Origin of the sequence: Paraburkholderia sp. C35 (assembly GCF_003121405.1) — a bacterium.
Classification (GTDB): domain Bacteria; phylum Pseudomonadota; class Gammaproteobacteria; order Burkholderiales; family Burkholderiaceae; genus Paraburkholderia.
On sequence record NZ_QBUY01000045.1, the window covers coordinates 1 to 57443 of the forward strand.

The window sequence follows — 57443 nt, forward strand, 5'->3', positions numbered from 1 at the left end:
GTTGCCCCTGTGCGGGGCGGCACCTACTTTTCTTTGCCGCGGCAAAGAAAAGTAGGCAAAAGAAAGCCGCTAACACCACCCACTCCGGTCCTTGCCTGCGGGTCCCCAGCCGGTCCTATCCTTCACATGGCATCCTTCCTGCTGATGCCCGTTGCCAGCGCTCTTTAAGGGCGCATCACCCGCTTCAAGCACCCGCGTCTAGCGGGCCTTACCAGTTCGGCCCAGGCCGCCCAGGTGGCAAATGCGGGTCGCTGCCGCTTGATGCACTACGGGTGATTGAAGCGGGGTAGGCGCATATTCGAAGCGTGAGCAACGAGCATGAAGAAGGGAGATGTCGTGTGAGGTATAGGACCGGTTGGGGGCCCGCAGGCAACAACTAGCATTGGCGGTGTTAGCCCGCTTTCTTTGCTTACTTTCTTTGCGGCGGCAAAGAAAGTAAGTGCCGCCCCGCACAGGGGCAACGCTAGCAAACCACTAACAAAAAGCGGACGCCCCCACCAGCCAAACAGCCAAACAACTCAACCCAACACCAACACAAAAAAACCATCCCGCGCAACAACGCGCCCCTTCGAAACCACAAGCTTCCGAGCAGGCCTCACAGCAACCGCATGCGCGACACTCTCAGCCTCAACCAGCACGAGATCCGCGCGCGCCCCAGCAAAAAGCCCATAATCCGCAAACCCACACCCACGCGCCGCAGCACCACTCACGAGATCAAACGCACCAGCAATGGCATCATCGCGCCGCAAGTCATACCGCATCGCGATGAACATCGCCCGCTCCAACATATCCGGCGACCCGAACGGATTCCACGTATCGCGGATACCGTCATTGCCGCCGAACAGCGTCACACCCTTGTCGATACACGCAGCAAACGGCGGCACAGGCACAGAAGCCGGACCCGTCGTGCACAGCGCGACATCCAGCACGGCAAGACGCTCAAGCAGTACATCACGTTCGCGCGCCGCAAGCGCACCCAGACAAAATGCATGGCTGATCACAACGCGACCCTGCATGCCAAGCGCCTCGACACGGTCGAGCAGCAACTTCATCGTGAATGCGCCAATCTCGGCAGGCTCGTGCAGATGAATATCGATGGGTTTCTGATGCCGCGACGCAAGATCGAAGGTTGCATTGAGCGACGCCACAGGATCGCCGTCGATCAGCGCCGGATCCAGCGCACCAAGCACGTCGGCGCCCGCGCGCAACGCGTCGTCGAGCAGCGTCACCGTGCCCGCGCGCGTCAGCATGCCCGATTGCGGAAACGCGACAATCTGCATGTCGAGCACGTCGCGCAACGCATCGCGCGTGGTCTGCACGCCTTCGAGATGCTTCAGCCCCGCACTGGTGTCGATATCGACGTGCGTGCGCAACCGCGTCGTACCCATCTGCAGGAAAGCACGCGATAGAGCGAGAGATGCAGCCGCCGCATCGTGTCCGCTTTCCGCGCGGAAGCGGCGCTCGTTTTCGATGCGGTCGGTCAGCTTCGGTCCAACCTCGTTGCGATACCAGCGCATGCCCCACATCGTCTTGTCGAGATGCGTGTGGCCTTCGACGAAGCCAGGCAACAGCAACGCGCCGTCGGCGTGCTCGCGCGTCGCGTCCTGCCCGGCCTGCACATCGGGACCGATCGCCTCGATACGGCCATCGACGATAGACACATTCACGCGTGTGCCGTCTGGCAGACGGGCGTCGGTGATCAACAGCGGTTTTGTCATGCAGACTCCATGCTTTTTTCAGCGGCAATGCGTTTGAGACGGCGGCGCATCCACAGCGTCCAGAGCGAGAGCGATCCATACACGCCCCAGCGCAACGCAGTGGAAATACGTACCGCCAGTTCTGCGTCGCTCAGGTTGGACACGACCCAGTAGCGCGCGAGGTTTTCTGCCGTCAGGCCGATGCCCCAGACCATCGTCATCCACCGGATCGTCGCAACGAGAGTGGGCTGCTCGCGGTAGTGGCGCTCGAAATCGTCGAGGTTATCGCGAGACGTGCGCGAAGCCGTCGAACGCGCGAGATAGTAGACCATCGGCCTGCGCAACAGCAGCGACAGCAAAAACGTAATACCGATCACGCCCGCCACCATCGGATCTTCCAGCGCACGCCGATGCTCGCTACGATCGATCAGCGCCCATGCCAGCAGTGGCACGATCCCCGCCAGCACGATCGCACTCATTGCGTCGAAGTGCTGCGAGTGATACAGATCCCACGCGATCCACGCGATCAGTGGCGCAGCCGACGCGGCAAGCGCGCCCGTCGTGCCCCATACCGGCAGTGCGAGCCGGTACGCGAGCCACGGCAGCGCGATATTGACGACCATCGCAGACAGGTATCGGTACGGAACCTTCATATGCCCTCGGTGGCAGACGCTGCTTGATACGTGCTTGCTACGTGCGTGCGTAGTGTCGCATATCGGCCGGAATGGGCAAATCGATGCGATGGCGCAAGGCGCCGCCGCATGAAAAAACGGCGGGCGCCTATACAGCGCCCGCCGTTTGCATCTCACGCGTGTTGCAGCCGATACGCGCCTACACCAGCGGCAAGGTCTGCCTGTCCAGCGTCGGCTTCATGAGCGGCGTGAGCGCAGCGAAAATATGCTGGCTCTGTGCGTCGTCGATCACGCTGGTAAGCAGCGACCGGAAACGCGGCTCTTCGACACCGGATACGATGTATTGCCAGCGGTAAGCGTCGAGCATCGCCGCGTGCACATCGGCGATTTCCTCGTGCTGCAGCGTGCGAGCGATATGCTCGCAGAAGTATCCGGCGTCCTGCTTCGCCTGCATCTGCACCACGCCATCGACACCCGCCACCAGCGCGATCAGATCGTCGACGGCGGCGTCGCGTTCGTGCTTGCCGAGCTTCGCGTCCTCGCGCATCCATTCGAGTTCATCGATGATCGCGTGCTGCGATTCTTCCTTCCAGTGATACATGAACACGTCCTTGAACAGCGGCGAGAGCGTGTCGTCGGCTTCGATGCTTTGGCGGTAATGTACCTGCGAGAAGATTTCGATGAAGCACGTCAGCGCGAGAATCGCCCACGTCGATTTGCCGAGCACGAAGACAGCGATATCGTCGGCGTCGGGCAGGAAGCGGTAGCCCGCCGGCATATCGGCGCCCGCGAGCAACTCGATGCGGCGGAACAGCTCCTGGTGCTTCAGTTCTTCATCCGTGAGACGCACGACAGCTTCGAGCGCGATCTGGTCGCCAAGGGCATGATCGCGTCCCAGCTCAAGCATCTTCGCGCCGATAAAGCGCTCGACCAGCTTGAACATGTTCGCGTAGGTGCGGCCTTGCACCTGCGAATAGAAACGCTTTTCGTCGGCCGTGAGAAACGGCAGGCGATACACCTGCGACAGACCATCCGGCAGGAACTTCTGATCGATATCGAGTGTGCGTCCGCGAATCACGTCATTGTCGATATCCCAGCGGATCCGCTTGGACACTTCGACACATTTCGCGTAGCGATGGGAAGGCAGTTGATACTCTACAGCTTGCATCTGTGAACTCCTGACGGCATAAGGGCAGTGGGGTAGCGCCGTAAGAAGAACGAAGAGAGACGGCGCTGACTCAAAGCGCAACGCTGCGGCAGGTGGGGCGCCGTGGCGAAACGCTGAGGCTATTGTCGGCAGCGGCGTGCGAGCAGGCATGAGACGCCAGTCCCGGTGTGTGCCGTGAGCACGGCGGCAAACCGGGAAAAACCGGGACATGCGCCCCGGCATGCGTAAAAACGCGGGAATGTCAGGCGGCGGGCGCGTCGAAGCCGGCCTTGCGCGCCATCACGATGGCCTGCGCGCGGCTTTCCACTTCGAGCTTCGCAAAGATATTCGTGATGTGATTGCGCACGGTCTTTTCCGACAGACCGAGCCGCGCCGCAATCTGCGCATTGTCCCGGCCACCCGCGATCAGTTCGACGATCTCGCGCTCGCGGCGCGTCAAGGTCGAGAACACGGAGTCGGCGTGCGGACCTGCTGGCAGGAAGGCACGCACTTCATCGCGCCAGCGCTGCCATGCGCTCTCGGATTCCAGCGTCAGATGATTGTCGCTTTCGAGCGGCACGAAGCGTGCATTCGGAATCAGGCTCGCCAGCAGCCGGCTTTCCTCGAACGGCACACGCGCGTCGCGCACGGCATGCAGCACGAGCGTCGGACATTGCACATGCGGCAGCAGATCGACCACGTCGATGCTGTTGAACACGCGCATGATGCGCGCGGCGTTCGGTGGCGTGGTTGAAATGCGTTCGAGCTCGTTGAACCAGTGGTGCTGCTCGGGTGTGCCGCCCGGAATGAACTGCGTGGTGAAGAACTGGCGGAATGCGGGGTTGTGCTGGCCCCAACCGATTTCAGCCAGCCTTGCGAGTGTCTCGGCTTCGTCGCGTGCCTGGTCGGTGCGCGAGCGCACCAGCCGTCCGCGTGCGTAGCCGCCGTGCAGGATCAGATGCGAGACGCGCTCCGGAAACGCCACGGCATAGCTGATCGCAATCGACGCACCTTGCGAGATGCCCAGCAGCGCAAAGCGGTCGACACCGCTCGCATTGATCACGGCGATGAGATCCTGTTTCCAGGCGTCGAATGAAATATCGGCAACGTCGTGATCGGACAGGCCGCAGCCACGCTGATCGTAGCGGATCAGCGTATGTTCGCGGCACGTCTCCTCGATCATGTGGCTCCACACCGGGCTGGCGAGATCGAATTCCAGATGGCTCAGCCAGTTCGCGGCCTTGACGATGGGCGTGCCGCTGCCGCACGTTGCGTAGGCGATGCGCGCGCCGTCGTGTGCGGTGCACAGCCGGATCTGCTGCCTGCACTTCGGGGCGGTCGCTGACATGTGCCTCCCGGCGGCGATGGGAAAAAGCGCACGTCAGCTTGCAGACTGCATGACGTGTGCTTTCACTCAGCTTATCACCGCGTGCGGGCTTTGCCGCATGCTTGTGCAGACAAACGACGCGACATCGCGAGCGCGCCGCGCGAACGTATGAAGTGCCTGGTGCATTCGCCTGTGGGAGGCATTGCTCATTCCAGGTCTTGGATTCAGGCGCCGATGCTGCGAGGGGTCTTTTCGACGACAGGCGCGGCTGTCGCGCAAGCCGCCTGGACGCACTGGCTGACGAGATCGCTGAACGTATTGGCGTTGTGCGTGCCGCTCAACGCGCCGACTTCATCGACGCGTTCGGACTGCCCGCCAATGCCGACGATCAGTTGCGCGCCCGGCGCGCGTTCGCGAATGCGGCGCAACAGGTTGCGCAGATAGGGCGGTGCTTCAGGCGCATCGAGCGTCACCACGCACACGATGGCCGTACCGTCGATGTCGAGTGTCTCGGCATGGCCGCGGCGCAGTTGCGTGTAGCTGGTCGTGACGGGCGTGAAGCCGCGCCGCGTGAGCAGTTGCACGGCGATGGCCGTCGTCACTTCATCGAACGCGCCGCGTCCCGCCACGCAGATCACATGCTGCCGCGCGGCGTCGTCGGCCAATATGGTGGGCGGCGCATCGCCGGCACTGGCGTCGGGCTTGTCTTCCGGCAAGCCTTCGAACTGCTCCAGGTTTTCGACGATATCGAGCAAGGTCTCGTTCATGCGGGCGAGCTGTTCGGGCGCGAACACGCCGCGCAGCGTGTCGTTGCGCGCGAGCCGCAAGCCTTCGCGCGCCACGTCGTCGTAATAGCGCGTGAGGGGCATGTCCCGCAGGAACCGGTCGGCCTGCACGATGGCCTCGTGCGGATCGTCGGCGAGCAGGCGCTGATAGAAGTTCTGCGCGGGCGTGAGCGCGGGCTGATCGCCTAGCAGCACGGTCAGGAATTTCAGGCGCTCCGCGTAACGGCCGAGCGTGACGAGGCACAGCGTGAGCGGCGTCGACAGCACGAGGCCGATCGGCCCCCACAGCCAGCTCCAGAAAATCGCCGCCACGACCACGGCGAGCGGCGACAGTCCCGAACTATGTCCGTACAGCAGCGGCTCGACCACCTGACCCGCGATGACATCCATGCTCACGAACAGCACGATCGTCCACACGGCCATGGTCCACTGCGGCTGGATGGCGGCGGCAAGAATCACGGCCAGCAGCCCGGCGATCCACGTGCCGATGTAGGGCACGAAGCGCAGCAGCGCGGTCAGCACGCCGAACAGCAACGCGCCCGGCACGCCGATGATCGCGAGGCCGATCGCGATGGTCGCGCCCGCGCCGAGGTTCACGCCGAGTTGCGCGACGAAGTAGCGCGACAGGCGGCTCGCGGCATCGTTGATGGCGGTAGTGGTGCGGTGCAGGTCGCGCGCGCCGAACAGACGGATCAGGCGGTCGCGCAGGTCTTCGCGCTGCAGCAGGATGAAGATGGTCACGACCAGCACGATGAACATCGTCTCGAGCGGCCCGACGACGGGAGAAAACACGCGCTGCGCCAGTTCCAGCGGCGAAGGAATCGGTTCGTGCACTTCGACAGGCAAGGGCGCGGCGGCGGTCGGTTTCTGCGAGCGGCCGGCTTCGTGCGGGGCGGGCGGGCGCTCGGGCGCGACGCGCGCCAGCGCAGTGGCGGCACGCGACAGCAGCGCATCGGCGCGTCCGACGGTTTTCTCCTGCACGGTCTCGACCTTGCGCTCGACGGCCGCCTGGTATTGCGGCAGCGAGCCGGCCAGTTGCGCGACCTGTGCGCCGATTAGCGTGCTGACAGCGAGCAGCGTGACGACGGCGCTGAGCACGGCCACAAAAATCGTCGGCAACTGGCCGAAGTGCAGCCGGCGCAACAGGCCGACGAGCGGCGCGAGCAGAAAGCTCAGCAGCACGGCGAGCGTAATCGGGATCAGCACTTCACGCGCAAAGTACAGCCCGCTCACGACCACCACGAAGGTAATCACGGAGGTCAGGCCGTGCAGCCCCGGTGTACCCGGCGGGTACACGCGGTTGGGGGACGGGCGGTGCGGGGGAAGCGGAAGTTTCATGACCTCGTGTGCCGTGACGGCGTGCCATTCGAGACAGGGGCAGCCATTGTAAGCAAGACGCAGACCTGGACACAGAAACGGACGGCGCAGGCGGTGCCGTGTGCGTGCGCGTCGGCGTGTCAATTCAGTGTATCAACTGGATCGGGCCGCCGCGTCTCGCGGCAGGGGAATGGTAAGGCGCGCATAATCCTCAGATTGGCCTGGTCGGATTGTGGATCAGGTTGCAAATGAGTGAACCATTTATAAGGATGACGGCATGCGCCGCGCGAGCGGAATCGACCTTGCATTGAATGTTCGTCCACAAGGCATGCCGCTGCAGCGCTGGCTTTATGGCGAACTGCGCGCAGCCATTCTCGACGGACGGCTGGGGCCGGGCGCGCGTCTGCCCGCCACGCGCGAGCTTGCCGTGCGTCACGGCGTATCACGCGGCACAGTGCTCGGTGTGTTCGCGCAACTCGCGGCGGAAGGGTATCTGTCGGGCGCGGTCGGACGGGGCAGCTTCGTGGCGAGCGAGTTGCCCGATGGACGTTTCGAATCCGCGCCCGTTGCCACGGCCACTGCCGCCGCGGCCGCGCCGCGTGCGCGCAGACAGGCGGGCGGGCGCGGCAATGATGGCATTGGCCTGTCCGCGCGCGGGCGGCGGCTGGCGCGCAGCGCGTTTGCCGTCGACGGGCGTTCGTTTCCGTCGCGCGCGTTCCGGCCGAGCCAGCCCGATTTGGAGTCGTTTCCGTTTGCGTTGTGGGCGCGCGTCGCGGCACGCCGCTCGCGGCTGTCGAATCGCTCGATACTCGCCGATGGCGAAGCGCAAGGGTATCGGCCGCTGCGTGAGGCAATCGCCGATCATGTGCGTGTCACGCGCGGGATTGCGTGCACGTCGGACCACGTTGCGATTGTCGGCAGCGCGCAGCAGGTGACCGATCTGGCGGCGCGTCTCTGGCTCGATCCCGGCGACACGGCGTGGCTGGAAGACCCCGGTTACCCAGGCGCGCGGCTCGTGCTCGAAGCGGCGGGTGCACGCATCGCCGCCGTGCCCGTCGATACCAACGGGATAGACGTGGCCGCGGGCCGCGCGCTCGCGCCTGAGGCGCGGCTCGCTTATGTCACGGCTGGGCGGCAGGCGCCGCTCGGTCCCGCGCTATCGCTGGAGCGGCGGCTCGCGCTGCTCGATTGGGCGCATACAGCTGGCGCGCTGGTGATCGAAGATGACTACGACAGCGAATATCGTTTCGAGGGCCGCCCGCTCGCCGCGCTAAAGAGCCTCGACGATGCAGGGCACGTGATCTATTGCGGCACGTTCAGCAAGCTGCTGTTTCCCGCGCTGCGCATCGCGTATGCCGTGCTGCCCGAGCGTCTCGTCGATCCGTTCGTGGCGGCGTGGTCGCTGACGGGGCGGCATGTGCCGCTCGCTCAGCAGGCGACGCTGCATGCGTTCATGGCGGAGGGCCACGCGGGCCGCCACGTGCGGCGCATGCGCGAACTGTATGGCGAGCGTGCCGAAGCGCTCGCTGAAGCGGCTCGCCGCCATTGGACGGGCCTGCTCGCGCTGCCGCCCATCGTCGCGGGACTGGATGCGCCCGCGTTTCTGCCCGCCGGCACGGATGACGCGCTGGCCGCGCGGCTCGCCGCCGAAGCCGGCATCGAAACGCGCGCGCTGTCGTCCTACGCGGTCCAGCGCGCGGCGCCCGCCGGGCTGGTGCTGGGCTTTGCGAGCGTCGATGTCGACGAGATCGACGCGGGCGCGCGCACGCTGGCGCGCGTGCTGCAAAAGATGCTCTATCGAACCTGAAGCTAGCGGCTCACGGCGGCAGCACGAGTGGGCCGCAATTCGAATCGGTGACGAATACGGCTAGCAGTTTCGCGGGCTGGGTGGGGTCCGCATTCTCGACGAAATCGTGCAGGGTGCCGGGCGGCTCGAACCATGTCTGGCCGCTGTGATAGTCGATAGCCGGACCGCCGTCCAGACTCGAGCGCAGCGTGCCTGCGATCACATAAGCCGTGACTGCGCCCGGATGCCGATGCGCGCCCGTGAACCCACGCGGCGGAAAGTCCACCACGGCTGTTGTCACCGACTTGCCGGGCGCATTGGCGAGCGGCTCGCATGACAGCGTGCGCGACGACGATGCAGGCCGCTGCACTGCGACGCCTGACGGCGACGATGAAGCGTCGCTCAGCAAAGGCGCGCTGCACAGGGTATCGAGCCATTGCAGCGTGGGGCGCGTCGGCAGCGCCGCCAGCGGGGCGAGCGCGAGGACGGCGAGCGTGGCGGCTGTGCGCGCATGCCGGGCGTTCGCGCTGACCGTGCGGAACCGGTAAGCGGGACTCATCGCGCACTACCCGTTACGTTGAGCGCACTGCGCCGCCATGCAGGAGAAAAGCCCAGTTCGCGCTTCGCCTTGTCAGTCGAGACGACGGGATTGTCGTCGGCGATATTGAATACGCCGGGCCGTGCGTGGCGCAATGCGAGCAGCACGGCTTGCGCGGCGGCGTCGACGTGGACGGGGCTTGCGCCTTTTGCCGCATCGGCACCCGTGCCTGGGCCATACAACTGCCCGTAGCGCAGCACCGTGCCGATCAGCGGCGCAGTCAGCACCTGCGTTTCGAGCGAGACCACGCCTTGCACGGTGACGCGCCGGTTGCCTTCGGCTTCCGTATCGAGCGGCATGGTTTCGTCGTACGGTTGTGCGCCTTCGCGATAGGCCCACGCAATGCTTTGCGCGACCAGCCGCTTCGTACCCGCCGCGCGCGCCGCCGCGATCAGGTTGCGGGTGCCTTCGTCGCGGATCCTCGCATTGCCTGCGATGGCTTGCGGCAGTTTCGCGGGATCGAGTGCGGCGGGCAGATCGGTCAACTGATGGATCACGCAGGCGGGTTCGATGCGCTGCAGCGCCTCCGTGAGCGCCCGCGCGTCGAACACGTCGACGATCACGGGTGTCGCGCCGGCGCCGGCAATCTGCTGAGCGCGCTCGCGGCGGCGTGTGCTGCCGTAGACGGTGTAACCCGCATCGACCAGCAGCGGTACCAGCGTGCTGCCGATGGCGCCTGCGGCGCCTGCCAGAAAGACTGTCGTTTGCATTCGTGATCTCCGTAAGTGCCGGGCATCGATGCCCACGAACGGAGACTACGGCTGATAATGGTCTTCAGAAAGATCCATTATCGACAGAATGATTGAGCCATTATCGTGGCGGCGCGTGATGCGCCGCCTGCTCATCACATGCTTTAGAACTTGTGACGGATGCCGAGGTTGACCATCTCCTGATGGCTCGTGCCCGCGTAGCCGTACGAACCGATCGATGCCTGCGCGTCGGTGATCGTGTTGGTGTTCGCGTCGCGCGTCTGGCCGCTTGCGTGCTGATACGCAGCCGTCATGTAGACGTCGGTGCGCTTGGACAGGTTGTAGTCCGCGCCCAGCGACACCTGATGGTACGTGGCCGACGTGTCGCCATTCGAGTGCGTGTAGCTGTAGCCGACACCGACCAGCGTCGATGTGTTCACCTGATAGTTCACGAAGCCCTGGCCCGTGTTGTAGCGTTCGTTCGAACCGAACACCGAGCTTTCGTCGCGACGGTACTGCGCGTTGCTATAGCCGAGGCCGAAGGTGAAGGAGCCGAGCACGTACTGGCCCGCCACGCGTGCGATGCCGATCGAGTGAGCCGTCTGGTAGCCGAGATTGACGGGGCCGTCGAGCGTGCCGTCGGAGGTGCTGTCCCACGTCGTGCGAAGACCTGCCGATGCCGGGCTGTTGGCTGCGTAGTAGTAGCCTGCCGCGAGGCCGAGCGGACCGTTGTTGTACGCGACGGCGCCCGAATACGACTGCTCGGAGCCCGTGCTGCCCGCGACGCCGCCGAACGAGTACATCGCTTCGAACTGCAGGCCCGCGAATACCGGCGACGTGTACTTCACGGCGTTATTCACGCGGAAGCTGTTGTCGTAGTTATCGACGTCGCCTGCCGTGGCGAAGGCGCTGCCGAAGTAATTGTCGGCAGTAATGCCCTGCACGAGGTCGATCAGCGGGTCGTATTGGCGGCCCAGCGTGATGGAGCCGTATTGATCCTGCGTGAGGCCCACGAAGGCCTGACGGCCGAACAGGCGGCCGCCCTGGCCCATCTTGCCGGTGCTCGGATCGAAGCCGCTTTCGAGCTGGAAGATGGCCTTCATGCCTGCGCCGAGATCTTCGCTGCCTTTCAGGCCCCAGCGCGTGCCCGACAGATTGCCGGCGCTGGTATTGCCGAGCGACCACAGGCTGTTGTTGCCCGATGCGTTGTGCACGTAGGTGATCCCCGTGTCGATCGTGCCATACAGTGTGACGCTGCTTTGCGCGTGAGCGGCGCTGGTGGCCGTGGCGAGTGCGGCCAGTGAGATCATCGAGAGGGCGGTGCGCTTCATTCTTATCTTCTCCTGCGTGTGGTAAAGCGTTGAATGAGCGACAGACTAAAGGCGCATGCAATAAATGTAAAAACGCCAAAAAACGCCATTACTGATATTCACCACACGCTATCGACAGATTATTGCGGCTTTATACAAACAGTATTGCCGCATGAATGATTTTTCAGGCACGTGATAGCCGATTGTTATTGGCAGCCGAAAATTAGTGCGTATCGAAGCGATGATTTGTCGTTATCGGGTTGTGTTTGCGAATATTGCGGGAACAACGATAATTAATTTCGTATTGCGGGGTTTATCGTTTCGCGCAATGCTTTACACTCAGGCGAGTTTCATCCTGTCTGTACGCAGCAGACAACACGCTTGAACGCGGCCCCCGTGCCGCGTTTTTTTTCGTCTGACGACCCGAAACCGCGCATGCTCACGCCGCTGCCAACTGCGCGACTGCATCTCTCAATGCGCTCCGCAATCCTTCCTCCACGACGGGATGATAGAAAGGCATCGCGAGCATCGCATCGACGGTGAGACCCATCTGCAGCGCCCACGCAAGCAGGTGTGCGATGTGTTCGGCGTCCGGCCCGATCCACTCGGCGCCCACGAACCGCCGCGTCGCGCGATCGACATACACGTGCATCAGCCCGCGGTTGCGCCACATCACGCGGCTGCGCCCCTGATCCTCGAAATTCACCGCGCCGGTTGCGAACGACCCTTCCGGAAGATCTGCGTGCCGCGCGCCGACCATCGCGATGCCAGGGTCGGAAAACCCCACTGAAATAGGTGCGCGCCGTACCAGAGCCTTCACTTCGGGATACCGCGCTGCGTTTTCGCCCGCCGCGCGGCCTTCATCGGCTGCCTCATGCAGCAAGGGCAGCACATCATTCGCATCTCCCGCGATAAACACAGGGTGCTTGCCAGCTTGCAGCGTCAAAGGATCGAACACGGGCACGCCACGCGCGTCGACTTCGATGGATGTGTTGTGCAGCGCGAGCTTGTCCATGTTCGGACGGCGGCCGGCCGTGACGAGCACATAGTCGAAGGTGTCCTCGCGCACCACGCCCGCGCTGTCCCGATAGCGCAGATGCACGCTGTCGCCTTCGCGAGTCGCGGCTTCCACCTGCGCATGCGGTTCGAAGTGAAACACATCCTTGAACACGTTCTGTGCATACGCCTTGATCTCGGGATCGCTCAACGGACCCACGCGCCCACGCGCACCCAGCATCGTCACGTCGACGCCGAGCCACGCCAGCGCCTGGCCCAGTTCCAGTCCGATCACGCCCGCGCCGACCACGGCCACCTTGCGCGGCAGGTCATCCCATGCGAACACGTCGTCGTTGACGATCGCGCGGTCACCGAGCGCCCGGTACATCGCGGGCACATACGGCGAGGAACCCGTTGCAATCACGATCCGCTTTGCATGCACGCGGGTGTGATCGCCAACCTGCAACACGTTGTCGTCGATGAACTGCGCGTAGCCGAGCAGCCGTTCCTCAGCCGGAATGCTTTCCGTCGATTCGACCACGAAGCCGACGAAGCGGTCGCGCTCACCCTTGACGCGCGCCATCACTTCCCGTCCGTCGATCCGTACGGTGCCATCCACATGCACGCCGAACGGCGCCGTGCTGCGCGCCGCATGGGCGGCTTCGGCGGCGGCGATCAGCAGCTTCGACGGCATACAGCCGACGCGCGCACAGGTCGTCCCATACGCGCCGCCTTCGATCAGCACGACACTCGCGCCCGCCGTCTTTGCGGCGCGGAAGGCGGACAAGCCTGCGCTGCCTGAGCCAATAACTGCAACATCGATATGAAGCGTTTTCATGGTGTTCCTCGCTCGGACGGGCGGTGGCGGAGTCAGTCTGCTGTGCCGCGCGCGCCGCTGCTGTCCAGTAGAATCAGTGTGCATTGCACGGTGTTACTGTACGGTCCGGTGCACGCGTTGCTAATCCTCGAACGATTCAAAAACATGCTTAATCGGCTCAACGCTCGACTTGACCCCCGACTCGATACCCGGCTCGCACGGAGACGCACATGGACCTTCTGAGCCGCTTTTTGTCGCTGATGCCCGTGAGCGGGCGGGTCGATGTGCGCTGCCATTTCGGCGCGCCGTGGGCGATCGACGAAGGCCCCGCAGGCGTGCGCGAGATTCCGTACCACGTGCTGCTGTCGGGCAAAGCGGTGCTCGAGGACGGCAACGGGCCGGCCGAGCATCTGACGGCGGGCGACATCATCGTGTTTCCGACGGGCAGTCCGCACCGCATCCATGACGGCAGCGGCGAGCAGCCCGTGCCCGCCACGCAGCGCCGCAACATCATGCTGACCGTCTCGGAGAACAGCGGCACGGGCGCCACGGTGGACATCCTGTGCGGCCGCTTCCTGCTTGGCGCCGTGCCGGACCGGCTGCTGCGCGATCATCTGCCATCGCGGCTGGTGGTGCGCAGCGGCGCCCTGACAAGGGGGAACGGCGAGCCGGAGGCACAGCCCGAAGCCGACGACGCGGCACAAAGCGTGGCCGGTTCGCGGCTCGCGCGGCTGATCCAGTTGATGCGCGAAGAGGCAACTGACGAATGTCCCGGCAGCGAGACGCTGGTCAATCATCTGTCGGCGGCGCTGTTTGCGTTGACGCTGCGCTTCGCCAGCGAAGCCGCGCAGCCGCCGCACGGCTTGCTCGCGCTGGCGGGCCGTCCGCGTCTGCAGGCGGCCGTTTCAGCGATGTTCGAAGCGCCCGGCAAGCCGTGGACGCTCGATCAGTTCGCCGCGCTCTGCAACATGTCGCGCGCGACCTTCGTGCGGCAGTTCCAGGAGGCAATCGGGCGCTCCGCAACCGATGTGCTGACGGAAGTTCGCATGACGATCGCGGGCCGCATGCTGCTCGAATCGGCGACACCTGTCGGCGATATTGGCGAAACGGTCGGCTATCAGTCCGAAGCGGCGTTCCAGCGCGTGTTCAAGAAGCAGATCGGCGTAACGCCCGCGCGCTGGCGCGCGTCGGGCGGTCATACGCAGGCCGCGACCGAAAGCGCCGACGAGGCCGCTGCCGATCTCGAGCAATAGAGAATTCCACAAAGCGTGCAGGACGCGGCTGCGCCCTCCGGCGCGGCCTTGACGATCGCCGCCAAACCCTTGCTGTACAAGGCATCGCGCCTTCATGCGAGCGTAGCGCATGGCGCGCCGCGATGCGCGTAACAGGAGCCGGTGAGCCGATCGAGCATCTTCGTGAGCCGCGACGACATTAACGGTCGTGCGATGCACGCCTACAGTTGAGTCATGCCGTCGCCGACGGCCAGCAAAGCGTCGCAATTGTCAGCGCTCGAAATCGAACTCAACGTTCACGGAGATAACTCATGTCCGCAATCACGATCTACACGACCCCGACGTGTCCGTACTGCCACGCCGCCAAAGCGCTGCTGACGAGCAAGGGGCTGTCGTACAAGGAAATCAACGTGCAGAACGACCGCGCCACGGCGATCGCGCTGATGGAACGCACAGGACGCCGCACGGTCCCGCAGATTTATATCGGTGAGACGCATGTCGGCGGCTTCGATGATCTGAATGCGCTGGAAACGGCAGGGCGTCTCGATCCGCTGCTGGAAGCGAACGCGATCAGCTAAGGCGAAGGGCACCTTGGGTGAGGTGTGAACCGCGAATGGCAGCGTGCCGTTCGCGGTTTTTTTCTGGTTCATTGAATGTGTCACGTCCCGACGCGCGGCAGATAGAGCGCGGGATCGACGGGTTTGCCTTCCTTGCGGACTTCGAACTGCATCGCGCCGTCGCCGTGTTCCGTTCCCGCCATTTCGGCGATCACGTCCCCGCGTTTGACGTTCGCGCCTTCCTTCACGAGCAGTTTGCGGTTGTGTCCGTAGGCGGTCACGAGCATGTCGTCGTGCCGGATGACGATCAGCTTGCCGTAGGGCTTGCCGCCGTCGCCGGCGAACACCACGCGGCCCGGCGCGGCTGCCCGGACGGGATCGCCGGATCGGGCCGAGATCACCATGCCCTTCGATTTGCCTTGCCCATACACCGCGCTCAATGTGCCGTGCGCAGGCCAGCCGAAGTGGCTTCGGGCGGCGTCGGCGGTTTTGTCGTCTTTGTGAGTAACGTTGTCCACATCGTGCTTCGCCGGCGTTTTGGCGTTCGCTTGTGTCTCCGCCGACGCTGCCGGGGATTCTTTGCTCTTCGATGTATCGGGGGGCGGCGTGACACGCAGCACGCCGCCCGCGCCGATATGGCCAGGGTTCGTCAGGTTGTTCCATTTGACGATGTCTTCGCTGCGCTGGCCGTGGCTCGTTGCGATCCGATAAAGCGTGTCACCTGGCTTGACCCGGTAGTAGTCATCCGACAAGGGTTTGTCGGCGATGACGTTCGCGCTGCCCGTTGCCTGCTTGCCCGACCGGTTGGCCGAGGCGAGCGCGGGCGTTTGTTGCGGCGGCTGCTGAAGCGAGCGATCTTCAGGCGGCATCTGCCACGGCAGCATCGTGCAGCCGCTTATGGACAGCAGCAGCGCAAGGCCCGCGAACGCGGGCCCACGCGCGCAGCGGTAGGTCGATTGGATTGGAGTCATCTCGGTCATCCTCTTGTTGTTCGACGATGTCTGGGCATCGGTTCGTGCGTGCCGGACAACCAGCGAAGCCGGGCAGCGCAGAACGGGGATCTGACAGAGGGCGAAGATGAATGTTTCTGGAATCCTGAATGTTTGACAGCGCTTCGCGGTTTTGCTGCCCGTGAAGGCGTTAGTGTTGCGAAGCGTTGCTATGAACGCGCATCGATTGGAATTGGATCGATGCGGAAGGAAAGGCGAACCGCGGTCACGGACGGCGCTTTTTCCATGCGTAATCGGCGGGCGGATCGGAGGCGCCCGCCTTGCCCACCGAGCGCGGATTTTCGCTGCACAGCGTGACGAAGCTCACATCGTCGCCGGCCGCCTGCTTCTTACGCAGGGTTTCGGTGAATGCGAGCGCCTGCGTCATGTCATCGTCGGCGAACCGCTCGAAGCGAGCGGTTGCCGTTGTCGATGACGTCTGTTCCAGCCAGTACACGACAAACATGTATTTCCTTCAGTGCAGCTTCTTTACCTTTTGCGCTAAGCGAGATCGAGCGCGCCCGTCAGATCGCCGATCGGCGTGAGGCCGTTCTGCGTGAACGTGCGGTCGCGCACGACGATACCGTCCAGCGGCGCCAGCCCATGCACGCGCGTGATCAGGCGCAGGATCGAATTGGTGTCGTACATCGTGTGATCGACATAGCCTTTCTTCGCGAGCGGCGAAATGACGAGGGCGGGAATGCGCGAACCCGGTCCCCAGCGGTCGCCCTTCGGCGGCGCGACGTGATCCCACCAGCCGCCGTTTTCGTCGTGCGTGACGACGATGACGGTGTTCTGCCACTGCGGCCCGCGCTGGATATGGTCGATGACGGTGGCGATGTGACGGTCGCCCGATTCGACGTCCGCGTAGCCCGCGTGCATGTTCAGATTGCCTTGCGGCTTGTAGAAGGTCACGGCGGGCAGGCGGCCTGCGTCGATGTCGGCGATGAAGCGGTTGGTCGAAGCATCGTCCCCCACACCGCCATCGCGCAGATGGCGCGTGCGCGCCGAGGTGCCGGGCGCGAAGTTCGCGAAGTAGTTGAACGGCTGATGGTGGTACTGGAAGTCCGGCACGGCGCCCGTGTCGCGATGATCGAGTGCGTATTGCCATGCGCCCGAGTACCACGCCCAGTCGACGCCTTTATCGCTCAGCCGGTCACCGATCGTCGCATAGTGCTGCGGCGGCAACACCTTCGGATCGGCGGGATTGGCGAGCGCGGGGTCGCCGCCTTCGGCGGGCCGCACCATGCTCGGCTGGTAGGGCGGCGCCATCGTATTGACGGCGTAGCCATCGGGCGTGAACAGGCCGTCGTTGACAAACTTGGGCGGCCCTTCGAGCGCTGTTCTGGGCGAGTCGGGTGCCTGTCTGAGGCGCGTGCCCGTCGGATCGTCGCCTTCGACCACGGACACCAGTTTCTTGCCCGGACCGTTGCCGATGTCCGGCACCTGCGGCGCCTGCGCCGAAATCAGGAAGATGTGATTGAGCCACGAACCGCCGAACGCGGCCATGAAGAAGTTGTCGCACAGCGTGTATTGCTGCGCGAGCGTCCATAGCTTCAGCGATTCGCCGGAACTGCGGTAATGGCCCATCACCAGACCGCCGGAATCGCCCCATGCGGCACACTGGTTGTTGCGGCCCGCGTTGATCTGCATCTGGTTCTGATAGAAACGATGCACGAGATCGCGCGTGATCACGCTGTTCGGCAGCGGCGTGCCGTGCGCGTCGGTCAGATGGAACGGCTGGTTGCGCAAGCCGGTGATGTCGCGCTCGGCAATCATGTAGCGCGTTCCGTCGATTTCCTGCGCCTGCGGCACGAGGCCGCCCCAGAGTTTCGGCAGCGTGGCGAGCGGCGTGGCGCCGTCGCGGTCCAGTTGCACGTAGCGCTCGGGCGTCACGGCCGCCAGCGGATACTGCACGCCGGGGAATTTGCCGTAAAGGTTCGCGAAGCTGCGGTTATCCGCATAGATCACCACGATGCGCTTGACCTGATCGTGCAACGCGGCGTCGAGGCGCGCGTCGGCGGCACTGCGCGGCGTGGCGTGCGCGGCGCTGTCGACCGACTGGCAGCCCGCCAGCGCGAGGCCGAGACCCGCGGCGGCGCGGCCGGTGAGGACGCGGCGGCGGTCGGGAGCGTCGGGGAAGTCGTCGGCGGGCAGAGTGGGATCGTCGTGCTCGTTCATCGGTCAGTCTCCTGGCACAGTGAAACGCGTAAGAGGCGCAGCCGCGCTGCGCGAGGCTGCAGACAGGGTGCGCGGCACCCGCATCGTCGCATTCGTTGCGGGCGCTTAGCAACCTTCCTGCAACCGGCGTGTATCGGGTTTGTCTTCGATGCGGGTCTGTGTCGGTCTGTGTCGGTTGGTGCCGTTACAGGCGGTCTTTCAGATCGTCGAGTGACACGCCGAGTTCGCCCGCGAGATGCGCCAAAAGTGCTTCGAGCCGCTCGACCCGCTCGCCGAGTTCACGCTGCTGCGCGCGCAGCGCCTCGAGCTCGCCGGGTGGGGCCGGTTCGTCGGAGAGTGCCGAGCCGCGCATCAGTTCGGGCGACGGCTCGCCGCACAGCAGATGCATCCAGCGGCTCTCGCGCTCGCCAGGCGTGCGCGGCAGCTTGACGACGCGCGGCGGAGCGTTGTCGGCGAGTTCCTCGAGACACGCCTCGACCGACGACGTGTCGGCGAAACTGTGCAGCCGCGAGGTGGCGAGGCGCAACTCGGCGGCCGTTTGCGGGCCGCGCAGCAGCAGGGCCGTCAGCAGTGCCGCCGACTGGCGCGGCAAACCCAGCACGCGCTCCATATTGTGCTCGTAGCGCGGCACGCGGCTGCCGCTGCCTTCGAATACGAGCGACAGGCGCTTCAGGCTGTTGATGGCGTCGAGAATCTCGCTTTCGCTGACGTTCATCACGGGCGAACGCGAGGTTTTCTGGTTGCAACCCGCAGCGAGCGAGTTGACCGACAGCGGGTAGGTGTCGGGGACGGTGTGCTGCTTCTCGAACAGCACGCCCAGCACGCGGGCTTCGAGCGGCGTGAGCGCGCGCATCACGGGGCGCGGGGTATCGTCGGTGGTCGAATTCATGGGCAATAGACTGATAGGGGTGGCCGCGCAGGTGGCGGCGCGAGCGCATAAGCATAGTCTATTGCCGCGGCGGCGCGTCCGGAAGCGCCGTCGTGTCGCTTTGTTTGTGTCGCTTCGTGATGACGACGGTTATGGCATGTCGTACGGTTCGTCCGGCACGTCGAAAACGGTGTCGTCGACGTCGATCTGGATCGAACAGTTATCCGTCGATCCCGGCTGCGCCCGCGCTGCATCGACGCGCTGCCGCACGAGATCTCGCAAACGGTCCTGCACCACGCGCCGTTTGGCCGTCACCAGTGCGGCATAGCGGTCGATCTGCGCGTCGCCGAGGCGGATCGTGGCGACACAGCGCGCGTCGAGCGTCGTGTCGCGCCCGGTTTCGGTCACCCACGACAGCATCAGATAGGTCGTCGCCCCTTCCTGGTAGGCGCTGACGGTGGGCGCTTTCGGCGATTCAAACCTGCCGACGAGGGCCAGTTCGAGTTCATCGACGCGCTGCGACAATCCGATTGTGTTCATGGCGGCTCCCGATGTGTGCTTATGCTCTTGTTGTCGAATCCAGCAACCGGGATGCCAGACAGCTTTGTCCAGCGCGCGCCCCCCATGCGTCCGTCATACGCCGTGCAATATGCCGTTTATGTCGCGCTTCCCTTCGGCAGTGAGTGCGCAGGCGGCGTAATATATCCACCGATACATCGTGCGGCGCAAGCCGCCCGCAATCGAATGGAGAGGGACGATGGGACTGACAGGCTCGGCGGCGCTGCCGCTGCAGGACACGACGGCGGGTGCCGTCATGCTGGCGGGCGCTTTCCTGCGTCCGATGCGGGTGACGCTCGACGATCTGCGGCAGCATGCGAGCGTGACCGCCGATCCTTTCGATCTGCGCTGCTACACGACCAATCGCTTTATCCGCAAGGTCGATCAGTATCGCGGCGTGCTGCTGAAAGACCTGATCGACATGGCGGGCCTGCGCAATGACAAGGCGGGCGATTTCAAGCGCACCGTTTTCATCGCGCACGCGCACGACGGCTACGCGGTGACGTTTTCGTGGCACGAACTGTTCAACACGCCCATCGGCGAACGCGTGCTGGTCGCGTTCGAGCGCGGCGACCATCCATTGTCCGTCGACGAAGGCGCGCCGATTCTTTTCTCGTCCGCCGACATTCTGCCCGCTCCGCGGCATGTGAAGCGCCTCGCCGGCGTAGTGGCGCGCGTGCTCGAGTTGTAAGGCCGGCTTGCCGCCGCAGTCCGTTGTGCCGCGCACTGGTGCAAGTGCCGATTGAAATGCCGCGTATGGCATCGTGTATGCTTGCGCGCATGAGTCAACCGGCAAACAACATGAAGACATCGGCACACGCCAGGCCCGAGGTGCGCTTCAGAATGCGTATCCAGCAGGACGGGACGATTGCGCTCGGCCCGGGTAAGGTCGCGCTGCTCGAAGCAGTGCGCGAGCATGGTTCGATTTCGGCTGCGGCGCGCAGCCTGAGCATGTCGTACCGGCGCGCGTGGCTGCTGATGGATGAACTGAACCGTTCGCTGAAATCGCCCGCGACGGTTTCGGAGCATGGCGGCCAGAGCGGCGGGGGCAGTGTGCTGACACCCGTCGGCGAGGAAATCATCCGGCTCTATCGCGGTATCGAAGCGCAAGCCTATGCGGCCTGCGCTGACGACATCGCCGCGCTCACGAAGATGGTGCGGCGCTAGTCGGGCTGACCGCGTTCGCTTTGCGAGGCACGAATCCGCCAGTTGGCGCCGGCGGTTCGCCTCGCTAGCCGTGACGCAGGCAGAAGCGCGGCTGTCCGCCTGACTGCGCGCTGGTTTGCGCATCGGCATTGAGCCGGCCGATCAACTCGACGAAGCTCGCGACGCTCGCCGTGCGCAGCGGATACCACGCGACGTGGTTGCGCTCGCAGATACGCTTGAGCGTGTTCATCGAGTCGTGATCGATGCAGTCCACCGGGAACACGACCATGTCCGCACGCGGCAGCGCAGCCGCCAGCAGACCTTTGCGGTCTTCGATGCCGCCGTCGTGCACGGTGAGCTCGCCACCCGCCGTTTCGACGATACGCCGGATCGCCGCAGTCGATCCCGGCCGTCCACCAACGTACACCAGGCGCATGCGCTCCAGAATGGCGAGCGTTGCCGAACGATCGGACGGATCGTCGCTTTCTGTGATCTGCAGCGTGCGTTCCAGTGCGCTTGCCTCGGCTTGCAGCGTTTTCACGAGCGCATCCACTTCGTCCAGCCGCGCGCGCAGCGCACGTGCGCTTTCCTGTTCGGCGGCGACGCGCTGCTCGGCGGCTTCGCGGCGATTTGTATGCAGCGCGAGACGTTCGTCGCGCGCCGTCAGCGCTTCACGCAGCGTGTGCACTTCGGCGCGCAGTTCGTCGTCGCTGTCGGCGTTTTGCGCCCTGGCATGCGCTGCGTGAGATTCGAGTTCCTGCGCGGCGGCGTCACGCTGCAGGCTCATCTCCTGCAGACGTCCTTGCTGGCGATCGATCTTCGCGCGCAATTCAGCGTTCTCTTCTTCCAGCGCAACCAGCCGCCGGATGTCCGCGCGATTCGCCGCGCCGACCAGATGCGACAGCATGTGCAGATCGCCGAACGCGGTTTGCCGCACGCTCATGGTCGTTTGTGGATGCGTCATCAGCGCCCAGTAGGCAGGCGGAATGTCGCCGCTCTTGAGCGCCTCTTTCCAGAGCGCGAGCACGGCCTCGGGATCTTTCGCCTTGTCGAACAGACGGATCGCACCCGCGAAGCGTTCATCCAGCGCCTTTTGCAGCGCCTTGCCGCCCGCGCCGCCTTCGATGGCGAGTTCGACGGCTGTGTGGTGAATGTCGAGGTCGCTGGCGCGCTGACGGTCGAGGTCGGTGAACTTCGGCACGAGCTTGCGCAATTCGTGCGTGCTCAGACAGGTGCCGATAATCGAGCAGTGCAGGTGCGAGTCGAGTTCCGCGAGCCGCGTGCGCCGTTTCAGGTCGGCGAGTTGCGCTTTCGACGGCGCGCAGCAGGAATCGGCGTTACCGGCGGATGTCAGGGACGTGTCGATGCCCGGGCGGGCGAGGCGAAAGGGCGGAGCGTGCATGGTGACCTCTATCCGGACATGACGGCGGACCGGGGTGGATGCGCGAACGGATAAGGCAAATATACCATCGCGAAATATACCATCGAATATATCGAGTGCGCGTGGGGCGTGAATCAGTGCGCCGGTTCAGGCAGACGTCTGCGCGTGGGCGGGGCGGGTGCCTTGAGTGCAACCGTGCGTGGCGCGGCAGGCTTATGGCGTTCCAGTACGTGTTCGACGCACAGCCCGACGAGAATCGCATCCACGCGTTCGAGAGCCGTCACCGTTTCGCGCATGGCCGTCGGGTCCGTGCTGAACGATTCGGAAAACACCGCGTCGCGCGTGCGTTCGAGCACGCGCGCCTGGCGGATCGCGATTTTCAGTTCGCGCATCCGTGCGAAGCGCGCGGCCTGCGCCTCAGTGGCGAGCATCGACAGCAACTCGCGCAACGGTGCGGCCGACAGTGCTTCGGCTGCCACCGACGCGTGCCGCGCAGACGCGAACATCTGCACGAAGCGCGTCACGCTGCTGCGCAGACGCCTGAAAGCATCGACCACGTCACGAATCTGCTGCGCGCGCACGTCGCCCGACAGCGGCTTGAGCGTGCTGATTTTCGCGGCTAGCGCATCCGTTGGTTCATCGCGGCGACTGCTGCCCACCCCGTTTCTCCCGAGATCCGATTCTGTTCGATATATTCTACCGTATACAGCGGTGCACATGACATGTCACAGTCTGACGATTCGTCTGCCGTTTTTTCGAGGCTCAGCGGCGCCCGATCACGAGTGCGATGCCGCCCAGAATGGCGGCCGCGCTGAGCGCGAGGCGCGCGGTCAGCGGTTCTCCGAGCAGGGCGATGCCACCGGCGGCGGCGATCAGCGGCACGCTCAGTTGCACGGTGGCCGCCGTGGCCGCCTTCAGTTCCTTCAAGGCGGCATACCAGATCACATAGCCGACGCCCGACGTCAGCGCGCCGGAGAGTGCCGCAAACAGCAATCCCATTCTGTCGATCGATGCGCGCGCAAGCATCGCGGCGCTAATCGCCAGCGCAAAAGGAATCGCGCGAATGAAATTGCCCGCGGTGGTGGCGGTGGCATCGGCGGCGCGTTTGCCACGCAGTGAATAGACGCCCCACGCGACGCCCGCGCACAGCATCAGCAGCGAAGCGATCAGCGGCGGCGCGCTCACGCCGGGCAACACCAGGCCGACGAGGCCCGCGAGCGCGCAGGCGAGTCCCATCCATTGCAGCACACGCAACCGTTCGCCGCGCGAAAGCGCATAGCCGATCATCGTGGCCTGCACGGCGCCGAACAGCAGCAGCGCGCCGGAGCCTGCCGCGAGCGACACATACGCAAACGAAAACGCCGCGGCGTAGACGAACAGCGCGAACGCGGAAAGCCAGTTGCCTTCGACAGCCCGCGCCTTGCCGCGGCTGCGCAGAACGATCCACAAGACGATGGCAGCCGACGCGATGCGGACGGTCGTAAAGGTCGCGGGATCAATCGATGTGCCCTTCAGGGCGATGCGGCATAGCAGCGAGTTGCCTGCAAAGGCGAACATGGCGGCGATCGTCAGCAAGGCGATGCGCATGCGCGGCATGATGCGATGAGAGGGAATGGTCGTATGGAAGCACGCTACTGTAGCGTGATCGATGCGTGCGCGCATGCCGCAGCGCAACGTGATCCGGCGGACGAAGACGCGATGAAAGCCGAGCCGGACAGCAGATGACAGCATCTGCTGTCCGGCATTCACGCGCAGTGTTCAGGCCATCGCGGAGGGTTTGATGTTCTGGTTATGGCGGAACAGATTCTGCGGATCGTAGCGGTCTTTCACGGCCACGAGTCGCGCATAGTTCGGACCATACGCGTCGCCCACACGCACGGATTCTTCTTCCGTCATGAAGTTCACGTACACGCTGCCGAGCGCGAATGGTGCCGAGGCGGCGAAGAAATCGCGCGACCATGCAATGCAGCGCTCATCGTCGGCGGCTTCCGTCCAGCGTCCGTGCCCGTTCATCACGTACTTCGCATCGCGATTCGAGTAGGCCGTTGCATCCGGCGCGACGCGCATTGTCTGTCCGCCGATTGCGCCAAAGAAGATCTCGCATTGAGGCGACGGGAGTTTGGCGATTGCATCGACGAATGCGTCGATCAGGCCGTCATCGAGCTTTGCCAGGTTGTGCGACTTCCAGTAATTGCGCGCGCCCGGCGTCAAGAGCGGATCGAATGCCTGTTGCCATGCGGTGAATGGCATCGGTCCGAGTGCTTCGCCATAGGGCGTGCCGAACTTGCGCACTTCATCGACCGCAGAAGGACCGTTTGCAACCGGTCCTGTATAGCAGACGGCAAACGCGATGATCGGCTTGCCGTGAACGTCGGCGGGCAGGAAGGGCAGTGGTGGAGCGAAGCGCGCGACAGCCCAGACCGTCAGTTCGTCAGGCCAGCTTTCGAGCGCGCTGCGGTACTTGACGAGGGCATCGCGCGCCTGGTCCATCGGCAGCACGACGAGTCCGCCGAACACTTCGGGGCCGACTTCATGCAGTTGAAATTCGAACATCGTGACTACGCCGAAATTGCCGCCGCCGCCGCGAATCGCCCAGAACAGATCCGCATGCGAATCGGCATCGCAGTGAAGCAGATTGCCGTCGGCCGTGACGACGTCGGCGGAGAGCAGGTTGTCGACCGTCATCCCGAAGCGCCGGCTGATCCAGCCGAACCCGCCGCCGAGCGTGAGTCCCGCCACGCCCGTGGTCGAATTGATGCCGAGCGGTGTGGCGAGGCCGAACGCTTGCGCGTCGTGAGCGAAGTCGCGCAACAGGCAACCCGGTTCGACATAGGCGCGACGTGCGACGGGATCGATGCGGGCGGATTTCATCTGCGACAGGTCGAGCAGCATGCCGTCTTCGCACACGCCACTACCTGCGATGTTGTGGCCACCGCCGCGCACGGCGAGCAGCAGCGCGTTGTCGCGCGCGAAATTCACGGCGCGGCGCACATCGGCCACACCCGCGCAATGCACGATGATCGCGGGGCGACGGTCGATCATCCCGTTCCAGATGCTGCGTGCTTCATCGAACGATGGATCGCCGGGCAATACGACCTGGCCTCGCGTGAGAGCTTTGAATTCGTCGATTGCACTGCTGGAAAGATTCGCCATGCTACACCTCCGGTACGAACAAACAACATCCGAACCCCTCGATCAAGTCTGATCAAAGTAGTTCGGATGACCTGGTTTTTCATTCAGTAAACGGGGCTGACCGGCGTGCACAAATTAACGTATACCCGCATCAAAACGGGGCATTAAAAAGTGCCTGTCTTTACAGGGTGATACGCAGAAAAGCCCTTAAAACATGGCGTTTTGTGATCGTGTGAGCCGATGTAGTACTTCGTAAAAAGTCTCTCGATCGGCAGATGAAGAGCGCGATCACATCGTCGTAGTAACGAGCATTAGTGCGGAGTTCTAACTCGTTGCGACGTAAAGGCAAACTTGTCAATACAGATGATGCTGATGATAAGCACGCTGCGTTTTTTACTGTCCAGAGAAATGAATCGCGTGTGAGTCAATCGTGCGCGTGCGAATGATGCGGTCCTGACGTCACCGTCTCGAACGTTCCTGATCAGACGATTGTCACGGCTTTCTGTGACGTGGCTTGCTTCTGTTACGCTGACCATAAGCTTTCTCGAGGAAAGACAAACTCGGGGAATGCGTAATAGATTGTTCTGTTAGTCGTAAGTACAGTAGATGGTAGTTGTTTATGTTTTGTATGGTTAACCCCGATTTAAACGTAAACGAACAAAAGAGAACATTGTTGCTGTTGTTTTGATTTCCTTTTTGAACACAGGCGTGTGGCCTGTTTTTGAAGCACCCGAATAAAAAAACGATCGGGACAATGGATCGACAACAGTTTCTCCGGCGCCCTCGCGGCGCTATCCCTTGCCCTGCCTCTCGTCAGCAAACCGGACCGCGTCTGCTCGCCGTCCGGTGTTTGCGAACGCCTTAGCCGTACCCAAGCATCTGCATTTGCATCGAAGCCGCATCGAACCAGAAACAGACAGAAAAAGAGCAAAGCTGGATCAGAAGCATCGACAAAGGAGAGCAATTTGGGTTTGGAACTGGAGCGGGTCACCGTCGTTTCGGGCGGGCTGACGCATCTGTACGGCGTCGATCTGCGGCTCGTCCCGGGTGCGATCAATGTGCTGCTGGGGCCCACGCAAGCGGGCAAGACCACGTTGATGCGTGTGATGGCAGGACTCGACCGGCCAACCAGCGGCCGCGTGCTCGCCGATGGTCGGGACGTGACGGGCGTGAGCGTGCGTCAGCGCAATCTCGCGATGGTCTATCAGCAGTTCATCAACTATCCCGCGATGACGGTGTTCGACAACATCGCATCACCACTCAAGCTGCAAAAGACAGAGGCTGGCGAGATCCGTCGCCGCGTCGATGAAGTCGCGTCGAAGCTGCATATCGAACATCTGCTGGAACGCCGGCCGGGTGAACTGTCGGGAGGCCAGCAACAGCGTTGCGCGCTGGCGCGCGCGCTCGTCAAGCGTACCTCGCTGGTGTTGCTCGACGAGCCGCTCGTGAACCTCGACTACAAGTTGCGTGAAGAATTGCGCGCCGAACTCACGACGCTCTTCTCCGACGGCAAGACCACGGTCGTGTATGCCACCACCGAACCGCTCGAAGCCTTGCTGCTCGGCGGCTATACGGCTGTCGTCGACAAGGGACGCGTGTTGCAGTTCGGCCCGACGCTGGACGTCTACAACGCGCCGGCAAATGTCGACGTCGCCGCCGTTTTCAACGATCCGCCCATGAACATGCTGACAAGCGAACTGCTCGACAGTGGCGACGCGCGCTTGCCCATCGGTATCGACGTGCCCGTGCGCCGCGCGGCGCAGACGGCTGTCGGCACAGGGACCTGCCGCATTGGAATCCGTCCCGGCCATCTGCGGCTCGCGCCGCGCAATACACATTCGATTGCCGTGCCTTGCCTGCTGGAACTGGCCGAGCTGAGCGGCTCTGAAACGTATCTGCATCTGCATACCCGTCACGGTGGCATCAATCTCGTCGCGCAGTTGCAAGGCGTGCATCAGATCGAGTTGGGCACACAGCTCGACGTCTATATCGACCCCGACGATCTGTTCGTATTCGGCGCGGACGCCAATCTGGTCGCGCGTCCCAGGATGCAGGAGGTGGCCTATGGCGCGCATTGAGTTTCAGAATCTCGGGCATGCGTACCGGCCGAATCCCGCTTCTCTCGACGACTACGCGTTGCAACCGATGAGCATGGTGTGGGAAGACGGCGGTGCGTACGCGCTGCTTGGCCCGTCGGGTTGCGGCAAATCGACCTTGCTCAATATCGTGTCGGGCCTGTTGCAGCCATCGGAAGGCAAAGTCCTGTTCAACGGACGCGATGTCACCACGCAAGGCGCGCGCGAACGCAACATTGCGCAGGTGTTCCAGTTCCCGGTGATCTACGACACGATGAGCGTGTTCGACAATCTTGCCTTTCCGCTGCGCAATCGCGGTTTGCCTGCAGCGGAAGTGCGAACGCGCGTGCATGAAGTCGCCGACATTCTCGACATGGCGCGTGAATTGCCGCGCAAGGCGAGCAATCTGTCGGCCGATGCGAAGCAGAAGATTTCGCTGGGACGCGGACTCGTGCGCAAGGATGTCGCGGCCATTCTGTTCGACGAACCGTTGACCGTTATCGACCCGCATATGAAGTGGATGCTGCGGCGTCAGCTGAAGAAGATCCATCAGCAACTCAAGCTCACACTGATCTACGTGACGCACGATCAGGTCGAAGCGTTGACTTTCGCGGACGAAGTGGTCGTGATGACCAACGGACGCGTGGTGCAAAAGGGCGGCCCGGAAGCCCTGTTTTTAAGGCCCGATCACGCGTTCGTGGGCTATTTCATCGGCAGTCCTGGCATGAACCTGTGCCCCGTCAGTCTGGACGATGGCGCGATCAGACTCGGTTCGCAGCGCGTCACGCTCGATTCCGACACGCTTGCCGCGCTCAAGAGCACGAATGGCGATCTGAAACTCGGCATCCGCCCTGAGTTCGTGCGTCTCGCCGACGATGGCGAGAAAGGCGCGATCCTTGCGCAAGTCACACGCGCGCAGCAACTCGGCAACTATCAGCTCGTGACGGCGAACTGCGAAGGCCACGTATTCAACGCGAAGATGGAGCCGGCAGTGCGCGTCGTGGACGGCCCGGTGTGGTTGCGCGTGGCCGCGCCGGAAACGGTGTACTTCAACAACGATGAGCGCATTGCGATCCGAGCCGCAGGAGGCGCGCGATGAACAAGCCAGTGAACCAGAAGGCGTGGCTGCTCGTCGTGCCCGTCTTCATCTGCGTGGCGTTCTCGGCGATTTTGCCGCTGATGACGGTCGTCAACTATTCGGTGCAGGACATCATCAGTCCGACGCAGCACGTCTTCGTCGGTACGGAATGGTTTCGCAACATCATGACCGATCCCGATCTGCGCGGCGCATTGGGACGTCAGGTGATCTTCTCCGCTTGTGTGCTGCTGTTTGAGATTCCACTGGGCGTCGGCCTCGCTTTGGCGATGCCCGCCTCGGGTTGGCGCGCTTCGGCGGCGTTGGTGGTACTCGCGATGCCGTTGCTGATTCCCTGGAATGTGGTCGGCACGATCTGGCAGATCTTCGGCCGTCCGGATATCGGTCTGCTTGGCTACGCGCTCAATAGCGTGGGCTTCGAATACAACTACACCGCCAGTCCGACCGATGCATGGGTCACCGTGCTCGTGATGGACATCTGGCACTGGACGCCGCTGGTCGCGTTGCTCTGCTATGCAGGTCTGCGCGCGATACCCGATGCGTTCTATCAGGCGGCGGAAATAGATGGCGCAAGCCGCTTTGCGGTCTTTCGCTATATCCAGTTGCCGAAGATGCGCGGCGTGCTGATGATCGCAGTGCTGTTGCGCTTCATGGACAGCTTCATGATCTATACGGAGCCGTTCGTGCTGACGGGCGGCGGCCCCGGCGACTCGACCACTTTCCTGAGCCAGTACCTCACGCAAAAAGCCGTGGGTCAATTCGATCTCGGCCCGGCGGCGGCGTTCTCATTGATCTACTTCCTGATCATCCTGTTGCTCTGTTTCATTCTCTACAACTGGATGGAGCGTGTGGGCAAGGGCGGTCCGGCAACGACGGGAGACGACAATGCATGACAACCGCCGCTGGATACGCGCACTCGTATTGCTTGTCTATATCGCGTTCGCACTGCTTCCGTTGTACTGGATGCTGTCTATTTCGCTGCGCACCAACGAAGAAACGATGTCGGCCTTTTCGATCTGGCCAAAGCACGTGACCTTCGATAACTTCAAGGTGATTTTCACCGATCCATCGTGGTACTGGGGCTACATCAATTCAATTGTTTATGTGGCCATGAACACGGTGATGTCGGTGCTGGTCGCATTGCCTGCCGCGTATGCCTTCTCCCGCTATCGCTTTCTCGGCGACAAGCACATGTTCTTCTGGCTGCTCACCAACCGGATGACGCCGCCTGCCGTGTTCCTGCTACCGTTCTTTCAGCTTTATTCGAGCGTCGGTCTGATGGATACGTATGTCGCCGTCGCACTCGCGCACATGCTGTTCAACGTGCCGCTCGCCGTGTGGATTCTCGAAGGTTTCATGTCGGGCGTGTCGCGTGAAATCGATGAAACCGCGTATATCGACGGCTATTCGTTTCCGGCGTTTTTCATCAAGATCTTTCTGCCTTTGATCAAGGCGGGTGTCGGCGTGACGGCGTTCTTCTGCTTCATGTTCAGCTGGGTCGAACTGTTGCTCGCGCGGACGTTGACCACTGTCAACGCAAAACCGATTGCTGCCGTGATGACGCGCACGGTGTCTGCTGCGGGCATGGATTGGGGCGTGCTGTCAGCGGCGGGTGTGCTGACCATTATTCCTGGCGCACTCGTCATTTACTTCGTGCGCAACTACATCGCAAAGGGCTTTGCGATGGGGAGAGTGTGATGTTCACATGGATGTACTGGACACCCGAAGTCGCCATCTTCTTCGGCTGCGTCGTCGTGATGCTGGCAGGCATGACGCTGTGGGAATTGCGCACGCCGACTATCGAACGCAAAGGTTTTCTGCCGATTGCGACAACACGTGGCGACAGGCTCTTTATCGGCCTGCTGACGGCTGCGTACGTGAATCTCGCCTGGATCGTGGTGGGCGGCGAAGGCGCGAGTGCGTGGCCCGGTTTCGCGGCCTCCGTGCTGGTGCTGCTCGCGATCATGTGGAAGGGATAAAACGCTAGAACAAACCGGTTCCGTTGATGCCCCGGGCGGCAACCGGCTGATGATCCCAAAGGGGTGTGGAGACAGGAGAAGACCATGCAACACAGGAGACGGATCGTCGCGCTCGCGGTGGCAGGAGTGGTCGCAGGGGCTTGTGCCAATCACGCTGCGCTGGCAGGCGTACCCGAAGCGCAGAAATGGGTAGACGGCGAATTCCAGCCGAGCACGCTGAGCAAACAGCAGCAGATGGACGAAATGAAATGGTTCATCGATACGGCTGCGAAACTCAAATCGCAAGGCGTCAAGGAAGTACACGTCGTGTCGGAAACGCTCGATACGCACATGTACGAATCGAAAACGCTCGCCAAGGCATTCACGGAAATTACGGGCATTCAGGTCAAGCACGACATCATTCAGGAAGGCGATGTCGTCGAAAAACTGCAAACGTCGATGCAGTCCGGCCAGAGCATTTACGACGGCTGGATTTCGGATTCGGATCTGATCGGCACGCACTACCGCTATGGCGTGATCATCCCGCTGTCTGACTATATGGAAGGCGAGGGCAAGCAGTTCACGAATCCGAATCTGGATATCAAGGACTTTATCGGCACGAGCTTCACGACTGCGCCGGATAAAAAGCTCTATCAGTTGCCCGACCAGCAATTCGCCAACCTCTACTGGTTCCGCGCCGACTGGTTTGCGCGCAAGGATCTGCAGGACAAGTTCAAGGCGAAGTACGGTTACGACCTCGGTGTACCCGTCAACTGGTCCGCGTATGAAGATATTGCGGAGTTCTTCACCAATGACGTGAAGACCATCGACGGCGAAAAAGTATTCGGGCACATGGATTACGGCAAGAAAGATCCATCGCTCGGCTGGCGTTTCACGGACGCCTGGCTGTCGATGGCAGGTGAAGCCGATAAAGGCATTCCGAACGGCATGCCCGTCGATGAATGGGGCATTCGCGTGACACCGGACGGTTGTCATGCTGTCGGTGCATCGGTGACGCGTGGCGGCGGCACGAACAGTCCCGCCGCTGTGTTCGCGACCACGAAGTACATCGACTGGCTGAAGAAATACGCGCCGCCCGAAGCGTCCGGCATGACATTCAACGAAGCCGGTCCAGTCCCTGCACAAGGCAAGATCGCGCAGCAGATCTTCTGGTACAGCGCATTCACGGCTTCCATGCTCAAGCCGGGCAATGTGACGAATGCCGATGGCACGCCGAAATGGCGCATGGCTCCGTCGCCGCATGGCCCGTACTGGAAAGACGGCATGCAGAACGGCTACCAGGATGTCGGCTCGTGGACGTTCTTCAAATCCACGCCCGCGAATCAGCGTGCGGCTGCATGGCTTTACGCGCAGTTCGTGACGTCGAAGTCGGTGTCGCTGAAGAAGTCGATTGTCGGTCTGACGTTTATTCGCGACTCCGATATTCATAGCGAGTACTTTACAAAGAATGCCGACAAATACGGCGGCCTGATTGAGTTCTATCGCAGCCCGGCACGCGTCGCGTGGACGCCGACAGGCAACAACGTGCCTGACTATCCGAAGATGGCACAGTTGTGGTGGAAGAACGTCGCAACTGCTGTAGCGGGCGAAAAGACGCCGCAAGCTGCCATGGACAATCTCGCGAAGGAAATGGATCAGGTATTGGGACGTTTGCAACGCGCGGGCATGAAGGTGTGTGCGCCTGAGTTAAACGCGGAGAGCGACCCGACGAAATGGCTGTCGGATCAGCACGCGCCGTGGAAGAAACTCGCCAACGAAAAGCCGAAGGGTGAAACGGTCAAATACGACCAGCTGCTCGCGGCATGGAAGGCGGGCAAAGTGCGTTGAGCATGTAGCGACAAAGAGCGGGAAGGTTGAAGCGGGCGGTGTCGAAAGACGCCGCCCGTTTTTTATTGGATTTAACACAATCCGCCAAACCGAAAACAGGTTTCGTTAATGCATTTATAAAGCGCGAATCACGATTTAAGCGCGTGATGCAGAAAGACCACACATGCCTTACGCATCATTGCGAATCATTACTGTTCATGTAATGATACCGATTCTCATTTAGAAGGCGCCGGCCGGAGATAGTCAACCGGCGGGGCGGTTCGCTCGATCCACGCGAACCGGACGGGCACGCACCGCCCGGCGCACCAAGAAAAAGATCAGTTACAACGACAGGGAATCGCGATGCTTCGAACCACGCCACTCGCAGCGGCCGTCATGGCCGTCTTTGCGACGCCGCTTTACGCCCAAACGACAACGCCTGCCACGCCGGCAGTCCAGATCGCGCAAGCCGCAACGACCAGCAATCCCGCCAGCCAGCCCTCCGCCAGCCAGCCTTCTACCAGCAACACATTGCCGACCGTCCAGGTGACCGGTCAGGCCGATAATTCCACCGATTTCCAGGCCGACACGTCGAGCGTCGGCGCGAAAGTGCCCACGGCATTGCGCGATATTCCGCAAGCCGTCACCGTCGTGCCGAAAGCGGTACTGGATTCGCAGGCTGCCAGCTCGTTCTCGGACGCGTTGCGCAACGTGCCCGGCATCACGATCGGTGCGGCCGAAGGCGGGCAGATCGGCAACAACATTAACCTGCGCGGTTTCTCGGCGCGCACGGACATCTACCTGGACGGTTTCCGCGATCGCGGCCAGTACTATCGCGACACGTTCAACCTCCAGTCGATCGACGTGCTGTACGGTCCGTCGTCGCTGTATTTCGGCCGTGGTTCGACGGGTGGTGTGATCAACCAGGTCAGCAAGGAGCCGGAGCTCAAGAAGCGCGCGGACGTTTCCGTGCAAGCGGGTACGCATGACCGTTACCGCACCACGGTCGATCTCGACACGCCGATCACCGACACCTCCGCGTTCCGCATCAACGCATTCGGCCAGAGCCTCGGCTCGTCGCGTGACGTGATGAAGAGCAAGGACTACGGCGTCGCGCCGGAAGTGAAGTTCGGCATCGGCACGCCGACGGAAATCACGCTGTCCGCGCTGATCCAGCACAACCGCGATCAGCCCGACTACGGCATTCCGCCGCTGAACGGCCATCCCGCGCCCGTGAATCGCGGCACGTTCTACGGCTATACCGACGACCGCACGATCCAGGACGTGCAGACGCTCAGCGCGCGCATCAAGCATCGCTTCAGCGACGACCTGACGCTGCGCAACCAGACGCAATTCAGCCACTACAGCACGGAAGCGCGCGCGACCAACGCGGCGGCCGTGCTTACGGGCCCGCTCGGCACGTCGACGGCACTAACCAACGGCAACTTCACGAACATCGATCCGTCGAAACTGTTCGTCAAGCTGCAAGGCAAAGACCGCAACATCAACGATCACTCGGTCTACAACTCGACCGATGTCGAATGGAAGGTCAATACCGGGCCGCTCAAGCACGATCTGCTCGCAGGCGTCGATCTGAGCCACGAAACGTACAGCAACCAGAGCTTCACCGCGACCGCGCCGGGCCTGCCGTCGAACACGATCGGCATCGTGCCGCTGATCGATCCGCCGTACACGCCGCGTCCCACGAACGTGAAGGAAGTGGCGACCAACCTCGCGGAATCGAGCGCGAACGGTGTGGGTCTGTATTTGAACGACACGGTGTCGATCGGCCAGCACTGGAAGGTGGTGGGCGGCGTGCGCTGGGACCGCTACGAAGCGTCGATCCACAACTCGGTCAACGTGCCGGGCTACGCCACGCAGACGAACTACTTCACCAGCGTGCGCGGCGGCGTGATCTGGCAACCGACCGACTGGCAGTCGTATTACGTGTCGTACGGCACGTCGTTCGATCCGTCGCTCGAAGCGTTGACGCTCACGAACGGCCAGCAAAACCTGCCGCCGGAGCACAACAAGTCGTATGAAGTCGGTTCGAAGTGGGATCTGCTCGGCGGCGGTCTCTCCGTCACGCAATCGCTTTTCAACATCGAGAAGACGAATGCGCGTACCGCGAATCCGGATGGCAGCTATACGCTCGACGGCGATATCCGTGTGCGCGGCTATCAGCTCGGCCTTGCCGGTCACATCACGAACAAGTGGCAGGTGTTCGGCGGCTATACGTATATGGATGGTGTGATCCTGCAGGCATTCGACGGCACGCAGGGCAAAACTCCCGCCAACACGCCGCGCAATACGCTCACGCTGTGGACCACGTATGACTTCACGCCGCACTGGCAGATCGGCGGTGGTCCGACGTATATGTCCTCGCGCTATGCGGCCAACAACAACTTCGTGCAGGTTGGCGGCTACACGCGTTGGGATGCGATGGCGGCGTATCACGCGAAGCGTTACGACGTTCAGATCAACGTGCTGAACCTGACCGACAAGAACTACTACGACGCGCTGATTCCGTCGGATGGTGGCCGCGCGGTGCCGGGTTACGGCCGTACGTTCCTCGCGACGGTAAACTATCGCTTCTTCTGATCGCACGAAGCGATAGCCCACGGCACGCCGCGCGCGTTCCCGCATCTTGCGGGGAAGGCGCGCGGCGCTGCCGCTTTGCAGGAACCTTGAACGATGATTGTCTCGATTCCGGACGTACTGAGTCCCGCCGAAGCCGCCGCGATGCGGGCGGCGCTCGAAGCCAGCGACGCATGGGTAGATGGCCGTGCGACGGCCGGCTACCAGGGCGCGCCCGTCAAGCACAACCAGCAGATCGCGGAAGGCTCGCAGATTGCGCTGGACCTTGGCGACCGGATCATCGCGTTGCTGGAGCGTCATCCGTTGTTCATCAGCGCCGCGCTGCCGAACAAGGTGTATCCGCCCATCTTCAACCGCTATGAAGGCGGCATGCATTTCGGCAGTCATGTCGACGGTGCGATACGTCTCGTGCCGGGCAGCGGCGTGCGTGTGCGCACCGATATTTCGATCACGCTGTTTCTCACGCCGCCCGATGAATACGAGGGCGGCGAACTGCTGATCGAAGATACCTTCGGCATGCAGGAAGTGAAGCTGTCCGCCGGGCATGCGATCGTTTATCCGGGGACGAGCCTGCATCAGGTTCGGCCCGTGACGCGCGGTGCGCGGGTGTCGAGCTTCTTCTGGGCGCAAAGTCTCGTGCGCGACGATACGCAGCGCGCGATGCTGTTCGATCTGGACGGCGCGATCCAGCGGCTGAATGCATCGAATGGCGATGAAGCGGCGCGCCGCACACTGGTTGGTTGTTATCACAACCTGCTGCGCATGTGGAGCGAGACCTAAGCGCTGATCACGCGGGCCGTCGTGCCGCAGCGACCGGTTTTTGCGGACTGCGCCCGCTTTGCAGCAGGAACACGCCGCCGAGAATGCAGGCCATGGCCAGCAGATCGAGCGGGCGGATCGCTTCGTGTGCGAACAGCACACCCACGCCTAGTGCCACCACGGGCGGAATATACGTGACGCTCGAAGCCGCCAGTGCGCCGAGCCGCTTCACGATGAAGTAGTACAGGATGTACGCGACGCCTGTCCCGAGCAGTCCAAGTCCAAGCAGGATGCCGATGGCTGCGCGGGCGTCGTTTGCAATATGCGTGATGCCGTGAAAGGGCGTGACGCAGGCAATCGTCAGCAGCGCAAAGCCGATCTGCCATGTCGATAGCGCGACGGGCGACATGTCGAGCTTCGACAGAAAGCGCCGTGCATAGACGAACGAGCATCCCACACTCAGCGATCCCACTGCCATACACGCGACGCCGGCCAGGTTCACGCCGCTCGCCGCGCTGTTCCACGGTCGCGCGATCATCAGCACGCCGGCGAAGCCGCAGATGACACCGACAATCATGCGTGCACCCGGCCATTCCTCCCGCAATAAAGCCCATGCGCACACAAACGAGAACAGCGGTATCGCGCCGCTCAGCATGCCCGCCACGCTAGACGGTAACAGCGAGGCGCCTTTGGCAAACGCGTAGTAATAGAGCGTCGTCGCCAGCAGCGACATGACGATGAAATGATGCGCGTGACGCAGCTGCTTCCACGTCAACGCTCGGGTGGCGAGCGCATAAAAAAGCAGCGGCACAAATCCGGACAGCACGCGCAGAAACACGATTTGCGCAGGCGTGATCCACATGCTGGCCCACTTCATGAAGAGAAAATTGCTGCCCCAGATCATGCCGAGCAATGCGAATGCAACGTAAGCGGGATTCATGGCGAGTACCATCCAATGCAAGAACGATGCGCCGATTGTGCGGCGCGCGCTAATGCGGTACAAACGATTTGTTCTCGTCGATAGTGCAGAAAATCTATCCCATGTCTACCATGCCACCCCTGAAAGCGCTGGTTGCATTCGAATCCGCGATGCGTTTGAGCAGTTTTTCTCTAGCCGCCGATGAACTGAGCGTGACGCCGGGTGCGATCGGCCAGCAGATCCAGAAACTCGAAGCATGGTTAGGCGTCGCGCTGTTCGTGCGTCAGGTGCGCCAGATCGTGCCGACAAACGAAGCGCGTAACTACTACGCGCAGATACAGCCCGCGCTTGCGCAGATCACGCACGCGAGCCGGCGCATGCGCGAAGACCAGAGCAAGGGCGTGCGTGTGTCGATGCCGCCCAGTTACGCGGCCAAATGGTTCGCGCCGCGTATGACGGACTTTCTGATCGCGTATCCGGACATCGCGCTGGAACTGAATACGACCACAGCCATGGTCGATTTCGAATTGCAGTCCGTGGATCTGGCCGTGCGCTATTTCGACGGCAATGCGCCCGATCTCGATGTGCAACTGCTGCATGCCGACGAAGCCCGCGTGTATTGCAGCCCGTCGTATGCGCGGCGCCTGAAGCTGAAAACGCCCGACGATCTGCAGCGGGCCACGTTACTGCACAACACGTTGCATCCGCACTGGACAACGTGGCTCAAGAAGTTCGCGCGGCTAACGGCGCGTCAGATCGACGGCATTGCGGGCATTCACTTCGACCAGTCGCTGATGGCGATCGAGGCAGCGGTGCGCGGGCAGGGCGTCGTGCTGACAAGCGCCGTGTTGACGGAAGCGGAGTTGGCGGCGAAGTCGCTGATCGATCCGTTCGGGCTCAGTCTGCCTTTGAAAACCGCGTATTACGTGGTGCATCCGAAATCGATGGAACTGAAGCCGGGCGCGGCGACCTTGAAGACATGGTTCATCGATGAAAAAACGAAAACGCCCGCGTAGAAGCGGGCGTTCGTGCATCACGCTGCGTCGCTCTAGCCGACGCCCGGCGGCTGAAAACGCTATTCAGGCTGCCCGCGCTCGCGCATCAGGTCATGCAGACTGCGCGCGGCAGGCTTCAGCGGTTCGCGATGCTGGGTCCAACCCATCTGGTTCTTCGGCGCAAACCCGCGCAGGCGCGTAGCGGCCCAGCGCAGCATGCGGTAAGCACGTGGATGTGCAAACGCGCCACTCCAGAAGCGCCACACGAACTGCTCTTCGCGGCTGAACTTTGCGCCTTGTCCGCGCAACGGATGCGCGACCACTTCGTTCGGATCGCGATTGGCTTCCGTGCGCAGCCGCACCAGCAGTTCGGGAATCGGAATGCGCACAGGGCAGACTTCACCGCATGCACCGCACAGGCTCGATGCCGTCGGCAAATCCGCCGTTTCTTCGAGACCGAGCAGATGCGGCGAGATGATCTTGCCGATCGGACCCGGATACGTCGTGCCGTACGCATGTCCGCCGATACGCGTGTACACCGGGCAATGGTTCATGCACGCGCCGCAACGGATGCATTGCAGCGTCGCGCGCAGTTGCTCGTCCGCATAAGCCTGCGTGCGGCCGTTATCGAGTAGCACGACGTGCATTTCGCGTGGACCGTCGCGCTCGCCTTCGCGGCGCGGGCCAGTGATCAGGTTGAAGTACGTGGTGATCGCCTGGCCCGTTGCAGAGCGCGTCAACAGGCTGGAAAGCGGCACGATGTGCGAGAGCTTCTCGACCACTTTCTCCATGCCCATGATCGCGATATGCACGTCGGGAACGGTGGTCGACAGACGTCCATTCCCTTCGTTTTCGACCAGCCACAAGGTGCCCGTATCGGCGGCCGCGAAGTTGACGCCCGACAGGCCAATGTCGGCATCGACGAATGCGCGGCGCAGCGCGCGGCGGCCTGGCTGGATCAGTTCGTCGACGTCTTCCGTATAGCGCGTATCGGGAATGTGCTGCTCGAACAGTTCGCCGATATCGGCCTTCGTCTTGTGGATCGCGGGCATCACGATATGCGACGGCTTCTCGTGCGCGAGTTGCACGATGTACTCGCCCATATCCGATTCGATGCAGTCGATGCCGCGCGCTTCCAGATAATGGTTGAGCTCGATCTCCTCGCTGGCCATCGACTTGCCCTTGATCACACGCTTTGCCTCACGCGCCTGCGCAATGCCGTGAATGATCGCGTTCGCGTCAGCGGCCGTTTCGGCCCAGTGCACATGGACGCCGCGCGCCGTGAGCTTCTCTTCGAGTTGCACGAGCAGATCGGGCAGACGCGACAACGCGTGACGGCGCACGGCTTCGCCGAGATCGCGCAGACGCTGCAATTCGTCTTCGTCGGGAAACTGCGTGCGACGTTTGGTCTGCAGAAAATCCATCGCGCCGCGAAAGCTGTTGCGCAGTTTCGGATCGTCGAGTGCGGCGCGTGCGCGTGCCTTGAAATCCTGCGAGGGCACGAAGTGCATCGGCGTGGCGTTCATGCTGCGTCTCCGGGCGTGGCAGTGGCTGCATCGGCTTCATGCTCGACGATCACGACCCACAGTTCACGCGGACCATGTGCGCCGTAAGCAAGCGTCTGCTGGATGTCGGATGTTTTCGACGGGCCGGAGATCATCACGAGATTGGTCGGCATGCCTGCCTGCCAGCGCTCTGCTCGCACGGCGGCATGCAGATCGGCATGCAGCGAATGCGCGTAGACGAGCGCGATATGCAGCGGCGGCACGAGCGACATCGTGCGTGGCGAGCCTGGGTCGGGTACGACGATCAACGTGCCCGTCGCAGCGAGACCCGAGCGCGCGACGGTAAAGCCGGCATCGATGGTTTCGAACAGATCGGCTTTCCAGTGTTCGATTGGCTGGGCGTAATCGCGCGCGGTCACAGATGCGGGCAGCGCCTGTTGCAAAGCGGTGCCTTCCGCGCGCGAGGTATCGAGCAGCAGGCGCTTCACGTTGGCCTCGGCCAGCCGTTGCGCGATCAGCGCGGGCCACGTGCGCTCCGTGGCGCGGAAAACTTCAGCGTGAGAAGCGGTGAGGGCGGCTTGCATCGAATCGATCAGCGCCTGCGTGGGCAACGCAATGCGTCGATTGTCGTAGTGCTGGTCGATGCTTGCGTCGAGACGCTGCAGTGCGTCGCTGGGAACAGCAGCGGGCGCCGCAGCCCGCAGGCGTCCGAGCATGCGTTCGCGTGCGTTCATCGCTTGCCTCCGTTATCTGGCGTGCGCGTGCCTTGCGTGCGACGCCACAGGAAGCTGGCGATGTGCTCGACTTCGACGGGCGCACCCTGATGACGCGCCGCGTGTCCAATGTTCAGCAGGCAGCCGCAATCGGCGGACACGATGCGTTCGCAACCTGTCGCACAGGCCGACGCGATCTTGTCGCGCACCATCGCGCCGGAAATGTCAGGGTGCTTCAGCGAGAACGTGCCGCCGAACCCGCAGCATTCCGATTCGCGTTCGTGCTCGATGCGTGTGACGCCCGGCAATGCATCGACCAGTTCAACGCCATGCACGCGCGTGCCCATTTCGCGCCGCGCGCCGCACGATGTGTGCAGCACGATGCGTTCTTCGGGCGCATCGCTGACGGCAGGCAGTTCGATGTGCAGCACGCGCAGCAAGAATTCGCTCAGTTCGTAGATGCGCCCGGCGAGCGCCTGCGCTTGTTGCGCCATCGCCGGATCGTCGGCGAAGAGTTTTGGCCAGTGGTGGCGCATCATGCCCGCGCACGAACCCGACGGCACGATGACGGGCCACGGGTTGGAAAACAGCGCGAGCTGGGCGCGCGCCACCTCGCGCGCCTGATCCGGATTGCCGCTGCTGTAGGCAGGCTGCCCGCAGCAGCTTTGCTCCTGAGGAAAATGCACGACGAGGCCTTCGCGTTCGAGCAGCTTCACCGCGTCGAGTCCGGCTTCGGGCACGAACAGATCGACGAGGCAGGTCGCGAACAGATAGACATCGCGCGGGGCCGCCGGATATTGCCGTTCCTTCTTATCTCGCTCCATCCAGAATGCGTCCGCCTTGTGTGCCGTTTGCCGCAGCGCTACGAGGCATCTCTCAGGGAAGCGGCGGGCGCGGATCGCTTGAATCGTTGACGCATGATTCCCAAATGTGCGCGACAATACAAATTGGTTGGACCACTAAGGCGCGATGGACACACGAGAGAACCCTCATGGCAACAGGAACAAGAGAGCGGGGCGCGGTAGAGCGCGTGATGCGCCAGATGGAAACCTCGCTGCTCGACGGCACGTGGCCGCCGGCTTCGCGGCTGCCCGCCGAGCGCGCGCTCGCGGAGCAGTACGAGGTGTCGCGCAACACGGTACGCGAGGCGATACAGCGGCTCGCGGCACGCGGACTGTTGCAGAGCCGGCGCGGCGCGGGTGTGTTCGCCACTGACCAGTTGCGCGCGGGCATCGCGTCGCCGTGGGGCCAACTGGTTGCGGACCACCCGGTACTGCGCGACGACATCCTCGAATTCCGCCGCGTACTGGAAGGCGCCACCGCCTATTTCGCGGCCATGCGCGCGACGAAGGCGGACGTCAGGCGCATCCAGTCATTGCTGCGCGAACTGGAGCGCTCGCGCGCCTGCGATGACAAGAGCAGCGAAGCCGTCGCCGACGCGAAGCTGCACGATGCCATCGCGCTCGCGTCGCACAACACGATGTTCCTGCATCTGCATACGAGCGTGCTGGGCATGCTGCGCGAGCACATCACGGTCAGCGGCACGGACGTGCGCCTGCAAGGTGCGGAAGAATCGGGGCAATTGCTGATCCAGCATCGCGCGCTGTGCGACGCAATCTGCACGCGGCGCCCGGAAGAGGCGCGCACGGCGATGCATGCGCACATTGATTTCGTGCGCAGCATCAGCGAGCGCCACGCCTGATTCAGCGCAAACGCGTTCAAACTGGATCAGCCGAAAAGTGGTCCAACCAGATCGACCGACGACCGGCTCATACAACATCAAACGGTTTCGGCCACCTGGAATGCATCGACCGAGGTCTTGAGCCGTCCAGCCTGTTCCGTCAGCGAATGCGCAGCCGCTGCCGCCTGCTCGACGAGCGCGGCATTCTCCTGCGTGAGGCTGTCCATCTGCGTGACGGCGAGATTCACCTGATCGATGCCCGCGCTCTGTTCGGCGGCGGCCGCGGCGATTTCCTGCATGACGCCCGTGACGCTCGCAATCGCATCGCGCGCCTGCTGGATCGTCGTGCCTGTGCGCTCCACGAGGCCCGCGCCGTTGCCGACCTTGTCGACGGCGCGGCTGATCAGTTGCCGCACTTCCTTGGCAGCGCCCGCGCTGCGATGCGCGAGCGTGCGCACCTCGCCCGCGACCACGGCGAAACCGCGCCCCTGTTCTCCCGCGCGCGCGGCTTCGACCGCCGCGTTCAGCGCGAGGATATTGGTCTGGAACGCGATGCTTTCGATCACGGCAATCACCTCGACCATCTTCTGCGATTCCAGCGAAATATCGCGCATCGTCGAGACCGCTTCCCCGACCATCTCACTGCCGTGATTGGCGATCTGCGCGGCGCTTTCTGCCAGTTCGCTCGCGGTGCGCGCGTTCTCGGCCGTTTGCCGCACCATCGACGTCATTTCCTCCATGCTCGCCGCCGTTTCCTGCAGCGAAGCGGCCTGATTCTCGGTGCGCGACGACAGGTCCGCATTGCCGCTCGCGATTTCGCGCGCGCCTGTCGCGACGTTTTCGGCAGCGTGCTTGATGGCGCGGATCGTATCCGTCAGCGTGGCGCGCATGCGGCGCATTTCACGCAGCAGGCTGCGTTCGTCGTTGCGCTGCGTGTCGATCGACACCGTCAGATCGCCAACGGCAATCGCATTGGCGACGTCCGCCGCATAGCCGGGATCGCCGCCGATCGTGCGCTGGATGCTGCGATTGGTGACGGCGACGAGCGCGGCCAGCAACAGCGCAATCGCCACGAACACGCCGCCGATCAGATACAGCGAACGCATGAACGCAGCGTCGATATCGTCGACATAGGCACCCGTCGCGATGATCCAGTCCCACGGCGCGTAGCGCACCACATAGCCGATCTTGTCGACGGCTTCGTTCGGCCCGGACGCGGACGCCGGGCGCGAATGCGGAAACACGTAGTCGACGAAGCCGCCTTGGGGCGCCTGCGCGACCTTGGCGAAGGTCACGTAGTGATGGCGGCCGTCGGCATCGGCGGTGCCGGAGAGATCCTTGCCGTTCGTCGCGGGCTTGATCGGATGCATGATCATGCGCGGCGTCGAATCGATCACGAGGAAGTAGCCGTCCTCGCCGTAGCGAATGTCGCGCAAACGGGCGAGCGCTTCCGTGCGCGCATCGGCTTCGCTGAGCTTGCCGCTCCTGGCGAGCGCCGCGTATTCCTCGACCAGCGACAGCCCGACATGCGCGACGTTCACGAGGTCGTTCTTGCGCTCCTCGATACGCGTCTCGCGCGACAGATACGCCGCCGACACCGACACCAGCAACAACGCAATCAGGCTGACGACGAGCGGCAGCCACAGCTTTTGCGTAAAACTCAGCTTCACCATGCGGACGCCTCTCTACGTGGGCGATATATGAAATGTGGACGCGCCGTGCGTGGATGCGGCGCGCATGTCTCCACCTGATATATCGACCGTTGTTCCGTGAGCTTGCGTACAGGGAAACCCTGTGATGGATTGTTCGGAGTACGCGACTCAGCGCGCATTCAGGCGTGCAGCGAGCGGACCGTCGCGAAAGGCTTCGACGACGAAATCGATGAACACGCGTGTTTTGGCGGGGAGCAGCTTGCGGTTCGGATAGTAGAGCGTGAGCGGGCTGATTTCCGCGTGCCAGCCGGGCAGGAGCCGCATCAGTTTGCCGCTTTCGAGGTGCGGCGCGGCGTGCGGGGTCGGCAGGAAGGCGACGCCGTGACCGGCCATGGCTGCATACGCCATGGCTTCCGGGTCGTCGAAGATGATGCGCGTGCGGCATTCGGCGAGGGCTTCTTCGCCCACCTGATTGCGCAGGGTCCATGCGCGCAGGCGCCCCGTGCTGCTGGAGCGGCGCATGATGCCGTCCAGTTGCGCGAGATCGGATGGATGCGCGGGCAAGGTCCGGCCTGCCATATACGCCGGCGACGCCGCCACGACCACGCAGGGCCGCGCCAGATCGCGCGCGACCACGCCCTGCGTCAATTCGATTCCGCCACCGATGGCGGCATCGAAGCCGCCCGCGATCAGATCGACCGTGCGGTTATCGAAGTGCCAGTCGGGCACGATGTCGGGATAGCGTTCGAGAAAGCCGCCCAGCAGCGGCACCAGATACTCGCGTCCGAACGCGACGGCCATGCTGACCTTCAACACGCCCGACGGCTTGCCGTCATGCTGCGCGGCGCGCGCAAAGGCGTCCTGCAGGCTGGCGAACGGGGCGCCCGTGTCGGCCCAGAACTGCTCGCCGCCGGGCGTCATCGTGAGCTTGCGTGTGCTGCGGTGAAACAGCCGCACGCCCAGATGCGCCTCCAGCCGCGCAACGTTCTTGCTGACGGCGGCAGGCGTGAGTCCCAGCCGCCGCGCCGCGGCAGAAAAGCTGCCCGTTTCGGCCGACTGGATAAACGATTCGATCAGATTCAACGCTTCCATGTGGCGTCCGTGGCGGCTGTTCTGGCGACTGGATGCGTATTCCAGCTTATACCATTGGTTGAAACTGCTAGTACTGATTCGATCCTACCGGGAAGGTAATCGGTTGGCCATACTGACATCACTTCTTCAACACACCCACTGGAGCACAGCATGAACACGAATCTGCAAGGTAAGGTTGCTTTCGTCACGGGCGGCGCACGCGGCATCGGTGCAGCGGTGGTTCGCCGGCTCGCCAGCGAGGGCGCGACGGTGGCTTTCACCTACAACAGCTCGGCGGCGGGCGCGAACGAACTGGTTGCCAGCATCGACAAGGCGGGCGGCCGTGCCGTGGCCGTGAAGGCCGATGTCGCCGATGCCGCAGCACTCACCAACGCGATCAACGAAACGGCACGTCAGCTCGGCAAGATCGACATTCTTGTCAACAACGCCGGCGTGCTGCGCCTCGGCACACTCGACGTGTTCTCGCTCGAAGACTTCGACGCCACCGTGCAGGTCAACGTGCGCGCTGTGTTCGTGGCGTCGAAGGCGGTGCTTGCGCACATGGGCCAGGGTGGCCGCATCATCAACATCGGCAGCACGAACGCCGACCGCATGCCGTTTGCAGGCGGCGCCGTGTACGCGATGAGCAAGTCGGCACTGCAAGGTTTCGTGCAAGGCCTCGCACGCGATCTGGGACCGAAGGGCATCACCGTCAATAACGTGCAACCCGGTCCCGTGAACACCGACATGAACCCGGAAACCAGTGACTTCGCAACGTCGCTGCACGGCCTGATGGCGATTCAACGTCACGGGACACCTGACGAAATCGCGGGCATGGTCGCGTATGTCGCCAGCCCGGAAGCGGCCTTCGTCACGGGCGCAAACCTGATGATCGACGGCGGTTTTGCAGCCTGAGCATCGCGTCTGCGCGACAGGTTCTTCGCGAGCGTGACGTCGCGAGGAACCTGTCAGATAGCTGTCAAAGGATCGACAAAGAATCGACAAATTAGCGTCAAGTGGCTGACACACGTAACGCTTCTGCCGCTTGCTCATGTCAGAATGGCGCTTTCGTGGAATTCACCCCGAAACGCACATGACTCTGAACCTGGCGCCCACCACGTATGGGGCCGACCGCTCCGGCCTCGTTTGTGGATTCCGTTTTGCACCCGACAAGCCCGGCCTGCCCGTCGATACCGACACGGCAGCCGAATGGCTCGCCGAATGCAGCAACGAGCCGAAGACGTCAGGCCCGCATCCGGGCGAATTTCTCTGGCTGCATTTCAATCTCGCGCATGTCTCCAGCGAGCGCTGGATGCGCACGCATCTCGATCTGCCCGAAACCTTCTTCGAAGGCCTGCGCGAAGGCTCGCACTCCACGCGCATCGAGCATCAGCACGGCGCGTTGTTCGCCGTCGTCAACGACGTGATGTACGACTTCGAGCAGACGCCTTCCGAAATCGCCACGCTGTGGGTCTATACGCACAAGCGCATCATGATCACGGCGCGCCTGAAGCAGTTGCGGTCGGTGGACCGGCTGCGTGCTTCCGTGCGTAACGGCGAGAGCTTCGATTCCGTGGCCGAACTGCTGATTCATCTGTTGCGCGATCAGGCCGATCTGCTGGTCGAGATCGTGCGCCGCACGAGCGTCGAGGTTGACCGGATCGAAGATCACTTTCTGTCGCAGCGCGCCTGGCAGAGCCGCCGCGATCTCGGCGCGATGCGTCGCGTGCTGGTGCGTCTGCAACGACTGCTCGCGCCGGAGCCGGGCTCGATCTTCCGTCTGCTGGTGCGTCCGCCCACCTGGCTCGCACCCGCCGACGTGCAAGGCTTGCGCGATTCGACGGAAGAATTCTCGCTGGTGCTCGGCGACCTCTCGGGTCTCGCGGAACGTATCAAGCTGCTGCAGGAAGAGCTCGCCGCGCGCCTCAATGAGCAGACCAACCGCACGCTGTTCACGCTGACGATCGTCACGGTGCTCGCGCTCCCCATCAACATCATCGCGGGGCTGTTCGGCATGAACGTGGGCGGCGTGCCGCTCGCGGAGAACAAGCACGGCTTCTGGGTGATGGTGCTGCTGGTCGTGAGCTTTACCGTGCTCGCGGGATGGTGGGCATTGCGCCGGCGTCCGTCGGGCTAGCAGGCATGGGCGAGGGCATGCGTGTCATCTGAAACGCGTCCCTTCGACACAGAGATCGCAGAGGTCGAGCGTAGAATTCCTGAGCCGTTGAAGTGGCATCACGCCGCATCGCACTGAACGTCCGTTTCAGGAGGTTTGACATGGCAAAGCTCGTCGCGCTCTACAAGACACCATCCGACCGCAACGCATTCGACGCCCATTACTTCGACAAACACGTGCCGCTCGCGAAAGCGATCCCCGGCCTGCGCCGCTACGAAGTGAGCGTCGGGCCGGTGGCGAGCGCGAAGGGCGAGTCGCCGTATGCGCTGGCCGCCATCCTCAGCTTCGACAGCTTCGAATCGCTGCAACAGGGCATGGGCACGCCCGAAGCGGCCGCTACCACCGCCGATCTGCAGAACTTCGCGCAGGCGGGCGTCGAGCTGCTCGTGTTCGACACCAAAGAAGTCTGACGCTGTCCGCTTCTCCTTTTCAGGCTGATTTTCCGCTGCGTCTCCGTACTATCCCTGGCGGACGCAGCGCGATGATAACGCTACCATCCGTGCATCCCATCGTCGCGTTTCCATAGCGAAAGAATCCCCACGATTCCCGCCGCGTACGGGTGCGACCGGAAATGATAGCGTTACCAAAGGAGACAGATTTGTCCTCGAATCGCAAGAAGCCTGAAGAGTTGCGCAGCCACCGCTGGTACGGCGTCAACGATCTGCGTGCGTTCGGCCACCGCTCGCGCACCGCGCAGATGGGCTATCACTCGTCCGATTACATGGGCAAGCCGGTGATTGCCGTCGTGAACACGTGGAGCGAGATCAACTCGTGCCATACGCACTTCAAGCAGCGCGTCGAGGAAGTCAAGCGCGGCATCTGGCAGGCGGGCGGCTTTCCCGTCGAAATGCCCGTGATGACGCTCGCCGAGCCGTTCCAGAAGCCGACCACCATGCTCTATCGCAACTTCCTCGCGATGGAGACGGAAGAACTGCTGAAGTCGTATCCGTTCGATGGCTGCGTGCTGATGGGCGGCTGCGACAAGACCACGCCGGGTCTGCTGATGGGCGCGATCAGTATGGATCTGCCGGCCATCTATCTGCCTGCCGGGCCGATGCTGCGCGGCAACTGGAATGGCCGCACGCTAGGCAGCGGGTCGGACACGTGGAAGTACTGGGCCGAACTGCGTGCAGGCAAGATCACAGAAGACGAATGGAAGGGCATCGAGAGCGGCATCGCGCGCTCGCCGGGTCACTGCATGACGATGGGCACGGCCTCGACGATGACGAGCGCGACGGAATCGCTCGGCCTCACGTTGCCGGGCTTCTCGTCGATTCCCGCCGCCGATTCGCGCCACGCGCAATATGCGTCGCTGACGGGCCAGCGCATCGTCGAGATGGTGTGGACCGACCAGAAGCCATCGGACATCCTCACCGCGAAATCCTTCGATAACGCGGTGACGACCGTGCTCGCCATGTCCGGCTCGACCAACGCGATCGTGCATCTGGTTGCCGTTGCGCGCCGCGCAGGCATCGATCTGACCACGGCGCGCTTCGACGAACTCGCACGCGTGACGCCCGTGCTCGGCAACATCCGTCCGGCGGGCCAGTATCTGATGGAAGACTTCTATTACGCGGGCGGCCTGCGCGCGCTGCTGGTCGAACTGGGCGACCTGATCGACGGCACGCAGATGACGGTGAACGGCTCGACGCTCGGCGAGAACATCGCGGGCGCGGAGATTTTCAACGACGACGTGATCCGCAAGCGCGGCAATCCGCTGGTCGAGCGCGATGGCCTCGCGGTGCTGACAGGCAATCTCGCGCCGGATGGCGCCGTCATCAAGCCCGCGGCGATGGAGTCGCATCTGCTGAAGCATCGCGGTCCCGCCGTCGTGTTCAAGGATTACAACGACATGGCCACGCGCATCGATAGCGAAGAACTCGATGTGACAGCCGATTCTGTGATCGTGCTGCAGCATGCCGGTCCCGTTGGCGCGCCGGGCATGCCCGAGTGGGGCCAGTTGCCGATTCCGCAGAAGCTGCTGAAGCAGGGCGTGCGCGACATGCTGCGCATCTCCGATGCGCGCATGAGCGGCACGAGCTACGGCGCGTGTGTGCTGCACGTGGCGCCGGAGTCGTTTGTCGGCGGGCCGCTGGCGCTGGTGAAGGATGGCGACATCATCGAACTCGATGTGGCGTCGCGACGCCTGCATCTGGAGATCAGCGATGAGGAACTCGCCGCGCGCAGGAAAGCGTGGAAAGCGCCCAGGCGTCCGTTCGAACGCGGCTTCGGCGTGATGCATCAATTGCACGTGACGCAGGCGAACAAGGGTTGCGACTTCGATTTTCTCGAAGAGAAACTGACGACGCCTGCGCCTGAAACACATGCAGCACATGAAGCCCATGCAGCGGACAGCAACGAGCCGGAAATCCATTAACGCTTAGCAACGACACAGCCAACCCAACATGACCGCAACCGAAACGACCGTGAGCGCCGCAGCGCTCGAACAACTGCGTCACGTGAGTACCGCGACGCTCACCACGCAACTCTTCAAGCGCGGCTTGCGCAATGTGTTCCTGCAAGGCGTCGCGCCGCTGGTGAAGCCGGCGCCCGGCGCACCGAACCTCGTCGGCCCCGCGTTCACGCTGCGCAATATCCCGGCGCGCGAAGACCTGGACCATGTCGGCGTGATCCAGAACCCGGATCATCCCCAGCGCAAGGCCGTCGAAACCGCGCCGCCCGGCAGCGTGCTGGTACAGGATTGCCGCGGCGACCGCACGGTGGCATCGGTCGGTTCGATTCTCGCGCTGCGTCTGGCGAAGCGCGGCGTGGCGGGCATGGTATCCGACGGCGCGGTACGCGATAGCGGCACGATCTCCGAACTCGGCCTGCCGATCTGGTGCGCGGGCGCGAGTGCGCCGTTGAATCTCGCGAAGCATCATGCCGTCGATATGAACGTGCCGATCGCCTGCGGCGGCGTGCCCGTGTATCCGGGCGACATCGTCGTCGCGGATGTCGATGGCGTAGTGATCGTGCCGCAGGAAATGGCCGAAGAAGTCGCGCGCGATGCGAGCGAACAGGAGCAGCTCGAAGTGTTCATCCAGCAGCGCGTCGCCGAAGGCAGTCCGCTGCGCGGCACGTATCCGCCGAACGAGGAAACGCTGGCCGCCTACAAGGTGTGGCGCGAGGCGCAGCAGAAGTAATCCGCGCCGCGTCACGACCGCAATCAGCACAACGAGGCCCGCGCGCACGCAGCGGGCCCGGGAGACACCGTGAACACCGTCACTTCCGCGATCGACGAATCGCGCCTCATCAATCGCCTCGCGTTGCGGCTGATGCCGCTGCTCGGCGTGCTGTATCTGGTCGCGTATATCGACCGCTCGAACATCAGCTTCGCAAAGCTGCAGATGCTGGGCAGTCTCGGGTTGTCGGAAGTGGCGTATGGGCTGGGTGCGTCGCTGTTCTTTATCGGCTATCTGATTTTCGAAGTGCCGAGCAACGTGCTGCTGCACAAGTATGGCGCGCCGAAGTGGATGGCGCGCATCATGCTGACGTGGGGCATCGTGACGATCCTGCTCGCCTTCACGCAGAACGCGACGATGTTCTATGTGCTGCGTTTTCTGCTGGGCGCGTCGGAAGCGGGCCTGTATCCCGGCGTGATCTACTATTTGACGCTGTGGTTTCCGCAGCGGCATCGCGTGAGGATGCTCGGTTACTTCACGGTGGGCAGCAGTCTCGGCAACATGGTCGGCGCGCCGATCTGCGGCTGGCTGCTCGACAAGGGCGGCCTGTTCGGTTTGCAGGGCTGGCAACTGGTGTTCATCGTAACGGGCATTCCGTCCGTGCTGCTGACGCTCGTCGTGCTGTTCTGCCTGCCTGCATCGCCGCGCGCCGCGACGTTTCTCTCAGAAGCAGAAAAGAACTGGCTCGCGCGCACGCTGGATAGCGAAAGCGCGCAGGCGCGCAAGGGTGCCGCGAATCATTCGACACTGCTGAGCGTGCTCACCGAGCCGCGCGTGATCGGCATGGCGCTGTACTACATGATGCTGTCGATCTCCGTCTACGGCGTGAGCTACTGGCTGCCGACACTCGTCAAAGGCTTCGGCGTCAGCAACACCACCAATGGTTTCCTCAACATCATTCCGTGGCTGATGGCGACCATCGTGCTCGCCTGGCTGCCGTCGAAACTGCGTGTGGGCAATCGCGCGATCATCGCGATGCTGGCATCGGCGCTGCTCGGCATGCTGTTCTTTTTATCGTCGGTGTTCATGCCGACCAATACGCTGCGCTTCGTCGCGCTGTGCTTTGGCGCGCCGTGCATGTATCTGCTGATTCCGTGCTTCTGGACGCTGCCGCCGAAGTTTCTGTTCGGCGCGCGTGCAGCAGCGGGTATTGCCGCGATCAATTCGCTGGGCAATATCGGCGGGTTCATCGCGCAGAATCTGGTGCCGTTCGTCAAGCAGACGACCGGCAGCACGCGCGCACCGATGCTGATTCCCGCCGCGTGCATGCTGATCTTCGCGCTGATCACCGTGTTCGTCCTGCGACGCAGCGGTGGTGCGGCGCAGGGCGTCAGCGGTACGCCGGTGACGGAATAACCCCTTGGCTACAATAGCCGCGCAACATCATTCGCTACTCGCACATGCCAACCGCCAAGCCTACCGACGACGCCTCGATCGACCTTCAGGGCAGCGCCACGCCTGTGCGTCGCACGCGCGGCGGCCCGAAGGGCTTGCGTATCACCGATGTCGCGGCGCAAGCCGGTGTGTCGCCCATCACGGTGTCGCGTGTCTTCAACAATCCCGCGTCCGTCGCGCCCGAAACGCTCGAGCGCGTGCGTCAGGTGGTGCAGAAACTCGGCTACGTGCCGAACCGTCTGGCGGGTGGTCTGTCGTCGGCGCGTTCGCGGCTGATCGCGGCCATTGTGCCGACCATCGCGCACTCGCTGTTCTCCGAGACGATTCAGGTATTCAGCGAAACCATGTCGCGCGCAGGTTACGAGGTGCTGCTCGCGCTGAGCGGCTATAGCGATACGAACGAAGAAAGCCTGCTCGATACGGTGTTGAGCCGCCGTCCGGAAGGCGTGTTGCTGACGGGTGTCGCGCATACGGATTCCTTGCGCGAGCGCTTGCGCAATGTCGGCATTCCCGTGGTCGAGACGTGGGATATGACGGCCACGCCAATCGACATGCTGGTGGGCTTTTCGCACTACCAGATCGGCGTAGCCGTGGCGGAGCGTTTTCTGGCGCGTGGTGCGAAGCGCCCGGCGCTGATCTCCGCCAGCGATGTGCGTGCGCTCGCGCGCCGATCCGGGTTTCGCGAGCGGCTTGCGCAGGCGGGCGTGATGAACGTGGCGGAAGTGATCGTCGCGCCGCCTAGCTCGGTGGCGACGGGTAAGGCGGCGTTGCCTCGTCTTCTCGATGAAACGCCCGACGTCGATGCCGTGTTTTGCGGTTCGGATCTGCTGGCGATCGGGGCGCTCGGGGCGGCGAAGGCGATGGGTCTCGACGTGCCGTCGCGGCTTGCTGTTTGCGGTTTTGGCGATCTCGACTTCGCGACCGAGACGTCGCCGCAATTGACGACGGTGCGTGTCGATGGGACGCGGATTGGCGTGAGCGCGGCGCGCGCGCTGCTCGATCGGCTCGATGGCGCGCGCGAGCGTGCGTTTGTCGATGTCGGGTTTAGTGTGGTGGAGCGGGAGTCGGCGTGATGGATGTCCGATCAATCGACACCCCGCGTTGGCGGGGTTTTCTTTCTGGTGGCCGACTCACTATCAGGTCTGGAGCGCGGGCTGGATTGCCACACGCCTGATCTGCACACCCGCTCACTCCGCCGTCGCGCGCGCCTCGCTCCTGCCACCTTCCGTCGCCGCCACCCGATTTTTCCCATCGCGTTTCGCGCGATACAGCGCGAGATCCGCCGCTTCGATCAGCGAGGTCATCGGCGCATCCGGCGCCGGAACGTGTGTCGCGCAGCCGACGCTGATCGTCACGTGCTGGCCCGCCGGCGAACCCGCGTGCGGAATGCGCAGCGCCGCCACTTCGAGGCGGATTTTTTCGGCCAGCAGCCGCGTGCCGCCCGCCGACGTGCCCGGCAGCACGACCGCAAATTCCTCGCCACCGAAGCGCGCGGCGAGATCGCCGGGCCGTCCGAGACAGCCTTCCACCGTCGCCGCAATCGTCTTGAGCACTTCGTCGCCCGCGACGTGCCCGTAAGTGTCGTTGTACGGCTTGAAGTTATCGACGTCGATCATCAGCATCGACACTTCCGTCTGCGCACGCATGCCGCGCCGCCATTCCGCGTTCAGGTATTCATCCAGATAGCGGCGGTTCGACAGGCCCGTCAGACCGTCCGATTGCGTCAGCTTGCGCAGTTCGAGATTCGCTTCCAGCAATTGCTGCTGCGATTCGCGCAGCGCGCGGTACGCTTCGTCGCGCTGCAACAGGTTCACATACGAGCGCGAGTGATAGCGGATTCGCGCGACCAGTTCGATCCGGTCGGGCAGCTTGACGAGATAGTCGTTCGCACCCGCTGCGAAGGCCGCGCCCTTGATGGTCGGCTCTTCTTTCGTCGACAGCACGATAATCGGCACGTCGCGCAGCTTCGCGTTCGCGCGGTATGCCTTGACGAGCGTCAGTCCGTCGATGCCGGGCATCACCAGATCCTGCAGGATGACGGTGGGACGCGTATGGGTGGCCGCCTGGATTGCCTCGTCGGCGCTCGCGCAGTAGTGCAGGTCGATGCCTTCCTCGTTGGCGAGCGCGCGCCGCACGGCTTCCGCGACGATCGCCTGGTCGTCGACCAGCAATACCATGATCGGCATGTCCGCCAGCGCGGCCGTGTCCAGCGCGGCGCGCGCGGCTTCGAGCGCGGCGTTCGCGCGGTCTGCCGACGTCGATGTGGAACCTCCCTGGTCCCGTGCCCCGATTTGATCGAAGTCCATGTGCGTCCCCCTGTCGGAATTGCTGGTCATGCGCTATCTCTATGTTTGACTGCGTGCCGCCCTTGCATCGAATGCTTCGTTGCGTGCCTGCTGTAACTCAATTACCCGATTACCCAACTGCCGTGCTGCAAGAATCAGCGGCGCGCGAACGCCGCCAGTTGATCCGCGATACCGCCGAGCGGCAGAATCCGCCGCGCCGCGCCGAGCGTCGCCGCTGCCTTCGGCATGCCATAGACGGCGCAACTCGCCTCGTCCTGCGCGATGGTGTCGTAGCCCTTCGCGCGCATCGCTTTCAGTCCGATCGCGCCGTCGCGTCCCATGCCCGTCAACAGTACGCCGAGTGCCGCGCCGGGCCAATGCTCGACGACACTATGAAAAAACACATCGACGGAAGGACGGTACGGCATCTCGGCAGGTTCGCGAGTGTAGTGCAGCGCGCCGTTTTGTGTCAGCAACATGTGATCGTTGGTGGCGGCAAGCAGTGCGACGCCTGCGCCCGGCAGATCGCCTTCGCGCGCGGTACGCACCGTGAGCGGCGTCTGCCCGTCGAGCCATTGCGCCATGCCGTCGGCGAATACCTTGTCCACGTGCTGCACGATCACGATGGGCGCCGCGAAGTCGGCGGGCAGGCCGCCCAGTACGGTAGCCAGCGCAGCCGGGCCGCCCGCCGATGCGCCGATCGCCACCAGCCGCTGCGCGTCGCGCGTGAGCGGCGCGACGGCCGTTTGACGCAACGCGGCGGGCTTGTCCATCAGCCGGCCGATCTGGTCGATTTTCTGCAGCATCAGCTGCGCCGCCTCGCCGATGCCGCGTCCGCCGAGCGTCGGGGTATCGACGGCATCGAGCGCGCCCGCGCCCATCGCCTCATACACGCGCCACGTGTTCGCGCCGACGCTGCTGGTCACGATCAGGATCGGGCAGGGCGTGCGCGTCATGATGCGGCGCGTCGCTTCCACGCCATCGAGCTTCGGCATGATCAGATCCATCAGCACGACGTCGGGCGTCTGCGCGGCGCAGAAATCGACGGCTTCTTCGCCATTGGCGGCGACCCACACCACGCGATGTTCCGGGCGCAGCGCGATCACGCGGCGCAGCGCCTCGACGGCGAGCGGCAGGTCGTTGGCGATGCCGATATTCATGCAGATGCCTCCCCGATCAGGTCGCGTACGGCATCGAGCAGCGCTTCGTCGTGGAAGCTGCCCTTCGCGAGATAGTAGTCCGCGCCCGCTTCGAGACCGCGGCGGCGGTCTTCGTCGCGGTCCTTGTACGACACGATCATCACGGGCACGGGCTTGAACAGCGGATCGCGCTTGATCAGCGTGACGAGTTCGATGCCGTCCATGCGCGGCATGTCGATATCCGTGACGACGAGATCGAACGTGCCGCTGCGCAGCGCGTTCCAGCCGTCCATGCCGTCCACCGCGACCGTCACTGTATAGCCGCGTTTTTCGAGCAGCTTGCGTTCGAGTTCGCGAACCGTCAACGAATCTTCGACCACCAGCACATGTTTGCGCTGACGCGTGGCCACATCCTGCGCGCGGCCGATACGGTCGAGCTGGCCGCCGCGCACGAGCTTGTCGACCGAGCGCAGCAGGTCGTCCACGTCGACGATCAGCACGGCATCGCCGTTCTCCATCAATGCACCGGCGGCGATGTCCTTGATCTTGCCGAGGCGCGCGTCGAGCGGCTGCACCACCAGCATGCGCTCGCCGAGAAATTTATCGACTGCGATGCCATAGGTTTCGCGTTCATCGCCGATCACGACGACCGACACTGATTCCCGCGTCGCGCCGGCCTGCGCTTCGAGCAACTGATGCGCGGTCACGAGGCCGACCGGCTTGCCGTCGAACGCGAAGTGCTGCTGGCCTTCCAGCATGTCGATGTCGGCGCGCGCGAGTTCGAGCGTGCGGCGCACGTGCGCAAGCGGAAACGCGTACGCCTCGCCGCCCACTTCGACGAGCAGGCTGCGCACCACGGAAAGCGTCAACGGCAACTGCATCACGAAGCGCGAGCCGCGGCCCGGATCGTTGAAAATGCGCACCGCGCCGCGCACGGCCTTGACCATTTCATGCACGGCGTCGAGGCCGACGCCGCGGCCCGACACGTCCGTCACCTGGTCGCGCATCGAAAAGCCCGGCAGCAGCAGGAAGTCGAGCAGTTCCTGTTCGGACAGACGCGCGGCCGTTTCGTCATCGGCGAGCTTGCGGCGCACCACCGACGCGCGCACGCGTTCGAGATCGATGCCCGCGCCGTCGTCGCTGACGCTGATCAGCAGCTTGCCCGCACTGTGACGCGCTTCGAGCGTGACGTGCGCTTCAGCGGCCTTGCCGTGCGCGGCGCGTTCGTCGGGTGTCTCGATGCCGTGATCAATGGCATTGCGCAGCAGATGGCCGAGCGGTGCGTCGAGCATGTCGAGAATGTCGCGGTCCACCTGCGTCGAGGTGCCGACGATCTCGAACTTCACGCGCTTGCCGAGCGAGCGCGCCAGATCGCGCACCACGCGCGGATAGGCGTGGGTCGCGTCGCCGAACGGGCGCATCCGGCATTGCAGCGCTTCGTCGTAGAGCAGTTGCGCGAGATTGGAGCTGCTGCGGTCGTAGTGATCGAGTTCATCCAGACGCGCGCCGAGCGTGTGCTGCATGCCGTTGAGTGCCGTGCGCACGTCGGCGAGGGCGGACAGCGCGACGTCGTCGAGATGCTCGGCGAGCGTCTCGTAGAGCGCGTCGAGTGCGAGCGAGGTCTCGCGCTGCGTGCGCTTGAGGCGCAGCATCGACGTGGCAAACGGCTTGAGCCAGCGCGATTCGACCAGCACTTCACCCGACAGGCTCAGCACGCGGTCGAGATTCGCCGCGCGCACGCGCAGCATGCGCTCCGGGTGGCGCGCTGCGGCTTGCGGTGGCGCGTCTTCCGGCTGGATGGCAGGTTCCGCTGCGGGCGCTTCGTGCCGCTGCGCGAGCGCTTCGGCCTGCAACTGCGCCTGCAGTTGCGCGTACACATCAACGTCCGGGTCGAGCTGCGCTTCGTTCTCGCTGGGCAATGTGTCGTGCGCGGCGCTCACGGGCGACGTCAGCCGCTGGATGAACTCGTCGATGTTGGCGCGCGTCACGGGCGTTGCCGGCTTCGCTTCGCCCACGCGCAGCAGCAGATCGACACCGCGCAGCAACGCGTCGATATGAGCGGGCGTCAAGGTCAGCTGGCCGCGCTGCGCACCGACGAAGCACTCTTCCATCACATGCGCGATATCGACGCCGTCCTGCAAGCCGATGATGCGCGCTGCGCCCTTGAGCGAATGCGCGGCGCGCATGCACGCTTCGAGCGCGGCGGCGTCGGTGGGGCGGTGTTCGAGCGCGAGCAGGCCGTCCGACAGCACGCGCGTTTGCGCGGAGGCTTCTTCGCGGAACAGTTCGAGCAGCGACTGACGGCTCAGATCGTCGTCCGTCATCGCAGGCTCCGGGCAATCGATTCGAACAGCCGCGCAGGGTCGAGCAGCCCGACCGTGCCGCCACGCCACGCCAGCACGCCGCGTGCATGCGATGCCGTCGCGTGAGCGAGCGTCGCGGGCACGGGCAGCAATTCGGCGTCCGCATAACGGATCACGCCCTCGACCTCATCGACGGGCAACGCCACGGGCGGCGCGACCGGCTCGCTGTCGTGCGCGGCGACCAGCATGCGCGCGTAGCCGTTGCGCACGGCCTGCTGCGTGGCGGCGGTGCGATCCATGTTCAGCAGTTCGCCGAGCGAAATCGCGACGGTCAGCGCGCCGCGCACGTTGACCACGCCGAGCACCGCGCGCGAGCGTTGATGCGGCAGCGAATGGATCGCGCGAATATCGTCGACTTCGCGCAGCACGCGGGTCGGCAGCGCGAGCCACTCTCCCGCGACGCGAAAGGCGAGGGCGGACTGCGGCGCGGCGGCATCACGCGCCGCGCCGCGCGGCTCGGCCGGGGCGGCGTGGTCAGCACGAGGCGCAAGGTCTGCATCGCCGAGCGGTCGGTCGAGCAGCCGCGCGGCGCCTTGCGCGAAGACAGGGCAATTGAGGCAGCGGAAATATTCGGCCAGACGCGGGCACGTGTTGTCGCCACGCGTGCCGATGTGGTTCCAGCAGTCGTCGATGCGCGCGGACACGCCTGGCGAATCAGGAACGTCGTGCAGCATGGAATCCTCGTGAACGTTGCGGGTCGTCCGCCGTTGCTGCCTGGGCTGCGCGTGCTGCCGAGCGTTGCGCACGCTGCATCAGGTTTTGCGCACCCGCATGGTCGCCGTCGATGTCGAGCAGCGCGGCCAGATGCGTGAGCGCCTCGTAATGCGCAGGCTCCAGATAGAGCGTCTTGCGATAGAAATCGGCTGCGTCGGCGCCGTGTCCGCGCGCGTCGGCGATCAGGCCGAGCAG

The 57443-nt window shown here is 63.5% G+C and carries 51 protein-coding genes (1 of these 51 running past the window's edge); 22 read left to right on the forward strand and 29 right to left on the reverse strand.

The features are described from left to right. Window positions 1–518: 518 nt before the first annotated feature. From DK391_RS24125 to DK391_RS24145, 5 genes are all read right to left on the reverse strand, one after another. On the reverse strand, window positions 519–1718 hold the full coding sequence (locus DK391_RS24125; RefSeq protein WP_109480513.1) for an amidohydrolase family protein: 1200 nt from the start codon (window positions 1716–1718) through the stop codon (window positions 519–521). Then, on the reverse strand, window positions 1715–2350 hold the full coding sequence (locus tag DK391_RS24130) for a VC0807 family protein (protein WP_109480514.1): 636 nt from the start codon (window positions 2348–2350) through the stop codon (window positions 1715–1717). Before DK391_RS24130 ends, DK391_RS24125 begins: the two co-directional genes overlap by 4 nt. A 178-nt stretch (window positions 2351–2528) precedes the next feature. Then, complete coding sequence (locus DK391_RS24135; protein WP_109480515.1) at window positions 2529–3497, reverse strand: hypothetical protein; 969 nt, start codon at window positions 3495–3497, stop codon at window positions 2529–2531. Window positions 3498–3738: 241 nt separating this feature from the next. After that, on the reverse strand, window positions 3739–4824 hold the full coding sequence (locus tag DK391_RS45615; RefSeq protein WP_109480516.1) for an alpha/beta fold hydrolase: 1086 nt from the start codon (window positions 4822–4824) through the stop codon (window positions 3739–3741). 203 nt (window positions 4825–5027) lie between these two features. Next, window positions 5028–6926 carry an AI-2E family transporter gene (locus DK391_RS24145; protein WP_109480517.1) on the reverse strand — a complete coding sequence of 633 codons (1899 nt, stop codon included), beginning with the start codon at window positions 6924–6926 and terminating at the stop codon, window positions 5028–5030. A gap of 256 nt (window positions 6927–7182) precedes the next feature. On the opposite strand from DK391_RS24145, the gene DK391_RS24150 reads away from it, so the two are divergent. Continuing rightward, window positions 7183–8712, forward strand: coding sequence for a PLP-dependent aminotransferase family protein (locus tag DK391_RS24150; RefSeq protein ID WP_109480518.1), 1530 nt, complete (start codon window positions 7183–7185; stop codon window positions 8710–8712). A gap of 10 nt (window positions 8713–8722) precedes the next feature. On the opposite strand, the gene DK391_RS24155 is transcribed toward DK391_RS24150, so the two are convergent. The 4 genes from DK391_RS24155 to DK391_RS24170 form a co-directional block, all read right to left on the reverse strand. Further along, complete coding sequence (locus tag DK391_RS24155; protein WP_109480519.1) at window positions 8723–9250, reverse strand: cupin domain-containing protein; 528 nt, start codon at window positions 9248–9250, stop codon at window positions 8723–8725. Next, window positions 9247–9999, reverse strand: coding sequence for an NAD(P)-dependent oxidoreductase (locus DK391_RS24160; protein WP_109480520.1), 753 nt, complete (start codon window positions 9997–9999; stop codon window positions 9247–9249). The genes DK391_RS24155 and DK391_RS24160 overlap by 4 nt, the downstream gene beginning before the upstream one ends. A gap of 143 nt (window positions 10000–10142) precedes the next feature. After that, entirely contained in the window at window positions 10143–11309 is a 1167-nt protein-coding gene (locus tag DK391_RS24165; protein ID WP_109480521.1) for a porin, read from the reverse strand. Window positions 11310–11727: 418 nt separating this feature from the next. After that, on the reverse strand, window positions 11728–13122 hold the full coding sequence (locus DK391_RS24170) for a dihydrolipoyl dehydrogenase (protein WP_109480522.1): 1395 nt from the start codon (window positions 13120–13122) through the stop codon (window positions 11728–11730). Window positions 13123–13331: 209 nt separating this feature from the next. Here DK391_RS24170 and DK391_RS24175 point away from each other — a divergent pair, with 209 nt between their 5' ends. Both DK391_RS24175 and grxC read left to right on the forward strand, forming a co-directional pair. Next, the gene (locus tag DK391_RS24175; RefSeq protein ID WP_109480523.1) at window positions 13332–14354 is read left to right on the forward strand and encodes an AraC family transcriptional regulator; all 1023 of its coding nucleotides are present in this window, start codon (window positions 13332–13334) and stop codon (window positions 14352–14354) included. A 290-nt stretch (window positions 14355–14644) separates the two neighbouring features. After that, window positions 14645–14911 (forward strand): glutaredoxin 3, encoded by a 267-nt coding sequence (grxC, locus tag DK391_RS24180; protein WP_109480524.1) that lies wholly within the window; start codon window positions 14645–14647, stop codon window positions 14909–14911. An 80-nt stretch (window positions 14912–14991) separates the two neighbouring features. Here grxC and DK391_RS24185 read toward each other — a convergent pair whose 3' ends face one another. The 5 genes from DK391_RS24185 to DK391_RS24205 form a co-directional block, all read right to left on the reverse strand. After that, the gene (locus tag DK391_RS24185) at window positions 14992–15861 is read right to left on the reverse strand and encodes a M23 family metallopeptidase (RefSeq protein ID WP_109480570.1); all 870 of its coding nucleotides are present in this window, start codon (window positions 15859–15861) and stop codon (window positions 14992–14994) included. A gap of 244 nt (window positions 15862–16105) precedes the next feature. Then, the gene (locus DK391_RS24190; protein WP_109480525.1) at window positions 16106–16345 is read right to left on the reverse strand and encodes a hypothetical protein; all 240 of its coding nucleotides are present in this window, start codon (window positions 16343–16345) and stop codon (window positions 16106–16108) included. Window positions 16346–16380: 35 nt separating this feature from the next. Then, window positions 16381–18060 carry an acid phosphatase gene (locus tag DK391_RS24195; protein ID WP_109480526.1) on the reverse strand — a complete coding sequence of 560 codons (1680 nt, stop codon included), beginning with the start codon at window positions 18058–18060 and terminating at the stop codon, window positions 16381–16383. 184 nt (window positions 18061–18244) lie between these two features. After that, window positions 18245–18949, reverse strand: coding sequence for a YceH family protein (locus DK391_RS24200; RefSeq protein ID WP_109480527.1), 705 nt, complete (start codon window positions 18947–18949; stop codon window positions 18245–18247). Window positions 18950–19078: 129 nt separating this feature from the next. Continuing rightward, window positions 19079–19468 (reverse strand): DUF3022 domain-containing protein, encoded by a 390-nt coding sequence (locus tag DK391_RS24205; protein ID WP_109480528.1) that lies wholly within the window; start codon window positions 19466–19468, stop codon window positions 19079–19081. A 217-nt stretch (window positions 19469–19685) separates the two neighbouring features. Between DK391_RS24205 and DK391_RS24210 the strand changes: the two genes are divergently transcribed. Next, complete coding sequence (locus DK391_RS24210; RefSeq protein ID WP_109480529.1) at window positions 19686–20177, forward strand: molybdopterin-dependent oxidoreductase; 492 nt, start codon at window positions 19686–19688, stop codon at window positions 20175–20177. 152 nt (window positions 20178–20329) lie between these two features. Beyond that, window positions 20330–20653: a LysR family transcriptional regulator gene (locus DK391_RS24215; RefSeq protein WP_109480571.1), complete on the forward strand. Its 324-nt coding sequence runs from the start codon at window positions 20330–20332 to the stop codon at window positions 20651–20653. Window positions 20654–20717: 64 nt separating this feature from the next. Here the strand turns inward: DK391_RS24215 and DK391_RS24220 are convergent, their stop codons facing one another. From DK391_RS24220 to DK391_RS24235, 4 genes are all read right to left on the reverse strand, one after another. Beyond that, a complete protein-coding gene (locus DK391_RS24220; RefSeq protein WP_109480530.1) occupies window positions 20718–22034 on the reverse strand; it encodes a DUF2325 domain-containing protein in 1317 nt (438 codons plus the stop codon). A 113-nt stretch (window positions 22035–22147) separates the two neighbouring features. After that, window positions 22148–22672, reverse strand: coding sequence for a hypothetical protein (locus DK391_RS24225; protein ID WP_109480531.1), 525 nt, complete (start codon window positions 22670–22672; stop codon window positions 22148–22150). Between the two features lie 103 nt (window positions 22673–22775). Further along, window positions 22776–23609 carry a DMT family transporter gene (locus DK391_RS24230; RefSeq protein ID WP_109480532.1) on the reverse strand — a complete coding sequence of 278 codons (834 nt, stop codon included), beginning with the start codon at window positions 23607–23609 and terminating at the stop codon, window positions 22776–22778. Between the two features lie 162 nt (window positions 23610–23771). Further along, entirely contained in the window at window positions 23772–25166 is a 1395-nt protein-coding gene (locus DK391_RS24235) for an FAD-binding oxidoreductase (RefSeq protein ID WP_109480533.1), read from the reverse strand. 944 nt (window positions 25167–26110) lie between these two features. On the opposite strand from DK391_RS24235, the gene DK391_RS24240 reads away from it, so the two are divergent. The 8 genes from DK391_RS24240 to DK391_RS24275 all read left to right on the forward strand — a co-directional run bounded on the left by DK391_RS24240 (window position 26111) and on the right by DK391_RS24275 (window position 35479). Then, window positions 26111–27223 carry an ABC transporter ATP-binding protein gene (locus tag DK391_RS24240; RefSeq protein ID WP_109480534.1) on the forward strand — a complete coding sequence of 371 codons (1113 nt, stop codon included), beginning with the start codon at window positions 26111–26113 and terminating at the stop codon, window positions 27221–27223. Beyond that, a complete protein-coding gene (locus DK391_RS24245; protein ID WP_109480535.1) occupies window positions 27210–28319 on the forward strand; it encodes an ABC transporter ATP-binding protein in 1110 nt (369 codons plus the stop codon). The genes DK391_RS24240 and DK391_RS24245 overlap by 14 nt, the downstream gene beginning before the upstream one ends. Then, complete coding sequence (locus DK391_RS24250; protein ID WP_109480536.1) at window positions 28316–29209, forward strand: sugar ABC transporter permease; 894 nt, start codon at window positions 28316–28318, stop codon at window positions 29207–29209. Before DK391_RS24245 ends, DK391_RS24250 begins: the two co-directional genes overlap by 4 nt. Continuing rightward, a complete protein-coding gene (locus tag DK391_RS24255) occupies window positions 29202–30014 on the forward strand; it encodes a carbohydrate ABC transporter permease (RefSeq protein WP_109480537.1) in 813 nt (270 codons plus the stop codon). The genes DK391_RS24250 and DK391_RS24255 overlap by 8 nt, the downstream gene beginning before the upstream one ends. Further along, window positions 30014–30295: a DUF2160 domain-containing protein gene (locus DK391_RS24260; RefSeq protein WP_109480538.1), complete on the forward strand. Its 282-nt coding sequence runs from the start codon at window positions 30014–30016 to the stop codon at window positions 30293–30295. Before DK391_RS24255 ends, DK391_RS24260 begins: the two co-directional genes overlap by 1 nt. A gap of 84 nt (window positions 30296–30379) precedes the next feature. Next, window positions 30380–32122 (forward strand): ABC transporter substrate-binding protein, encoded by a 1743-nt coding sequence (locus DK391_RS24265; RefSeq protein ID WP_109480539.1) that lies wholly within the window; start codon window positions 30380–30382, stop codon window positions 32120–32122. A gap of 342 nt (window positions 32123–32464) precedes the next feature. Further along, window positions 32465–34702, forward strand: a complete 2238-nt coding sequence (locus DK391_RS24270; protein ID WP_109480540.1) for a TonB-dependent siderophore receptor — start codon at window positions 32465–32467, stop codon at window positions 34700–34702. A 93-nt stretch (window positions 34703–34795) separates the two neighbouring features. Next, a complete protein-coding gene (locus DK391_RS24275) occupies window positions 34796–35479 on the forward strand; it encodes a Fe2+-dependent dioxygenase (protein ID WP_109480541.1) in 684 nt (227 codons plus the stop codon). Window positions 35480–35486: 7 nt separating this feature from the next. Here the strand turns inward: DK391_RS24275 and DK391_RS24280 are convergent, their stop codons facing one another. After that, window positions 35487–36398 (reverse strand): DMT family transporter, encoded by a 912-nt coding sequence (locus DK391_RS24280; protein ID WP_109480572.1) that lies wholly within the window; start codon window positions 36396–36398, stop codon window positions 35487–35489. A 101-nt stretch (window positions 36399–36499) separates the two neighbouring features. Here DK391_RS24280 and DK391_RS24285 point away from each other — a divergent pair, with 101 nt between their 5' ends. Further along, window positions 36500–37393, forward strand: coding sequence for a LysR substrate-binding domain-containing protein (locus DK391_RS24285; RefSeq protein WP_109480542.1), 894 nt, complete (start codon window positions 36500–36502; stop codon window positions 37391–37393). A 59-nt stretch (window positions 37394–37452) separates the two neighbouring features. Here the strand turns inward: DK391_RS24285 and DK391_RS24290 are convergent, their stop codons facing one another. The 3 genes from DK391_RS24290 to DK391_RS24300 are packed head-to-tail and all read right to left on the reverse strand — an operon-like array spanning window position 37453 to window position 40414. After that, a complete protein-coding gene (locus DK391_RS24290; protein ID WP_109480543.1) occupies window positions 37453–38898 on the reverse strand; it encodes a LutB/LldF family L-lactate oxidation iron-sulfur protein in 1446 nt (481 codons plus the stop codon). After that, entirely contained in the window at window positions 38895–39611 is a 717-nt protein-coding gene (locus DK391_RS24295) for a lactate utilization protein C (RefSeq protein ID WP_109480544.1), read from the reverse strand. Before DK391_RS24295 ends, DK391_RS24290 begins: the two co-directional genes overlap by 4 nt. Beyond that, window positions 39608–40414 (reverse strand): (Fe-S)-binding protein, encoded by an 807-nt coding sequence (locus DK391_RS24300; RefSeq protein WP_109480545.1) that lies wholly within the window; start codon window positions 40412–40414, stop codon window positions 39608–39610. Before DK391_RS24300 ends, DK391_RS24295 begins: the two co-directional genes overlap by 4 nt. A 167-nt stretch (window positions 40415–40581) precedes the next feature. Between DK391_RS24300 and DK391_RS24305 the strand changes: the two genes are divergently transcribed. Continuing rightward, window positions 40582–41292 (forward strand): FadR/GntR family transcriptional regulator, encoded by a 711-nt coding sequence (locus DK391_RS24305; RefSeq protein WP_204117427.1) that lies wholly within the window; start codon window positions 40582–40584, stop codon window positions 41290–41292. Between the two features lie 77 nt (window positions 41293–41369). Here the strand turns inward: DK391_RS24305 and DK391_RS24310 are convergent, their stop codons facing one another. Together DK391_RS24310 and DK391_RS24315 are read right to left on the reverse strand one after the other, a co-directional pair. After that, window positions 41370–42944: a methyl-accepting chemotaxis protein gene (locus tag DK391_RS24310; RefSeq protein ID WP_109480547.1), complete on the reverse strand. Its 1575-nt coding sequence runs from the start codon at window positions 42942–42944 to the stop codon at window positions 41370–41372. 147 nt (window positions 42945–43091) lie between these two features. Then, on the reverse strand, window positions 43092–44015 hold the full coding sequence (locus tag DK391_RS24315; protein ID WP_109480548.1) for a LysR family transcriptional regulator: 924 nt from the start codon (window positions 44013–44015) through the stop codon (window positions 43092–43094). A gap of 150 nt (window positions 44016–44165) precedes the next feature. Here DK391_RS24315 and DK391_RS24320 point away from each other — a divergent pair, with 150 nt between their 5' ends. From DK391_RS24320 to DK391_RS24350, 7 genes are all read left to right on the forward strand, one after another. Then, window positions 44166–44909: an SDR family oxidoreductase gene (locus DK391_RS24320; protein ID WP_109480549.1), complete on the forward strand. Its 744-nt coding sequence runs from the start codon at window positions 44166–44168 to the stop codon at window positions 44907–44909. A 178-nt stretch (window positions 44910–45087) separates the two neighbouring features. Next, complete coding sequence (locus DK391_RS24325; RefSeq protein ID WP_109480550.1) at window positions 45088–46131, forward strand: transporter; 1044 nt, start codon at window positions 45088–45090, stop codon at window positions 46129–46131. A 140-nt stretch (window positions 46132–46271) separates the two neighbouring features. Then, window positions 46272–46580 (forward strand): EthD family reductase, encoded by a 309-nt coding sequence (locus tag DK391_RS24330; RefSeq protein ID WP_109480551.1) that lies wholly within the window; start codon window positions 46272–46274, stop codon window positions 46578–46580. Between the two features lie 161 nt (window positions 46581–46741). After that, window positions 46742–48547 (forward strand): L-arabinonate dehydratase, encoded by a 1806-nt coding sequence (gene araD / locus DK391_RS24335; RefSeq protein ID WP_109480552.1) that lies wholly within the window; start codon window positions 46742–46744, stop codon window positions 48545–48547. A 28-nt stretch (window positions 48548–48575) separates the two neighbouring features. Further along, window positions 48576–49313 carry a ribonuclease activity regulator RraA gene (locus DK391_RS24340; protein ID WP_109480553.1) on the forward strand — a complete coding sequence of 246 codons (738 nt, stop codon included), beginning with the start codon at window positions 48576–48578 and terminating at the stop codon, window positions 49311–49313. A gap of 69 nt (window positions 49314–49382) precedes the next feature. Further along, window positions 49383–50708 (forward strand): MFS transporter, encoded by a 1326-nt coding sequence (locus DK391_RS24345; protein WP_109480554.1) that lies wholly within the window; start codon window positions 49383–49385, stop codon window positions 50706–50708. Between the two features lie 44 nt (window positions 50709–50752). Next, window positions 50753–51820, forward strand: a complete 1068-nt coding sequence (locus tag DK391_RS24350; protein WP_109480555.1) for a LacI family DNA-binding transcriptional regulator — start codon at window positions 50753–50755, stop codon at window positions 51818–51820. Between the two features lie 114 nt (window positions 51821–51934). Here DK391_RS24350 and DK391_RS24355 read toward each other — a convergent pair whose 3' ends face one another. From DK391_RS24355 to DK391_RS24375, 5 genes are all read right to left on the reverse strand, one after another. Continuing rightward, complete coding sequence (locus DK391_RS24355; protein ID WP_109480556.1) at window positions 51935–53053, reverse strand: diguanylate cyclase; 1119 nt, start codon at window positions 53051–53053, stop codon at window positions 51935–51937. Window positions 53054–53187: 134 nt separating this feature from the next. Further along, window positions 53188–54192: a chemotaxis response regulator protein-glutamate methylesterase gene (locus tag DK391_RS24360; RefSeq protein WP_109480557.1), complete on the reverse strand. Its 1005-nt coding sequence runs from the start codon at window positions 54190–54192 to the stop codon at window positions 53188–53190. Continuing rightward, window positions 54189–56495, reverse strand: a complete 2307-nt coding sequence (locus tag DK391_RS24365; RefSeq protein ID WP_109480558.1) for a hybrid sensor histidine kinase/response regulator — start codon at window positions 56493–56495, stop codon at window positions 54189–54191. The genes DK391_RS24360 and DK391_RS24365 overlap by 4 nt, the downstream gene beginning before the upstream one ends. After that, window positions 56492–57208, reverse strand: a complete 717-nt coding sequence (locus DK391_RS24370) for a chemotaxis protein CheW (protein WP_109480559.1) — start codon at window positions 57206–57208, stop codon at window positions 56492–56494. Before DK391_RS24370 ends, DK391_RS24365 begins: the two co-directional genes overlap by 4 nt. Then, on the reverse strand, window positions 57189–57443 hold the 3' end of the coding sequence (locus DK391_RS24375; protein WP_109480560.1) for a CheR family methyltransferase. Its footprint extends 1215 nt past the window's final position; 255 of the gene's 1470 nt are visible here — the last part of the coding sequence; its start codon lies off the right edge, out of view; its stop codon occupies window positions 57189–57191. Before DK391_RS24375 ends, DK391_RS24370 begins: the two co-directional genes overlap by 20 nt.

What these genes read in the sequence shown, in the direction of transcription:
- DK391_RS24125 (WP_109480513.1), bottom strand. Translation starts at nt 1,718, where the DNA reads ATGACAAAACCGCTGTTGATCACCGACGCCCGTCTGCCAGACGGCACA.
- DK391_RS24130 (WP_109480514.1), bottom strand. Translation starts at nt 2,350, where the DNA reads ATGAAGGTTCCGTACCGATACCTGTCTGCGATGGTCGTCAATATCGCG.
- DK391_RS24135 (WP_109480515.1), bottom strand. Translation starts at nt 3,497, where the DNA reads ATGCAAGCTGTAGAGTATCAACTGCCTTCCCATCGCTACGCGAAATGT.
- DK391_RS45615 (WP_109480516.1), bottom strand. Translation starts at nt 4,824, where the DNA reads ATGTCAGCGACCGCCCCGAAGTGCAGGCAGCAGATCCGGCTGTGCACC.
- DK391_RS24145 (WP_109480517.1), bottom strand. Translation starts at nt 6,926, where the DNA reads ATGAAACTTCCGCTTCCCCCGCACCGCCCGTCCCCCAACCGCGTGTAC.
- DK391_RS24150 (WP_109480518.1), top strand. Translation starts at nt 7,183, where the DNA reads ATGCGCCGCGCGAGCGGAATCGACCTTGCATTGAATGTTCGTCCACAA.
- DK391_RS24155 (WP_109480519.1), bottom strand. Translation starts at nt 9,250, where the DNA reads ATGAGTCCCGCTTACCGGTTCCGCACGGTCAGCGCGAACGCCCGGCAT.
- DK391_RS24160 (WP_109480520.1), bottom strand. Translation starts at nt 9,999, where the DNA reads ATGCAAACGACAGTCTTTCTGGCAGGCGCCGCAGGCGCCATCGGCAGC.
- DK391_RS24165 (WP_109480521.1), bottom strand. Translation starts at nt 11,309, where the DNA reads ATGAAGCGCACCGCCCTCTCGATGATCTCACTGGCCGCACTCGCCACG.
- DK391_RS24170 (WP_109480522.1), bottom strand. Translation starts at nt 13,122, where the DNA reads ATGAAAACGCTTCATATCGATGTTGCAGTTATTGGCTCAGGCAGCGCA.
- DK391_RS24175 (WP_109480523.1), top strand. Translation starts at nt 13,332, where the DNA reads ATGGACCTTCTGAGCCGCTTTTTGTCGCTGATGCCCGTGAGCGGGCGG.
- grxC (WP_109480524.1), top strand. Translation starts at nt 14,645, where the DNA reads ATGTCCGCAATCACGATCTACACGACCCCGACGTGTCCGTACTGCCAC.
- DK391_RS24185 (WP_109480570.1), bottom strand. Translation starts at nt 15,861, where the DNA reads ATGACTCCAATCCAATCGACCTACCGCTGCGCGCGTGGGCCCGCGTTC.
- DK391_RS24190 (WP_109480525.1), bottom strand. Translation starts at nt 16,345, where the DNA reads ATGTTTGTCGTGTACTGGCTGGAACAGACGTCATCGACAACGGCAACC.
- DK391_RS24195 (WP_109480526.1), bottom strand. Translation starts at nt 18,060, where the DNA reads ATGAACGAGCACGACGATCCCACTCTGCCCGCCGACGACTTCCCCGAC.
- DK391_RS24200 (WP_109480527.1), bottom strand. Translation starts at nt 18,949, where the DNA reads ATGAATTCGACCACCGACGATACCCCGCGCCCCGTGATGCGCGCGCTC.
- DK391_RS24205 (WP_109480528.1), bottom strand. Translation starts at nt 19,468, where the DNA reads ATGAACACAATCGGATTGTCGCAGCGCGTCGATGAACTCGAACTGGCC.
- DK391_RS24210 (WP_109480529.1), top strand. Translation starts at nt 19,686, where the DNA reads ATGGGACTGACAGGCTCGGCGGCGCTGCCGCTGCAGGACACGACGGCG.
- DK391_RS24215 (WP_109480571.1), top strand. Translation starts at nt 20,330, where the DNA reads ATGCGTATCCAGCAGGACGGGACGATTGCGCTCGGCCCGGGTAAGGTC.
- DK391_RS24220 (WP_109480530.1), bottom strand. Translation starts at nt 22,034, where the DNA reads ATGCACGCTCCGCCCTTTCGCCTCGCCCGCCCGGGCATCGACACGTCC.
- DK391_RS24230 (WP_109480532.1), bottom strand. Translation starts at nt 23,609, where the DNA reads ATGCCGCGCATGCGCATCGCCTTGCTGACGATCGCCGCCATGTTCGCC.
- DK391_RS24235 (WP_109480533.1), bottom strand. Translation starts at nt 25,166, where the DNA reads ATGGCGAATCTTTCCAGCAGTGCAATCGACGAATTCAAAGCTCTCACG.
- DK391_RS24245 (WP_109480535.1), top strand. Translation starts at nt 27,210, where the DNA reads ATGGCGCGCATTGAGTTTCAGAATCTCGGGCATGCGTACCGGCCGAAT.
- DK391_RS24250 (WP_109480536.1), top strand. Translation starts at nt 28,316, where the DNA reads ATGAACAAGCCAGTGAACCAGAAGGCGTGGCTGCTCGTCGTGCCCGTC.
- DK391_RS24255 (WP_109480537.1), top strand. Translation starts at nt 29,202, where the DNA reads ATGCATGACAACCGCCGCTGGATACGCGCACTCGTATTGCTTGTCTAT.
- DK391_RS24260 (WP_109480538.1), top strand. Translation starts at nt 30,014, where the DNA reads ATGTTCACATGGATGTACTGGACACCCGAAGTCGCCATCTTCTTCGGC.
- DK391_RS24265 (WP_109480539.1), top strand. Translation starts at nt 30,380, where the DNA reads ATGCAACACAGGAGACGGATCGTCGCGCTCGCGGTGGCAGGAGTGGTC.
- DK391_RS24270 (WP_109480540.1), top strand. Translation starts at nt 32,465, where the DNA reads ATGCTTCGAACCACGCCACTCGCAGCGGCCGTCATGGCCGTCTTTGCG.
- DK391_RS24275 (WP_109480541.1), top strand. Translation starts at nt 34,796, where the DNA reads ATGATTGTCTCGATTCCGGACGTACTGAGTCCCGCCGAAGCCGCCGCG.
- DK391_RS24280 (WP_109480572.1), bottom strand. Translation starts at nt 36,398, where the DNA reads ATGAATCCCGCTTACGTTGCATTCGCATTGCTCGGCATGATCTGGGGC.
- DK391_RS24285 (WP_109480542.1), top strand. Translation starts at nt 36,500, where the DNA reads ATGTCTACCATGCCACCCCTGAAAGCGCTGGTTGCATTCGAATCCGCG.
- DK391_RS24290 (WP_109480543.1), bottom strand. Translation starts at nt 38,898, where the DNA reads ATGAACGCCACGCCGATGCACTTCGTGCCCTCGCAGGATTTCAAGGCA.
- DK391_RS24295 (WP_109480544.1), bottom strand. Translation starts at nt 39,611, where the DNA reads ATGAACGCACGCGAACGCATGCTCGGACGCCTGCGGGCTGCGGCGCCC.
- DK391_RS24300 (WP_109480545.1), bottom strand. Translation starts at nt 40,414, where the DNA reads ATGGAGCGAGATAAGAAGGAACGGCAATATCCGGCGGCCCCGCGCGAT.
- DK391_RS24305 (WP_204117427.1), top strand. Translation starts at nt 40,582, where the DNA reads ATGGCAACAGGAACAAGAGAGCGGGGCGCGGTAGAGCGCGTGATGCGC.
- DK391_RS24310 (WP_109480547.1), bottom strand. Translation starts at nt 42,944, where the DNA reads ATGGTGAAGCTGAGTTTTACGCAAAAGCTGTGGCTGCCGCTCGTCGTC.
- DK391_RS24315 (WP_109480548.1), bottom strand. Translation starts at nt 44,015, where the DNA reads ATGGAAGCGTTGAATCTGATCGAATCGTTTATCCAGTCGGCCGAAACG.
- DK391_RS24320 (WP_109480549.1), top strand. Translation starts at nt 44,166, where the DNA reads ATGAACACGAATCTGCAAGGTAAGGTTGCTTTCGTCACGGGCGGCGCA.
- DK391_RS24325 (WP_109480550.1), top strand. Translation starts at nt 45,088, where the DNA reads ATGACTCTGAACCTGGCGCCCACCACGTATGGGGCCGACCGCTCCGGC.
- DK391_RS24330 (WP_109480551.1), top strand. Translation starts at nt 46,272, where the DNA reads ATGGCAAAGCTCGTCGCGCTCTACAAGACACCATCCGACCGCAACGCA.
- araD (WP_109480552.1), top strand. Translation starts at nt 46,742, where the DNA reads ATGATAGCGTTACCAAAGGAGACAGATTTGTCCTCGAATCGCAAGAAG.
- DK391_RS24340 (WP_109480553.1), top strand. Translation starts at nt 48,576, where the DNA reads ATGACCGCAACCGAAACGACCGTGAGCGCCGCAGCGCTCGAACAACTG.
- DK391_RS24350 (WP_109480555.1), top strand. Translation starts at nt 50,753, where the DNA reads ATGCCAACCGCCAAGCCTACCGACGACGCCTCGATCGACCTTCAGGGC.
- DK391_RS24355 (WP_109480556.1), bottom strand. Translation starts at nt 53,053, where the DNA reads ATGGACTTCGATCAAATCGGGGCACGGGACCAGGGAGGTTCCACATCG.
- DK391_RS24360 (WP_109480557.1), bottom strand. Translation starts at nt 54,192, where the DNA reads ATGAATATCGGCATCGCCAACGACCTGCCGCTCGCCGTCGAGGCGCTG.
- DK391_RS24365 (WP_109480558.1), bottom strand. Translation starts at nt 56,495, where the DNA reads ATGACGGACGACGATCTGAGCCGTCAGTCGCTGCTCGAACTGTTCCGC.
- DK391_RS24370 (WP_109480559.1), bottom strand. Translation starts at nt 57,208, where the DNA reads ATGCTGCACGACGTTCCTGATTCGCCAGGCGTGTCCGCGCGCATCGAC.